The 56,829-nt window shown below is 74.5% G+C and carries 55 protein-coding genes (2 of these 55 running past the window's edge); 25 read left to right on the forward strand and 30 right to left on the reverse strand.

Annotated elements, in window-relative coordinates; all coding sequences use genetic code 11:
* Positions 1–295 carry the 3' portion of a DUF6311 domain-containing protein gene (locus SM577_RS06215; protein ID WP_474586635.1) on the forward strand. 1,544 nt of this gene lie to the left of the window's left edge, so 295 of the gene's 1,839 nt are visible here — the last part of the coding sequence; its start codon lies beyond the left edge, outside the window; the stop codon is at positions 293–295.
* Between the two features lie 165 nt (positions 296–460).
* Here the strand turns inward: SM577_RS06215 and SM577_RS06220 are convergent, their stop codons facing one another.
* A complete protein-coding gene (locus SM577_RS06220) occupies positions 461–2,260 on the reverse strand; it encodes a DUF6311 domain-containing protein (protein ID WP_302917552.1) in 1,800 nt (599 codons plus the stop codon).
* The gene (locus SM577_RS06225; RefSeq protein WP_474586636.1) at positions 2,260–4,194 is read right to left on the reverse strand and encodes a DUF6311 domain-containing protein; all 1,935 of its coding nucleotides are present in this window, start codon (positions 4,192–4,194) and stop codon (positions 2,260–2,262) included. The genes SM577_RS06220 and SM577_RS06225 overlap by 1 nt, the downstream gene beginning before the upstream one ends.
* A gap of 326 nt (positions 4,195–4,520) precedes the next feature.
* On the opposite strand from SM577_RS06225, the gene SM577_RS06230 reads away from it, so the two are divergent.
* A complete protein-coding gene (locus tag SM577_RS06230) occupies positions 4,521–5,717 on the forward strand; it encodes a hypothetical protein (RefSeq protein ID WP_302917554.1) in 1,197 nt (398 codons plus the stop codon).
* A gap of 139 nt (positions 5,718–5,856) precedes the next feature.
* Here the strand turns inward: SM577_RS06230 and dxs are convergent, their stop codons facing one another.
* The 4 genes from dxs to SM577_RS06250 form a co-directional block, all read right to left on the reverse strand.
* On the reverse strand, positions 5,857–7,812 hold the full coding sequence (gene dxs / locus SM577_RS06235; protein ID WP_474580284.1) for a 1-deoxy-D-xylulose-5-phosphate synthase: 1,956 nt from the start codon (positions 7,810–7,812) through the stop codon (positions 5,857–5,859).
* Positions 7,813–7,894: 82 nt separating this feature from the next.
* Complete coding sequence (locus tag SM577_RS06240; protein ID WP_474586471.1) at positions 7,895–9,052, reverse strand: anhydro-N-acetylmuramic acid kinase; 1,158 nt, start codon at positions 9,050–9,052, stop codon at positions 7,895–7,897.
* Positions 9,053–9,106: 54 nt separating this feature from the next.
* Positions 9,107–10,342, reverse strand: coding sequence for a class I SAM-dependent RNA methyltransferase (locus SM577_RS06245; RefSeq protein ID WP_302917557.1), 1,236 nt, complete (start codon positions 10,340–10,342; stop codon positions 9,107–9,109).
* The gene (locus tag SM577_RS06250; protein WP_302917558.1) at positions 10,335–12,413 is read right to left on the reverse strand and encodes an APC family permease; all 2,079 of its coding nucleotides are present in this window, start codon (positions 12,411–12,413) and stop codon (positions 10,335–10,337) included. Before SM577_RS06250 ends, SM577_RS06245 begins: the two co-directional genes overlap by 8 nt.
* A 163-nt stretch (positions 12,414–12,576) precedes the next feature.
* On the opposite strand from SM577_RS06250, the gene SM577_RS06255 reads away from it, so the two are divergent.
* Together SM577_RS06255 and SM577_RS06260 are read left to right on the forward strand one after the other, a co-directional pair.
* Entirely contained in the window at positions 12,577–13,242 is a 666-nt protein-coding gene (locus tag SM577_RS06255; RefSeq protein WP_474586472.1) for a potassium channel family protein, read from the forward strand.
* Positions 13,243–13,244: 2 nt separating this feature from the next.
* Positions 13,245–13,934, forward strand: coding sequence for a potassium channel family protein (locus SM577_RS06260; RefSeq protein ID WP_088995322.1), 690 nt, complete (start codon positions 13,245–13,247; stop codon positions 13,932–13,934).
* 17 nt (positions 13,935–13,951) lie between these two features.
* On the opposite strand, the gene SM577_RS06265 is transcribed toward SM577_RS06260, so the two are convergent.
* The 4 genes from SM577_RS06265 to dut form a co-directional block, all read right to left on the reverse strand.
* Positions 13,952–14,632, reverse strand: a complete 681-nt coding sequence (locus tag SM577_RS06265) for a DUF3159 domain-containing protein (RefSeq protein ID WP_474586473.1) — start codon at positions 14,630–14,632, stop codon at positions 13,952–13,954.
* Positions 14,629–15,009: an OB-fold nucleic acid binding domain-containing protein gene (locus tag SM577_RS06270; RefSeq protein WP_302917561.1), complete on the reverse strand. Its 381-nt coding sequence runs from the start codon at positions 15,007–15,009 to the stop codon at positions 14,629–14,631. The genes SM577_RS06265 and SM577_RS06270 overlap by 4 nt, the downstream gene beginning before the upstream one ends.
* Positions 15,010–15,133: 124 nt before the next feature.
* Positions 15,134–15,835, reverse strand: coding sequence for a DUF3710 domain-containing protein (locus tag SM577_RS06275; protein ID WP_302917562.1), 702 nt, complete (start codon positions 15,833–15,835; stop codon positions 15,134–15,136).
* 25 nt (positions 15,836–15,860) lie between these two features.
* Positions 15,861–16,373: a dUTP diphosphatase gene (dut, locus tag SM577_RS06280; RefSeq protein WP_302917563.1), complete on the reverse strand. Its 513-nt coding sequence runs from the start codon at positions 16,371–16,373 to the stop codon at positions 15,861–15,863.
* A gap of 89 nt (positions 16,374–16,462) precedes the next feature.
* Here dut and SM577_RS06285 point away from each other — a divergent pair, with 89 nt between their 5' ends.
* Positions 16,463–16,963, forward strand: a complete 501-nt coding sequence (locus SM577_RS06285) for a DUF3093 domain-containing protein (protein ID WP_474586637.1) — start codon at positions 16,463–16,465, stop codon at positions 16,961–16,963.
* A 10-nt stretch (positions 16,964–16,973) separates the two neighbouring features.
* On the opposite strand, the gene SM577_RS06290 is transcribed toward SM577_RS06285, so the two are convergent.
* Positions 16,974–17,786, reverse strand: a complete 813-nt coding sequence (locus SM577_RS06290) for a hypothetical protein (RefSeq protein WP_302917564.1) — start codon at positions 17,784–17,786, stop codon at positions 16,974–16,976.
* 120 nt (positions 17,787–17,906) lie between these two features.
* Positions 17,907–18,203: a DUF4193 domain-containing protein gene (locus SM577_RS06295; protein WP_007075406.1), complete on the reverse strand. Its 297-nt coding sequence runs from the start codon at positions 18,201–18,203 to the stop codon at positions 17,907–17,909.
* A gap of 435 nt (positions 18,204–18,638) precedes the next feature.
* Here SM577_RS06295 and SM577_RS06300 point away from each other — a divergent pair, with 435 nt between their 5' ends.
* Positions 18,639–19,154: a LytR C-terminal domain-containing protein gene (locus SM577_RS06300; protein ID WP_302917565.1), complete on the forward strand. Its 516-nt coding sequence runs from the start codon at positions 18,639–18,641 to the stop codon at positions 19,152–19,154.
* A gap of 132 nt (positions 19,155–19,286) precedes the next feature.
* Here SM577_RS06300 and SM577_RS06305 read toward each other — a convergent pair whose 3' ends face one another.
* The gene (locus tag SM577_RS06305) at positions 19,287–20,102 is read right to left on the reverse strand and encodes an inositol monophosphatase family protein (protein WP_474586474.1); all 816 of its coding nucleotides are present in this window, start codon (positions 20,100–20,102) and stop codon (positions 19,287–19,289) included.
* 288 nt (positions 20,103–20,390) lie between these two features.
* On the opposite strand from SM577_RS06305, the gene SM577_RS06310 reads away from it, so the two are divergent.
* Both SM577_RS06310 and SM577_RS06315 read left to right on the forward strand, forming a co-directional pair.
* Complete coding sequence (locus SM577_RS06310) at positions 20,391–22,001, forward strand: RNA polymerase sigma factor (RefSeq protein WP_474586475.1); 1,611 nt, start codon at positions 20,391–20,393, stop codon at positions 21,999–22,001.
* Between the two features lie 245 nt (positions 22,002–22,246).
* Positions 22,247–22,480 carry a DUF7455 domain-containing protein gene (locus tag SM577_RS06315; protein WP_073835435.1) on the forward strand — a complete coding sequence of 78 codons (234 nt, stop codon included), beginning with the start codon at positions 22,247–22,249 and terminating at the stop codon, positions 22,478–22,480.
* Positions 22,481–22,690: 210 nt separating this feature from the next.
* On the opposite strand, the gene SM577_RS06320 is transcribed toward SM577_RS06315, so the two are convergent.
* From SM577_RS06320 to SM577_RS06330, 3 genes are all read right to left on the reverse strand, one after another.
* Complete coding sequence (locus SM577_RS06320) at positions 22,691–24,424, reverse strand: DEAD/DEAH box helicase (protein ID WP_302917568.1); 1,734 nt, start codon at positions 24,422–24,424, stop codon at positions 22,691–22,693.
* Positions 24,425–24,637: 213 nt separating this feature from the next.
* A complete protein-coding gene (locus tag SM577_RS06325; RefSeq protein ID WP_302917569.1) occupies positions 24,638–25,276 on the reverse strand; it encodes a trimeric intracellular cation channel family protein in 639 nt (212 codons plus the stop codon).
* Between the two features lie 40 nt (positions 25,277–25,316).
* Entirely contained in the window at positions 25,317–25,535 is a 219-nt protein-coding gene (locus tag SM577_RS06330) for a DUF3039 domain-containing protein (RefSeq protein WP_091340497.1), read from the reverse strand.
* 88 nt (positions 25,536–25,623) lie between these two features.
* Here SM577_RS06330 and SM577_RS06335 point away from each other — a divergent pair, with 88 nt between their 5' ends.
* Together SM577_RS06335 and SM577_RS06340 are read left to right on the forward strand one after the other, a co-directional pair.
* Complete coding sequence (locus SM577_RS06335) at positions 25,624–26,553, forward strand: pseudouridine-5'-phosphate glycosidase (protein ID WP_302917570.1); 930 nt, start codon at positions 25,624–25,626, stop codon at positions 26,551–26,553.
* Positions 26,550–27,443, forward strand: a complete 894-nt coding sequence (locus SM577_RS06340) for a carbohydrate kinase family protein (RefSeq protein ID WP_302917571.1) — start codon at positions 26,550–26,552, stop codon at positions 27,441–27,443. Before SM577_RS06335 ends, SM577_RS06340 begins: the two co-directional genes overlap by 4 nt.
* Positions 27,444–27,473: 30 nt before the next feature.
* On the opposite strand, the gene SM577_RS06345 is transcribed toward SM577_RS06340, so the two are convergent.
* Positions 27,474–27,833 (reverse strand): DUF3099 domain-containing protein, encoded by a 360-nt coding sequence (locus SM577_RS06345; RefSeq protein ID WP_302917572.1) that lies wholly within the window; start codon positions 27,831–27,833, stop codon positions 27,474–27,476.
* Positions 27,834–27,937: 104 nt separating this feature from the next.
* Between SM577_RS06345 and SM577_RS06350 the strand changes: the two genes are divergently transcribed.
* Together SM577_RS06350 and SM577_RS06355 are read left to right on the forward strand one after the other, a co-directional pair.
* Positions 27,938–28,249, forward strand: coding sequence for a hypothetical protein (locus SM577_RS06350; protein ID WP_302917573.1), 312 nt, complete (start codon positions 27,938–27,940; stop codon positions 28,247–28,249).
* Positions 28,239–28,550 (forward strand): hypothetical protein, encoded by a 312-nt coding sequence (locus SM577_RS06355; RefSeq protein WP_302918704.1) that lies wholly within the window; start codon positions 28,239–28,241, stop codon positions 28,548–28,550. The genes SM577_RS06350 and SM577_RS06355 overlap by 11 nt, the downstream gene beginning before the upstream one ends.
* Positions 28,551–28,563: 13 nt before the next feature.
* Here SM577_RS06355 and SM577_RS06360 read toward each other — a convergent pair whose 3' ends face one another.
* Together SM577_RS06360 and SM577_RS06365 are read right to left on the reverse strand one after the other, a co-directional pair.
* Positions 28,564–29,805, reverse strand: a complete 1,242-nt coding sequence (locus SM577_RS06360; protein WP_474586476.1) for a low temperature requirement protein A — start codon at positions 29,803–29,805, stop codon at positions 28,564–28,566.
* Between the two features lie 53 nt (positions 29,806–29,858).
* Positions 29,859–30,449: an HhH-GPD-type base excision DNA repair protein gene (locus SM577_RS06365; RefSeq protein WP_474586477.1), complete on the reverse strand. Its 591-nt coding sequence runs from the start codon at positions 30,447–30,449 to the stop codon at positions 29,859–29,861.
* A 100-nt stretch (positions 30,450–30,549) separates the two neighbouring features.
* Between SM577_RS06365 and SM577_RS06370 the strand changes: the two genes are divergently transcribed.
* Positions 30,550–31,125 (forward strand): GNAT family N-acetyltransferase, encoded by a 576-nt coding sequence (locus tag SM577_RS06370; RefSeq protein ID WP_474586478.1) that lies wholly within the window; start codon positions 30,550–30,552, stop codon positions 31,123–31,125.
* 253 nt (positions 31,126–31,378) lie between these two features.
* Here the strand turns inward: SM577_RS06370 and SM577_RS06375 are convergent, their stop codons facing one another.
* Complete coding sequence (locus tag SM577_RS06375) at positions 31,379–32,599, reverse strand: S8 family peptidase (RefSeq protein WP_474580288.1); 1,221 nt, start codon at positions 32,597–32,599, stop codon at positions 31,379–31,381.
* A gap of 191 nt (positions 32,600–32,790) precedes the next feature.
* Here SM577_RS06375 and SM577_RS06380 point away from each other — a divergent pair, with 191 nt between their 5' ends.
* The 4 genes from SM577_RS06380 to SM577_RS06395 all read left to right on the forward strand — a co-directional run bounded on the left by SM577_RS06380 (position 32,791) and on the right by SM577_RS06395 (position 39,607).
* A complete protein-coding gene (locus tag SM577_RS06380; RefSeq protein WP_302917577.1) occupies positions 32,791–34,275 on the forward strand; it encodes a DUF7782 domain-containing protein in 1,485 nt (494 codons plus the stop codon).
* Positions 34,275–34,697: a D-aminoacyl-tRNA deacylase gene (gene dtd / locus SM577_RS06385; RefSeq protein WP_302917578.1), complete on the forward strand. Its 423-nt coding sequence runs from the start codon at positions 34,275–34,277 to the stop codon at positions 34,695–34,697. The genes SM577_RS06380 and dtd overlap by 1 nt, the downstream gene beginning before the upstream one ends.
* A gap of 106 nt (positions 34,698–34,803) precedes the next feature.
* Positions 34,804–38,502: a S8 family serine peptidase gene (locus SM577_RS06390; protein WP_474586479.1), complete on the forward strand. Its 3,699-nt coding sequence runs from the start codon at positions 34,804–34,806 to the stop codon at positions 38,500–38,502.
* 124 nt (positions 38,503–38,626) lie between these two features.
* Positions 38,627–39,607 carry a helix-turn-helix domain-containing protein gene (locus tag SM577_RS06395; protein WP_302917580.1) on the forward strand — a complete coding sequence of 327 codons (981 nt, stop codon included), beginning with the start codon at positions 38,627–38,629 and terminating at the stop codon, positions 39,605–39,607.
* Positions 39,608–39,719: 112 nt separating this feature from the next.
* On the opposite strand, the gene SM577_RS06400 is transcribed toward SM577_RS06395, so the two are convergent.
* Positions 39,720–40,508, reverse strand: coding sequence for a sporulation protein (locus tag SM577_RS06400; RefSeq protein WP_302917581.1), 789 nt, complete (start codon positions 40,506–40,508; stop codon positions 39,720–39,722).
* Positions 40,509–40,750: 242 nt separating this feature from the next.
* Here SM577_RS06400 and sigB point away from each other — a divergent pair, with 242 nt between their 5' ends.
* The 4 genes from sigB (at position 40,751) to SM577_RS06420 (ending at position 43,145) form a co-directional block, all read left to right on the forward strand.
* Positions 40,751–41,761, forward strand: coding sequence for an RNA polymerase sigma factor SigB (gene sigB, locus SM577_RS06405; protein WP_302917582.1), 1,011 nt, complete (start codon positions 40,751–40,753; stop codon positions 41,759–41,761).
* Between the two features lie 121 nt (positions 41,762–41,882).
* On the forward strand, positions 41,883–42,242 hold the full coding sequence (locus SM577_RS06410) for an ArsR/SmtB family transcription factor (protein WP_302917583.1): 360 nt from the start codon (positions 41,883–41,885) through the stop codon (positions 42,240–42,242).
* Positions 42,239–42,727, forward strand: coding sequence for an SRPBCC family protein (locus tag SM577_RS06415; protein ID WP_302917584.1), 489 nt, complete (start codon positions 42,239–42,241; stop codon positions 42,725–42,727). The genes SM577_RS06410 and SM577_RS06415 overlap by 4 nt, the downstream gene beginning before the upstream one ends.
* A gap of 10 nt (positions 42,728–42,737) precedes the next feature.
* Positions 42,738–43,145 carry a VOC family protein gene (locus SM577_RS06420; protein ID WP_302917585.1) on the forward strand — a complete coding sequence of 136 codons (408 nt, stop codon included), beginning with the start codon at positions 42,738–42,740 and terminating at the stop codon, positions 43,143–43,145.
* 4 nt (positions 43,146–43,149) lie between these two features.
* Here SM577_RS06420 and SM577_RS06425 read toward each other — a convergent pair whose 3' ends face one another.
* Genes SM577_RS06425 through SM577_RS06435 form a run of 3 tightly spaced genes read right to left on the reverse strand, consistent with a single transcriptional unit; the run spans position 43,150 to position 47,808 of the window.
* Positions 43,150–45,705 (reverse strand): bifunctional acetate--CoA ligase family protein/GNAT family N-acetyltransferase, encoded by a 2,556-nt coding sequence (locus tag SM577_RS06425; RefSeq protein ID WP_474586638.1) that lies wholly within the window; start codon positions 45,703–45,705, stop codon positions 43,150–43,152.
* A 16-nt stretch (positions 45,706–45,721) separates the two neighbouring features.
* Complete coding sequence (locus SM577_RS06430) at positions 45,722–46,903, reverse strand: acetoin utilization protein AcuC (RefSeq protein ID WP_474580292.1); 1,182 nt, start codon at positions 46,901–46,903, stop codon at positions 45,722–45,724.
* A gap of 47 nt (positions 46,904–46,950) precedes the next feature.
* On the reverse strand, positions 46,951–47,808 hold the full coding sequence (locus tag SM577_RS06435; RefSeq protein ID WP_302917587.1) for a sulfurtransferase: 858 nt from the start codon (positions 47,806–47,808) through the stop codon (positions 46,951–46,953).
* A 100-nt stretch (positions 47,809–47,908) separates the two neighbouring features.
* On the opposite strand from SM577_RS06435, the gene SM577_RS06440 reads away from it, so the two are divergent.
* Positions 47,909–48,598, forward strand: a complete 690-nt coding sequence (locus SM577_RS06440; protein WP_302917588.1) for an iron-dependent transcriptional repressor DtxR — start codon at positions 47,909–47,911, stop codon at positions 48,596–48,598.
* 77 nt (positions 48,599–48,675) lie between these two features.
* Here the strand turns inward: SM577_RS06440 and SM577_RS06445 are convergent, their stop codons facing one another.
* The 5 genes from SM577_RS06445 to SM577_RS06465 all read right to left on the reverse strand — a co-directional run bounded on the left by SM577_RS06445 (position 48,676) and on the right by SM577_RS06465 (position 52,538).
* On the reverse strand, positions 48,676–49,224 hold the full coding sequence (locus tag SM577_RS06445; protein ID WP_302917589.1) for a hypothetical protein: 549 nt from the start codon (positions 49,222–49,224) through the stop codon (positions 48,676–48,678).
* Between the two features lie 74 nt (positions 49,225–49,298).
* Entirely contained in the window at positions 49,299–49,541 is a 243-nt protein-coding gene (locus SM577_RS06450; RefSeq protein WP_302917590.1) for a DUF5522 domain-containing protein, read from the reverse strand.
* A 202-nt stretch (positions 49,542–49,743) separates the two neighbouring features.
* On the reverse strand, positions 49,744–50,733 hold the full coding sequence (locus SM577_RS06455) for an asparaginase (protein WP_474586480.1): 990 nt from the start codon (positions 50,731–50,733) through the stop codon (positions 49,744–49,746).
* A 215-nt stretch (positions 50,734–50,948) separates the two neighbouring features.
* Positions 50,949–52,241, reverse strand: coding sequence for a VldE C-terminal domain-containing protein (locus tag SM577_RS06460; protein ID WP_302917592.1), 1,293 nt, complete (start codon positions 52,239–52,241; stop codon positions 50,949–50,951).
* Positions 52,242–52,277: 36 nt separating this feature from the next.
* Positions 52,278–52,538 carry a hypothetical protein gene (locus tag SM577_RS06465; protein ID WP_302917593.1) on the reverse strand — a complete coding sequence of 87 codons (261 nt, stop codon included), beginning with the start codon at positions 52,536–52,538 and terminating at the stop codon, positions 52,278–52,280.
* A 379-nt stretch (positions 52,539–52,917) separates the two neighbouring features.
* On the opposite strand from SM577_RS06465, the gene SM577_RS06470 reads away from it, so the two are divergent.
* The 3 genes from SM577_RS06470 to SM577_RS06480 all read left to right on the forward strand — a co-directional run bounded on the left by SM577_RS06470 (position 52,918) and on the right by SM577_RS06480 (position 55,923).
* Positions 52,918–53,880, forward strand: coding sequence for a helix-turn-helix transcriptional regulator (locus SM577_RS06470; RefSeq protein WP_474586481.1), 963 nt, complete (start codon positions 52,918–52,920; stop codon positions 53,878–53,880).
* Positions 53,881–54,040: 160 nt separating this feature from the next.
* On the forward strand, positions 54,041–55,330 hold the full coding sequence (locus SM577_RS06475; RefSeq protein ID WP_474586482.1) for an MFS transporter: 1,290 nt from the start codon (positions 54,041–54,043) through the stop codon (positions 55,328–55,330).
* A 29-nt stretch (positions 55,331–55,359) separates the two neighbouring features.
* Entirely contained in the window at positions 55,360–55,923 is a 564-nt protein-coding gene (locus SM577_RS06480; RefSeq protein WP_474580297.1) for a dihydrofolate reductase family protein, read from the forward strand.
* Here the strand turns inward: SM577_RS06480 and SM577_RS06485 are convergent.
* Positions 55,920–56,829, reverse strand: partial view of a DUF2332 domain-containing protein gene (locus tag SM577_RS06485; RefSeq protein WP_302917597.1) — the 3' portion only. The gene runs 26 nt beyond the window's last position; only the last 910 of its 936 coding nucleotides appear in the window; its start codon lies off the right edge, out of view; it ends in the stop codon at positions 55,920–55,922. The genes SM577_RS06480 and SM577_RS06485 overlap by 4 nt on opposite strands.

Below are 56,829 nucleotides of genomic sequence, written 5' to 3' on the forward strand. Positions count from 1 at the left end.
CCCCGGCGGCTACTTCATCGGCCCGAACGAGCTGGGTGAGGGGGTGTTCGGCGCGCCGAACCGGCCGACCAGCAGCCTGATCTACTCCACGATGGACAAGGGAGCGTTGCCGGCGCTGACCGAGGAGAACCGCCGCCAGGCGGTCGAGGACCTGCGCTTCTGGAACGCGTCGGTGGTGGTGCTCGGCGCCCATCCGCGCGAGGCGGTGCTGCGGGAGCTGATGACGGCGCTGCTCGGCCCGCCGCAGCGGGTCGACGACGTGTGGCTCTGGGACGTCCGCCCGCTGGTGCCCTGACGGCCGGCCGCCCGCCGCGCGTCCACCGCGGCGAGCTGTCCCGGCCCGCTGAACCCCGCCCGGCCGGCCCGCCGATCGGCACCCCGCAGACGGTGCCGCGGATCGGCTACGGTCAGCTCCCGCCGGCCGGGCGCGGGGCACGGCCGGCCGGCGGGTGCCGCCCGGTCAGCCGACGAGAGCACGCACGTCCCAGACCCAGGCGCCGGCGATCTCCCGGCCGGGGCCGAGCAGCTGGTCCACCGTGCGGCGCACCGGGTCACCCCGGTGCAGTCCGCCCTGGACCACCACCGCCGCCCGCCAGTGCCGCAGGTCCTCGACCGCCTGGCGGCGGTCGGCGTCGGTGACCACCGGCACCTCGCCGGTCTCGGCCACCCGCCGCAGCAGCACCGAGGTGGGCCGGTCCGGGGCGCCCCAGCGCGCGGTCGGGTCGTCGGCGGACCGGGGGCCGATGAAGTAGCCGCCCGGCGCGTCGAAGGCCAGCCCGGTCCGGGCCGACCAGAACATCGCCGGGCTCAGGCCGGCGCCGGTCACCGGCGGCACCGGCACCACTGTGCGGCCCGCCGGCACCGACGCCCGCCAGCCGCCCTCGGCCACGTACGGCGGCACCGGCCACGCCGGCACGGTCCGGATCGGCGTCGGGGTCAGCGGGAGCAGCGCGGCGGCGACCGCGCCGGTCCAGAGCAGCCGCACCGGCACCCCGACCGCCGGACCGTCGCCGGGGGTGGCCGCCGGCCGCAGCGACCGGACCCGGTCCAGCGAGAGGGCGAGCAGGATGCCCAGCACCGGTACGCAGACCAGCGACAACCGGGCCGGCACCGCCAGGTCCAGCAGCGGCAGCCCGGAGACCAGCCGGTACGGGCCGGGGATACCGGTCGGGGTGCCGTCCAGCCGGATCTGCTCGCCGAGCGAGAGCAGGGCGAACAGCACGCCGCAGACGGCCAACGCCCGCACCAGCGGCCGGCGCCACAGCCAGACGGTGACCACCACGGCGAGCACCAGCAGCCCCGGGCCGAAGAACGAGTTCTCCTCGGTGGGGTTCGGCGACAGCAGGCCGGGCAGGTAGTCGTCGCCGAGCACGGTCTGCCGGGCCGACGCGGTGAACGAGGCGGCGTCCAACTGGTAGCCGTACGCGTGGAAGGGCATCCCCCGGTAGTGGCCGGGGCCGAAGAACTGGAACCACAGCGGGTACGCCAGCAGCACCACCGCGACCGCCGCGCCGACCCCGATCCGGCCGCACAGCGCGGGCGCCAGCCGACGGGCCGCCGCCCGGTCGGCCAGCGCGTACGCGACCACGAACACGCCGGCCGCCAGGGCCACGAAGACCAGCACCTCCTCGCCGAGGAAGACCTGGTAGGTGACGGTCAGGCCGAGCAGCGCGCCGGAGCGCCAGACCCGGTCGGGCGCCGGCCGGAACACCAGCGCCAGGATCAGCGGCACCAGGAACTGCGCCGCCATGTGCAGGTGCGCCCCGGCCTGGGCCACCATGCCGGGGGCGAAGCCGCAGCAGAGCCCGCCGACGGCGGCGGCCAGCCGGGAGTCGACCAGCCGGCGGCGCAGCAGCACGTACCAGGCGGTCGCGGTGCCGGCCAGGCAGCAGACGACGGCGGTGAGGAAGGCGGCCTGCGAACCGAAGAGCAGGGTGACCGGGGTCAGCGGCAGGCCCAGGCCGAGCACCGAGGTGTTGGCCATCAGGTTCACCCCGTCCGGGGCGTTCAGCGCCGTGCTGTGCAGCGGGTTCTCCAGCCCGACCACCGACCGGGCGGCGCGGGCCAGCATCCACTCGAACAGGACCTGGTCGCCGGCCTGGTGGAACAGCCGCTCCGGGCGACCCCACTGACCGCTGGTGAGCAGCACCGCCAGGGCGAGGTAGCCGGCGACCACCAGCAGGTCCGGCGGGCGGACCGGCCAGCGGCGCCGCCGGGCGGGCGGGGCGTCGGCGGGTGCGGTGGTGGTGCCGACCGCCATCAGGCCGGCTGGTCGGTCAGCGCCCGCACGTCCCAGACCCAGACGTCCAGCTCGCGGCGGCCGGGGCCGACCAGCTGCTCGACGGTACGCCGCAGCGGCTCCGCGTGGTGCTGGCGGACCGGCAGGACCAGGATCGCCGCCCGCCAGTGCCGCAGCTCGTCCAGCGACCGGCGGCGCTGCCGATCGTCCAGTTTGGGGGTACGCCCGGTGGTCGCCACCTCCTCCAGCAGCTGCCCCAACCCGCTGGGGCGGCCGCCGAAGCGACCCGGGTCACCGGTGTTGCCGTTGCGCGGGGCGAGGAAGTAGCCGCCGGGAATCTTGAAGTCCAGGTTGGTCGACGCCGCCCAGCGCATCCCGTGCGTGTTGCCCATGCTCGGCACCGGGATCGGCACCAGGGTCTGGTCCGGCCCGACGTAGCCGCGCCAGCGGTCCTCGGTGATGAAGTCGGGCACCGGCGGGCGGGAGGTCATGTGCAGCGGCATCGGCGCGATCGGCAGCAGCGCCAGCACCAGCCCGGCGACGGTGAGCGTCCGTACGGTGCGCCGGTCCAGCGGCAGCGACCGGGCCCGCTCGACGGCGAGCGCCAGCAGCACGCCGATCACCACGCTGGTGATCAGCCCGAACCGGGTGGGCACCACCGCGTCGAGCAGCGGCAGCCGGACCAGCCACTCCCACGGCCCGGTGAACAGCTCCCGGTCCCACCAGGACACCCGCTCGCCGAGGGAGAGCACGGCGAAGAACACCCCGGTCGCGGCGAGCGCGCGGACCAGCGGCTCGCGGCGCAGCCAGAGCACGATGCCGACGGCGAGCAGCGACAGGCTCCAGCCGAAGAAGGCGTTCTCCTCCGAGTAGTTAGGGGCCAGGTTGACGTTGGCCCGCTGGTTGCCGCCGATGGTGGGCGAGCCGGGGGCGAAGAAGGCGGCGATGTCGTTGCCGTAGTCGCGCACCGCGTCGCTCAGGCCGTGGTACGCCATCGGCCCGCCGAACTGGATGTAGAGCGGGTACGCCAGCAGCGCGCCGGCGAGCACCGCGCAGACCGCCAGGCCCGCGCCGAGCGGCCGCCACGCCGCCGACCAGAGCGCCGGCCGCTGGACCAGCACGGCGAGCAGGAAGACCCCGCAGGCCAGCGCGGTGAAGAGCAGGATCTCCTCGTTGATGAACGCCTGCGCGGTGACCATCAGGGCCAGCAGCACGCCGTCGCGGACCGGCCGCCGGGACCGGGTGAGCACCAGTACCCGCCAGACGATGAACGGCAGCAGGAACTGGCTGATGATGTTCGGGTGCCAGCCGGCGTGCGAGAGCATGGCCGGCGAGAACCCGCAGAACCAGCCGCCGACCACCGCGGCCAGCGGGGTCTGTACGACGTGCCGGCGGAGCATCACGTACCAGGCGGCGGCGGTGCCGGCGAGGCCGAGGGTGACCAGCACCACGAAGGTCACCGCGGGGCCGAAGAGCAGGGTCACCGGCACCATCGGGATGCCCAGCGCGAGGATGGCGGTGTTCGCCATCAGGTTCACGCCGTCGGGGTAGTTGAACTGCTCGGTGAAGAACGGGAACTCGCCGTGCAGCACCACCCGCACCGAGTGGGCGAGGAAGAACTGCACCTGGGCCGGGTCGCTGCTGTAGAGCGGGGCGACCCGGCCGGCCGGGTCCACCCAGATCTGGCTGGTCACCCAGAGCGCGGTGAGCAGGAAGAGCCCGAACACGGCGAGGTCGGTGCGGCGGCGGCGCCACCACCGGGGCCGGGGCGCCGCGCCGCCGGACGCCGCGCCGTCGGGCTCCACCGACGGGGCAGCGGGCCGCGCCGGCTCGACCGTGGGCCGTGCCGGCTCGGCGGCGGGCTCCGGCTCGGCGGGGCCGGCGGGCGCCGTGACCGGCTCGGTGGTGACCGGGTCGGCGGTGGTGACCGGGTCCGGGGTGGACGGCGCCGGCAGGGTGTCGACCCCGGCGCGGGTCGCCCCGTTCGGGGCCGGCGCGCCGTCCGGGGCGGCGTGACCGTTCGCCGTGCCGCCGCCGGCGGTCACCGGATCGGACGCGGTGGTGGCGTCGGATTCCGGCGAGGACTCGGCGCGGGTCTCGGCAGGCGTCACAGTCGGCGGAGTCTACCGGAGCGGGAAAATGTCCCCAAAGCCACCGCGAGGTCCCTTGTGGTGGCTCGGCTGGCGGCGGTGGGACGGGGTGCGAGCCGCCGCGTCCGGCTGACCGGACATCTCGTACTATGGCGCTTTCACGACGGCAGCTCGACCGAGGGGGCGTACAGGTGGCTCCAGTCCGCCGGCGCGGCATGACGGCCACCGCACTGCTGACCCTGCTGCTGACCGCCACGGCCTGCGGCCCGGTCGCCGACCGGCAGCAGCCCCGCGAGCTGCGGGTGGGCTACGACAGCCGGGACGGCTCGCTCACCGTCTGGCCGCCGCGCGGCGCGCTGGCCGGCGACGCCGCGGTGACCGCGGCGGTGACCGCGGCGGTACGCGACTGGCGGTCACCGGTCGACGACCGGGTGCACCTGCCCACCTCGGGCATCCTCTTCGCCGGCGAGGTGGACGGCGCGCCGCTCGCCCTGGTGGCCGCGGACGTGCCCGGCGAGAGCGCCTCCTGGCTGCTGCAACTCACCCGCGACGGCGACCGGTACGCGGTCACCCGGGCCACCGAGTACACCGACCCCGGCTACCTCGTCTACTCCGACGTGCTCCCGGTGCAGACTCCCGCCGGCCGGCGCTACCTCACCTCGGCCCGGGTGCAACGCCTGCTCGGCCCGAACGGCAAGGCGTTGACCAGCACCGACGGCCTCACCGAGCCGGTCGACGTGCCGGCCTGCCGGGCGGTGGCGGTGACCGCCACGCTGCGCTCCACCGAGTCGCTGCCCCGGGGCCGGGCCGCCGAGCGGCTGCTCGACCTGGGCACCGGCACCGCCGATCCGCGCTACCCGCTGGTCCGCGACGAGAGCGGGTCGGGCAAGCGCGCGCTGGCCGGCCTGGACACCTGCGCGCTGGCCGGCGAGGAGGGCCCGTTCGGCAGCATCCCCCGGCGGATCGGCGACCGGGACGCGCCGCGCTCGGTGCCGTCGTCCTGGCCGATGGAGAAGGTCGCCGTCCGCACCCTCGGCGAGGTGGCCCTCGGCGGCGGCGAGCCGGCCGAGCTCCAGCAGCTGAGCTGGGAGACCGCCACCGGCCCGATGACCGCGGTGGTCTACCGGCCGGCCGACGGCGGTCCCGCCGTGGTCTCCCCCGCCGACCAGGCCAGCCCGTTGCAGACGTACCTGCTGCCGGTGCCGGGGCAGCCGCTGGTGGTGCTGAGCTGGCGGGCCACCCGGGACAGCTCGCTGTCGGTGCCCCCGGGCACCCCGCGGCTGGTGGACCGGCCGGGGCTCACCGTGGTGCCGGAGCCGGCGCGCACGGAGACGTTCAGCCTGGCCGGGTCGGGCAAGACGCACTACCGCTCGGTCGGCGGCCGCTGACCCACGCCGGCTCCGCGGCGCCGGGAGGCGGGTGACGGAGCGCTCTCGCCGCGTTGCCGGTCGAGCAGCACGGCCGGCCCGCAGCGACGGCGACGGCGGGCGTCCCGGTGACCCGGGGCCGCCCGCCGTCGGTGAACGCTCAGTTCGACGCGGCCGCGTCGTCGGCGGAGAGCCGGACCGGCTCCACCGGCTCGACGTCGAGCCGGGAGATCCAGCCGGTGACGTCGCGGGCCACGTCCTGCGCGGTCAGGCCGAGGTCGGCCAGGATCTGCGCCCGGGTGCCGTGCGGGTGCCAGTCGGCCGGTACGCCGAGGTCGCGCAGCGGCACCCGGACGTCGGCGTCCCGCATCGCCTGGGCGAGCGCGTCGCCGACACCGCCGACCCGCACGCCGTCCTCGACGGTGACCACGAGGCGGTGCCCGGCGGCCAGCTCGACCAGCTCGGCCGGGATCGGGCGGACCCAGCGCGGGTCGACCACGGTGACCCCGTAGCCCTGCTCGGCGACCCGGGCGGCCACCTCCATGCCCAGCTGGCCGAACGCGCCGACCGCGACCAGCAGCACGTCGGTACGCGCCGACTCGGCCAGCACGTCGACCGACCCGACCCGGCGCACGGCCGGCAGGTCGGCGGCCACGGTGCCGGTCGGGAAACGCACCACGGTCGGGCCGTCGTCGACGGCCACCGCCTCGCGCAGTTCCTCGCGGAGGGTGGCGGCGTCCCGGGGCGCGGCGATCCGCAGCCCGGGCACCACCCCGAAGACCGACATGTCCCAGATGCCGTAGTGGCTGGGGCCGTCCGGGCCGGTGATCCCGGCCCGGTCCAGCACGAAGGTGACCGGCAGCTTGTGCATCGCCACGTCCAGCAGGACCTGGTCGAAGGCGCGGTTGAGGAAGGTCGCGTAGACCGCCACCACCGGGTGCAGCCCGCCCAGCGCCAGCCCGGCGGCCGAGGTGGCCGCGTGCTGCTCGGCGATGCCCACGTCGTAGGTGCGCTCCGGGTACTTGCGGGCCAGCGAGGCGATGCCGGTCGGCTCGGCCATGGCGGCGGTGATGCCGACCACGTCGGGCCGCTCGTCGGCGATCGCGACCAGCTCCTCGGCGAAGACGTGGGTCCACTTCACCGACGGGGCGGCGACCAGCTTGCCGGTCTCGATGTCGAAGGCGCCGCCGGGGCCGTGCAGGCAGTCCGCCTCGTCCTCCTCGGCCGGCCGGTAGCCGTAGCCCTTGCGGGTGACCGCGTGCACGATCACCGGGCCGCCGAAGTTCTTCGCCGCGCGCAGCGACGACTCGACCGCCGACACGTCGTGCCCGTCCACCGGGCCGACGTACTTGATGCCGAGGTCCTCGAACATCGCCTGCGGGGCGACCGCGTCCTTGATGCCCTTCTTGACCGCGTGCAGCACCTCGTACATCGGCTTGCCGACCAGCGGGGTGGAGCCGAGCGCGTCCTTGACGGTGTCCAGCACCTTCTCGTAGCCGGGGTTGAGCCGCAGCGAGGAGAGGTGGTCGGCCAGCCCGCCGATGGTCGGCGAGTACGACCGGCCGTTGTCGTTGACCACGATCACCAGCGGGTTGCCGCTGGTGGCGATGTTGTTCAGCGCCTCCCAGCACATGCCGCCGGTCAGCGCGCCGTCGCCGACCACCGCCACCACGCTGCGCGACTCGCCCCGCAGCGCGTACGCCTTGGCCAGGCCGTCGGCGTAGGAGAGGGCGGTGGAGGCGTGCGAGTTCTCGATCAGGTCGTGCTCGCTCTCCGCCTGGCTGGGGTAGCCGGAGAGCCCGCCGCGCTGGCGCAGCCGGTCGAAGCCGGCCTGCCGCCCGGTCAGGATCTTGTGCACGTACGCCTGGTGGCCGGTGTCGAACAGGAGCCGGTCCCGGGGGGAGTCGAAGACCCGGTGCATGGCCAGGGTCAGTTCCACCACACCGAGGTTGGGCCCGACGTGCCCGCCGGTGCGGGAGACCTTCGCGATCAGGAAGTCGCGGATCTCGGCGGCGAGGACGTCTAGTTCCTCGGCGGACATCCGCTTGACGTCCTGCGGACCGCGCACGGTGGCCAGCAGCCGGCCCGGGGCGGCCGTGTCCTGTTCAACACTCATGACCGGAGAGTCTATCGGCCGCCCGGTACTCCGCAGCCCGGGCCGAGCCCGCCCGGCCCCCGGCGCCGGGCTGAGCACCAGCTCAGGACCGGATCCGCAGCCGGCGCGGCGGGGTGGGCGGGACGGCGTCGCGGGCCGGCCCGGCCGGGGTCCAGGAGCCGAGCACGGCGGCCCGGGTGGCCCCGGTCACCGACGACAGCGCGCCCGGCAGCCCGTGCCAGGAGAGCCAGCCCAGCAGGGCGAACGCGTACGCCTCCTTGGCCTGCGCGGGCACCCCCAGCTCGTCGGTGGTGCGCAGCCGCCACCGGCCGGCGCCCAGCGCCTCCAGCCGGCGCCGCAGGGTGGGGTTGCGCACCCCGCCACCGGCCGCCACCACCTCGACCACCCGGTGCCGGTCGCACTCGGCGGCGACCACCCGGGCGGTCAGCTCGGTCAGCGTGGCGAGCACGTCGTCGGTGGGCACCGGCTCGCCGACCGCGGCCAGGTGCCGGTCCAGGTAGCCGGCGTGGAACAGCTCCTTGCCGGTCGACTTGGGCGGCGGCGCGGCGTAGTACGGCTCGGCCAGCAGGGCGGCGAGCAGCCCGGCGTGCACCCGGCCGGCCGCCGCCCGGGCCCCGTCGGTATCGCACGGGCGGTCCAGGAGGCGGCGGGCGGCCGCGTCGAGCAGCGCGTTGGCCGGCCCGACGTCGTACCCGAGCACCGGGGCGCCCGGCGCGACCACCGTGAGGTTGGCGATGCCGCCGAGGTTGAGCGCCGCCCGCGGCCCGGCGGCCGGGTCCAGCAGCAGCGCGTCGAAGGCCGGGACCAGCGGCGCGCCCTGCCCGCCGGCCGCGATGTCCGCCGAGCGCAGGTCGCTGAGCACGGGTACGCCCACCCGGGCGGCCACCCGGGCCACCGCGCCGAGTTGCAGGGTGCCCCGGGCGCGCCCCTCGGCGACCCAGTGGAAGACCGTCTGCCCGGGCGAGACCACCGCGTCCGCGCCACCGGCCAGCTCGACCCCGACCGCCGCCGCCTCGGCGAAGACCTCGCCGAGCCGGTTGTCCAGCCGGCAGACCGCCTCGACGGTGGTGCCGGCCGGGGGCAGCAGCGCGCCGATCTCGGCGCGCAGCTCGTCGTCGTAGTCCAGCCCGCGGTGGCCGAGCGGGCGCAGCCACAGCGTGTCGCCCTCGACCTCGAACTCGGCGGCGGCCACGTCCACCCCGTCGTAGGAGGTGCCCGACATCAGCCCGACGATCTTCACCGGGCCAGGCTAGCGCCACCCGGCCGCGCGGTCGGCCGGGGCACCGCGGCCGGCTCAGTCGGGCGGCAGCAGCAGCCCGACCAGCTCGACGTGCTGGGTCATCGGGAACAGGTCGAAGCCGCGCACCGTGGCCAGCCGCCAGCCGAGCCCGGTGAAGGTGCGCACGTCCCGGGCGAATGCCGCCGGGTCGCAGGCCACGTACGCCACCGCGCGCGGGCCGGCGGCGGCCAGCTCGCGCACCACCCGGGCGCCGGCGCCGGAGCGCGGCGGGTCGAGCACCACCACGTCGACCGGGCCGGTGATCCGGCGCCGGGCCAGCGCGGTCTCCACCCGGGCCGCCACCACCTCGACCTGGCGCAGGTCGCGCAGGTTCTCCCGGGCCGCGGCCACCCCCTGGGCGGCCGACTCGACCAGGGTGACCCGCCCGCCGGGGCCGACCCGGTCGGCCACCGCCGCGGCGAACAGCCCGGCCCCGCCGTAGAGGTCCCAGGCCGACTCCCCCGGCCGCGGCTGCAGGGCCGCCAGCACCGCGCCGACCAGCGTGTCCGCCGCCGCCGGGTGCACCTGCCAGAAGGCGGACGCGGGCAGCGTCCACTCCCGGCCGGCGGCCACCTCGCGCACCTCGGCCGGCCCGTCGACCGGCGTGGCGACCCCCTCGGCGACGGTGGAGACGGTGACGTCGCCGCCGGTGGAGGCGACCGTGTCCACCGCGTCCGCGTCCGGCCAGCGCGCCCCGCTCGGGCTGAGCACCGGCAGCTCCTGGATCACCGGGTGGGCGATCAGGCAGCGGTCGATCGGCACCACCTCGTGCGAGCGGTGCTTGAGCAGGCCGGCCCGCCCGGCCGCGTCCACCGCGTAGCGCACCCGCGAGCGCCAGCCCAGCGGGCCGCCGGGCAGCGCCTCGACCCGTACGCCCAGCCGGTCCAGCTCGTCCCCGGTCAGCCCACCGAGCCGGGTGAGCTGCTCGCGCACAACCGCGGCCTTCCACTCCAGCTGCGCCGCCGGGGTGACGTGCTGCAGGTCACAGCCGCCGCACCGGCCCGGCTTCGCGTACGGGCAGGGCGGCTCGACGCGCTCCGGCGCGGCGGTCAGCACGGTCACCGCGTCGGCCCGCACGAAGCCCTTGTGCACCTCGGTGACCTCGGCGACCACCCGCTCGCCGGGCAGCGCGTGCCGGACGAAGACCACCTGGCCGTCCACCCGGGCCACGCAGTGCCCGCCGGGGGCGACCGCCCCCACGGTCAGCTCGACCCGCTCGGCCTCCTCCAGGCCCCGCCCCGGCTCAGTCACGGCGGGCCCCGGCGCCACGGCCGCCCTCCCCGGGCTCGTCGGCGCCGAGCGGCGGCACGGCCGGCGGCAGGGTGCTGCGCGGCACCACCCGCGGGCCCCGGGCCGGCCCGCGGCTGAGCGTCGCGTCGAGCCGGTCGAGGTTCTTGCTGGCGGTCGACTCCAGCTGCCACGGCACGCTGGTCACCATCACCCCCGGCTCGAAGAGCAGCCGGCCCTTGAGCCGCAGCGCGCTCTGGTTGTGCAGCAGGTTCTCCCACCAGCGGCCGACCACGTACTCCGGGATGAAGACGGTGACCACGTCGCGCGGGGACTCCCGGCGGACCCCGGCCACGTAGTTGAGGATCGGCCGGGTGATCTCCCGGTACGGCGAGTCGATCACGGTCAGCGGCACCGGCAGCTCCCGCCGCTCCCACTCCTCCTGGAGATCCCGGGTGTCCTTGTCGTCCACGTTGACGGTCACCGCGGTCAGCGTGTCCGGCCGGGTGGCCCGGGCGTAGGCGATGGCCCGCAGCGTCGGCTGGTGCAGCTTGCTGACCAGCACCACGGCGTGGTTGCGGGCGGGCAGCACGGCGCGGCCGCCGTCCGGCGGGGTCAGCTCGTCGGCCACCCGGTCGTAGTGCCGGCGGATGGCCAGCATCAGCACGTAGATCACCGCCATCGCGGCGATCGCGATCCACGCCCCGAGCAGGAACTTGGTGACCAGGACGACGACCAGCACCGCGCCGGTCATCGCCATGCCGAAGGTGTTGATCGCCCGGGAGCGGAGCATCCGCCGCCGGGCCTGCGGGTCGCGCTCGGTCTTCAGGTGCCGGTTCCAGTGCCGGATCATGCCGGCCTGGGAGAGGGTGAACGAGACGAACACCCCGACGATGTAGAGCTGGATGAGCCGGGTCACCTCGGCCTGGAAGCCGACGATCAGCACGATCGCGAAGACGGCCAGGAAGACGATGCCGTTGGAGAACGCCAGCCGGTCGCCCCGGGTGTGCAGCTGGCGGGGCAGGTAGCGGTCCTGGGCGAGGATCGAGCCGAGCACCGGGAAGCCGTTGAACGCGGTGTTCGCGGCCAGGAAGAGGATCAGCGCGGTGGCCCCGGCCACCACGTAGAGCAGCACCGAGCCGGAGCCGAAGACCGTCTCGCCGAGCTGCGTGGTGACCGTCTTCTGCACGTACCCCTCCGGGCCGGCGACGATCTGCAGGGCCGGGTCCTCGACGAACTGGAGCCCGGTGAGCCGGGACAGCCAGATGATGCCGACCAGCATCGCCACCGCGATGGTGCCCAGCAGCAGCAGGGTGGTGGCCGCGTTGCGGCTCTTCGGCGCCTTGAAGGCGGGCACCCCGTTGGAGATCGCCTCCACGCCGGTGAGCGCCGCGCAGCCCGAGGAGAAGGTGCGCAGCAGCAGGAAGACCAGGGCGAAGCCGGTCACGCTGTGCTCGGCCTGGATCACCAGGTCGGCGCTGGGGGCGCGCAGGTCGTCACCGAGCACGAAGATCCGGATCAGGCCGGTGAGCAGCATCGCGCCGATCACGATGACGAACCCGTAGGTGGGGATGGCGAAGGCCGTCCCGGACTCGCGCAGCCCGCGCAGGTTCATCGCGGTCAGCAGCACCACCGCGAGGACCGCGATGAGCACCTTGTGGGTGGCCACGAACGGCACCACGGAGCCGAGGTTGGCCACCCCGGAGGAGACCGACACCGCGACCGTCAGCACGTAGTCGACCAGCAGCGCGCTGGCCACCCCGACGCCGGCGCGCGGCCCGAGGTTGACCGTGGCCACCTCGTAGTCGCCGCCGCCGGAGGGGTAGGCGTGCACGTTCTGCCGGTAGCTGGCCACCACCGTCAGCATCACCACGACCACGGCGAGGGCGATCCACGGCGAGAAGAGGTACGCCGACGCGCCCGCGATGGAGAGCGTCAGCAGGATCTCGTCCGGCGCGTACGCCACGCTGGAGAGGGCGTCGGAGGCGAAGACGGGCAGCGCGATGCGCTTCGGCAGGAGGGTGTGCTGGAGCCGGTCGGACCGGAACGGTCGACCGACGAGCAGCCGCTTCAGCAGCGAGGTGGGACTGGCCACAACCGCCAAGCGTACGACCCGCCGTCCGGGCGCGCGGGGGTGGTCGATCACGTCGGGGGCGCCCCGGCGGAGTACCGTCGGTGCCCGCCCGTGCCGGGAACGTGGCAGGCTCGCAGACACACGCCCGATCCGGCGGGGGCGGGTGGCACCTTGGGAGGGCAGCGTGCACGTCGTGATCATGGGATGTGGCCGGGTCGGCTCGACCCTCGCCCACAGCCTGGAGTCCCGGGGGCACTCGGTGGCGGTCATCGACCAGGACGCCGACGCCTTCCGCCGGCTCGGCCCGGACTTCGCCGGGATCACCGTCACCGGCGCCGGCTTCGACGGCGAGGTGCTGCGCCAGGCCGGCATCGAGCGGGCGGACGCCTTCGCGGCGGTCTCCAGCGGCGACAACTCCAACATCATCTCGGCCCGGCTGGCCCGGGAGACCTTCGGGGTGTCCCGGGTCGCCGCCCGGATCTACGACCAGCGCCGCGCCCAGGTCTACGAGCGGCTCGGCATCCCCACCGTGGCCACCGTCCGGTGGACGGCCGACCGGATGCTGCGGCACCTGGTGCCGGAGGGGAACGTGGAGATCTTCCGCGACCCGACCAGCACGGTGTCGATCGTCGAGGTGCCGACGCACAAGGACTGGATCGGCCGGCCGGTGCGCGCCCTGGAGGAGGCCACCGGGGCCCGGGTGGCGTACCTGACCCGCTTCGGCATCGGCACGCTGCCCACCACGTCCAGCGTCGTGCAGGAGGGTGACCAGGTCTTCATGCTGGTCACCGACGACATCGTGGCGACGGTCACGTCGGTGGCGGCGGCGCCGCCGGAAGGAGTGCACTGAGCATGCGGATCGCCATCGCCGGCGCCGGCAACGTGGGCCGTTCCATCGCCCAGGAGCTGATCGACAACGGCCACCAGGTGATGCTCATCGAGCGCCAGCCCAAGATGCTCCGGCCGGACCGGGTGCCGGCCGCGGAGTGGGTGCTGGCCGACGCGTGCGAGCTGACCAGCCTGGAGGAGGCCAACGTCGCCGGCTGCGACGTGGTGGTCGCGGCCACCGGCGACGACAAGGTCAACCTGGTGGTGTCGCTGCTGGCCAAGACCGAGTTCGCGGTGCCCCGGGTGGTCGCCCGGGTGAACCGGGCCGAGAACGAGTGGCTCTTCACCGAGCAGTGGGGCGTGGACGTCGCGGTGAGCAAGCCCCGGGTGATGGCCGCCCTGGTCGAGGAGGCGGTCACGGTCGGCGACCTGGTCCGGCTGATGACCTTCCGGCAGGGCGAGGCCAACCTGGTCGAGATCACCCTGCCGACCACCGCCCCGTACGTCGGCCAGCCGCTGCACGCGGTGCCGCTGCCCCGCGACTCGGCGCTGGTGGCGATCCTGCGGGGCAAGCGGGTGCTGGTGCCCAGCCCGGACGACCCGCTGGAGGCCGGCGACGAGCTGATCTTCGTCTGCACCGCCGAGGTGGAGGACGCGGTGCGGGCCGTGGTGCTCGGGCCGGACAGCGTCGAGCGGACCCGCGAGGCGCGCTGACCCCGACCGGGGGTGGCTCAGCCGCCGGCCAGCGGGGCCGGCTGGTTCTCCCGGGTGGCCCGGCGGACGGTCCAGACGGTGATCAGCAGCAGCAGCGCGTAGGGCGGGTAGCCCAGCGCCAGCCGGGCCACGCCGAGCGCGGTGTCCTGGTGGGCGAGGTAGAGCCCGGCCTGCACGCCCACCTTGGCCAGCCAGACCACGCCCCAGAGCACGGTCAGCCCGGTGAAGGTCTTCACCAGCCGCGGGTCGTCGCGCCACTCCGAGCGGCCCTTGGCCACCAGCACCGACCAGATCCACCCCACCAGGGGCTGCCGGATCGCCGCCGAGAGCAGCAGCGCCAGGCCGTAGCCGATGCCGTAGAGGATGCCGGGGAGGTAGAAGTCCCGCTCGTCGCCGGTACGCCAGGCGATCGCCGCGCCGATGGCGATGCCGAAGAGCCCGTTGACCGCGTGCCGGACGGGCCGGCGCTGGGCCAGCCGCAGCACCGCGATCGCCAGCGCCACGGCCACCGCGGCGATCACCGCGGGGCGCAGCTCGCCGAGGATGTTGGCGACCACGAAGACGACCACCGGGATGCTCGACTCGACCAGCCCCCGCCAGCCGCCGAGCTGGTCGGCCATCTGCTCGGCGATGGAGGGCAGCCGCTCCTCCTCCGGCCCGGTCTCCGGCTCCGCCGCCCGGTGCTGTCCGGTCGTCACTTCGGCGACTCCAGCTCGTAGTACGGGTTGTAGATGACCTTCCGGTCGTCCCGGACGGCCACCCGCCCGCGCGCGGTGAGGTGCCGGCCGGGCTCGATGCCGGCGATGTGCCGCCGGCCCAGCCAGACCAGCGTCACCACGTCGCTGCCGTCGTAGAGGTCCGCCTCCAGGGTGGGCAGGTTGGTGCGCGGGGTGTAGACCACGGTGCGCAGCCGCCCGGAGACGGACACCACCTGGCCCCGGTGGCACTGCCGGGCCGGCACGCCGCCGTGCTCGGCGCTCTCCTTCTGCAGCTCCTGCGCCTCGATCTCGGCCTCGCTGGCCGTGAACCGGCGCAGCATCCGCCGCAGCGATCTCCGGTCCTCGTCGGTCGTCATGACCTCCGCGTCACCCTTCCACGCCGGCCGGCCCGCGCCGGCACTGCCCGAGCCCGGCGGCGCCGGGACCGTTCCGCCAGCGTACGCCGAGCGGGCCGGTCCCGGCGGGCCGGCGAACGCCGGGTCAGACCTCGCGGGGCTCCGCAGCCGCCCGGCCGGCCGCCGCACCCGTGTCGGCTCCCTCGGCGCCGGCCGGGGCGGCCTGCTCGGCGACGTCCCGGGGCAGCCGCAGCGGCAGCGGCTCGCGCACCGGCTTCGCCTCCTGGCCCCGGTCGACCACCAGCCCGTCGAGGCACTGGGCCAGCGGCCCGGCCGCGGCCGGGTCGACGGCCGCCGGGCCCTGGTAGACCCCGCGGACCATCCAGCGCGGCCCGTCGATGCCGACGAACCGCAGGTCGGTCAGGCCGTCCGGGGTGCGCACCCGGGCCCGCAGCTCGGTGCCGTACTCCCCCTCGGCCTCCTGGGCGGCGGCGCCGTCGTTGAACAGCGACTGCCGGATCTCCTCGCGCACCTCGTCCCAGATGCCCTCGGAGCGGGGCGCGGCGAAGACGCCGAGTTGGAGCGCGTTCTGGCCGTGCACCAGCACCACCTGCTGGATCACGCCCTGCGGGTCGGCCTGCACCCGCACCTCCACCTCGGGCACCGCCGGGATCTGCAGGCTGCCCAGGTCGAGCCGCTGCACGCCGGCGGGCGCCTCGCTGACGTCGTACGGGCCGCGCGCCGGGGCCGCCGGGGTCTGCTCGCCGTCGTGGCTGTCGAGGACCTCGGTGGTCCGCTCGTCGCGGCCGCGCCGCCCGGCGTCGGCCCGCTTACGGGAGAAGATCACTGCGCCAACCCTCCGCTGTTCGCACTCACCCTGCCACCTCTTCCGTCCGCCCGTCCGCCCCGTCGGTGCGCGGCGCGGGCGGCACCAGCCCGGCGTGCCCGCCGGTGGAGCCGTGCCCGCCGGCGCCGCGCGGGGACGCGGGCAGCTCGACCACCGGCTGGAAGACCGCCCGTTCCACCCGCTGGATGACGAGCTGGGCGATCCGGTCGCCACGGGAGATCTTCGCCGGCACGTCCCGATCATGGTTGATCAGGTTGACCAGGATCTCACCCCGGTAGCCGGCGTCGACCGTACCGGGCGCGTTGAGCACGGTCACGCCGAGCCTGGCCGCCAGCCCCGACCGGGGGTGGACCAGGCCCACGTACCCCTCGGGGAGGGCGATCGCCAGGCCGGTCGGGACCAGGGCCCGACCGCCGGGTGGCAGCTCCACGTCCGCGGCAGCCACCAGGTCGGCCCCGGCGTCACCGGGATGGGCGTACGCCGGCAGCGGCAGCTCCGGGTCGAGCTGCCGTACGGGCACGGGTACGACGTCGGTCACGGTTCCCCTCTTCCGTCCGGTTCACGGGGTGACCCTGCCATCCTGCCGGGTACCCGGGCGGTTGTGCGCCGTACCCTCGGACTGTGAGCCTGTCGCCATCCTCGCCGTCGCCGTCGCCGACGTCGCCCGTCGCGGCGCCCACCGAGCACTCCGAGCGGCTCGGCCTGCCCTGGTGGCTCTGGCTGGCCGGGGTGGCCGCGGCCGCCCTGCTCGCCGCCGAGCTCTGGATGGGCTACTCCGGGGTCCGCGCGTGGCTGCCGTTCGCGGTGCTGCCGCCGGCGGCCGTGCTCGGTCTGGCCTGGCTCGGCCGGGTCCGGGTCGCGGTACGCGACGGCGAGCTGCGGGTGGACGACGCCCGCCTGCCGGTGCGGTTCGTGGCGGACGCGATCCCGCTGGACGCCGCCGGCCGGCGCGAGGTGCTCGGGGTCGGCGCGGATCCGCTGGCGTTCGTGGTGCAGCGGCCGTGGATCAGCGGCGCGGTGCAGGTGGTGCTGGACGACCCGGCCGACCCGACCCCGTTCTGGGTGGTGAGCAGCCGCCGCCCGGTCGAGCTGGCCGAGGCGATCCTGGCCGCCCGCGACGCCGGCTGACCGCCGCCGCTCAGGGGCGCGCGGACGCGCCGGGCGGCTCCGGTGGGGCCCCCGGCAACGCGCGGCGCCTGCGGTGCAGGTCGGCCCGGACCTGGTCGGCCAACCCCCGGGTGGCCCGCCGGTTGAGGTAGCTGGCGACCGCCGCCCCGGTGAGGAACGGCCCGAGCGTGGTCAGGTTGCGCCCGAAGCGCCGCAGCAGGGTGTCCCGCAGTTCCCGGCGGGCCGCGGTGCCGAGCACGGCGCCCACCCCGGCGCCGGGGATCATCGGGTTGACCCCGCGCTGGCTGGCCCAGGAGTGCACCAGCGCGACGGCGCGCGGGGTGCCGCCCATCGGCAGCGAGACCCCGTAGACCTCGTGCAGCTCGCCGACCAGCTTCAGCTCGATCGCCACCACGGCGACCGTCTCGGCGGCCAGCAGCACCGGCGCGGAGAGCAGGGTCGGGGTGACCGCCCACTCCACGGCGGCGACGCCGCCACCGGCGGCGCCCACCCCGGCCGTCGCCCGGGCGGCGTTGCGTACCAGCCGGTCGGCGAGCGCGTCGTCGTCCAGCCCGGGGAAGTGCCGGCGCAGGGTGGCCAGGTCACGCACCGGCACGTGCGGCGCGATCTCGGCGACCGTGTCGACCATCCAGCGGACCGCGGCGCGGGGCTTGAACAGGTCGCCGAGCCCGCGGGCCCGGGCCTGCCCGACGAGCCGGGTGAGCAGTTGCCGGCGCCGGGCCGGCTCGATCTCGTCGGCGGTCAGCGCGGCGACGGTCGCCCCCAGCTCGTCGTCCGCGCCACGCTCGCCCACACCCGCCTCGTCCGCGCCACGCTCGCTCATCGAACCAACCTCCGTGCCGGCTACCCGTCACGAGTCAAGCAGTTCCCCGGGCGCGCCGCACGACGACTCGGACAGCGGCGGCCCCCGCCCGGGAGCCGCCGCTGGTGGACCCGGTGCGGATCAGACGCACTCGCGGCAGATCAGCTCGCCGTTGCGCTCGACCGCCAGCTGGCTGCGGTGGTGCACCAGGAAGCAGCGGGCGCAGCGGAACTCGTCCTGCTGCATCGGCAGCACCTTGACCGTGAGCTCCTCGTCGGCCAGGTCGGCGCCGGGCAGCTCGAAGCTCTCGGCCACCTCGGCCTCGTCGACGTCCACGGCGCCCGACTGTGAGTCGACGCGCCGGGCCTTGAGCTCTTCCAGGCTGTCCTCGCCGAGGTCGACCTCGTCGCGACGCGGGGCGTCGTAGTCGGTGGCCATCGGTTTCACTCTCCCATATCGATGTTGTCGCTTCCGGTTGTAACGCCGGACGACGCTGTTTCGGTTCCGCTGGCCGGCCACCACTTGTGTCGGTCACCCGACCCGGCTGACCGTACGGGCCGGCGCCGCCAGAGGAACTCCTCCAGCGAGCGCGGAACCATACCCCCCCTTTGGGCGAGGCATGTATACCGCCCTCGTGGCTGAGATGTACGCCCCCGCACGCGAAGTTGTTCCCAATGTGACTCAGGCGACACGAAGATAGGGGTAGTAGTACCCGGTTCCGGGATGGCGCGCCGGCATGTCCGGCTGTTTCCACGCGACGGCCGGACAACCGTTAACCTCAGCGGCGTACTCGACGGCCGGCGGGGCGGTCCGACCGCCGGCGGCCGCCGCCACCCATCACTGTCCGGGAGCACCCTGATGAGCTTTGCGCGAGTGCGAGCACTCGTTGTCGTCGGCCTGCTGGGGGTGCTCGCCCTGGTCTTCGTGGTCGTCGCGCTGGTCCGCGACACCCAGGGCAACGCCGGCCTCGCCGGTGGCTGCCCGGAGGGCTGGCCGCTGGTCGACGTGAGCCTGCGCGAGCCCAAGGACGTGAAGATCAACGTGCTGAACGGCACCGACCAGCCGGGTCTCGCCGCCAACATCGCCGACGACTTCCGCAACCGGAAGTTCCAGGTCAAGAAGGAAGGCAACGAGAAGAAGCAGGTCGACGAGGTGGCGGTGCTGCGCTACGGCCCGAAGGGCGTCGGCTCGGCCCACCTGCTCCGGGCGTACTTCCTGAACGCCGCCAAGTACGAGTACGACGCCGGCCGCCAGGACGACACCGTCGACGTGGTGCTGGGCAACGACTTCCAGCAGTTGGCCACCACCACCGAGGTCAACCAGTCGCTGGGCGACCTGGGCTCGCCGGTGGCGCCGCCCGGCTCCTGCCCGATGCCCGAGAAGGGCTGACCGGCCCGGTCGGCTCCAGCGGCTCCCGGTCGCCATGGCCGCCCGGGGAACGGGGCCGGCCCGCGCCGGGGCGCCGCTGCCCGCCGGGCCACGCCGCCGGAGATCCGAGGGCGGCCGGGGCGCGGACGGCCGTCAGGGGCCGCCGGAGGCGTCCAGGTCGGCCAGCCGGGTGTGCAGCGGCCCGAACAGCGCCGGCGGGGCGGCGATGACCATGTCCGGGCCCGGCGGGAGCCCGCCCAGTCCGCCGACCCGCAGTCCGGCCTCGCCGGCCACCAGGCCGCCGGCGGCCAGGTCCCAGGCGGCCAGCCCCTTCTCGTAGTACGCGTCCACCCGGCCCTCGGCGGCCAGGCAGAGGTCGAGCGCGGCGGCGCCCAGCCGGCGGATGTCCCGCACGTGCGGGATCAGCTCGGCGATCACCCGGGCCTGGTGCGCCCGACGCCCCGGGTCGTAGCCGAAACCGGTGGCCACCAGCGCCTGGCCGAGATCCGTCTCGGTGGAGCAGCGCAGCCGCTCGCCGTCGCGCCAGGCGCCGCCACCCCGGGTGGCGGTCCACTCCTCGCCGGTGCTGACGTTGCGCACCACCCCGGCGACCACCTGGCCGTCCACCTCGGCGGCCAGCGAGACCGCGCAGTGCGGCAGCCCGTAGAGGTAGTTCACGGTGCCGTCGATCGGGTCGAGGATCCAGCGCACCCCGCCCGGCCCGGCCGGGCCGCCCGCGCCGTACTCCTCGCCGAGCACCGCGTCCGCCGGCCGCAGCCGGTGCAGCGCCGCCATCACCTGCCGCTCCACCGCCCGGTCCGCGGCGGTCACCACGTCCGTGGCGGTGCTCTTGGTGGCCGCCACCGACACGCCCTCGGCCCGCATCCGGTGCGCCGTCGCGGCCGCGTCCCGGGCCACCTCGACCGCGATCTCCAGCAGTTCCCGCGGCGCCGGCGCCGTCCGGTCCATCGTCCGTCCCCTTCCCGCACGACCGGGGTGTTCCGGATCCTGCGCGGGTATCATCCTTACAAAGTCCACATCTGCGTCGAATCCGCGGTCCCCGCCGCGGGTACGCCGTGCGCCGCAGGATGATCGCCGCAGACGGCGTTACAATTCACCCCTGCCCACGCGCCACGGACCGCCAGCGACCGGCCGGCCCGGGACACGGGGGTTCCTCAACCACATCGTTCGGCACGGTGCCCCGCTCTGCGTCGGACGACCCGGCCGTGCTCGCTCTTCGCCTCCGGAAGGTCATTCGTGACAGAACCCCGCCAGACCGGCGCCGACGTTCGCTCGCTCACCGACACCCTGATCGCCCACGCGCAGAGCGCCGGCGGCCAGCTCACGTCGGCCCAGCTCGCGCGCACCGTCGAGTCCGCCGAGGTGACTCCGGCCCAGGCCAAGAAGATCCTGCGGGCGCTCTCCGAGGCGGGAGTGACCGTGGTGGTGGACGGCTCGGCCAGCACCCGCCGCCGGGTGGCCGCCGCCCGCTCGGCCACGCCGGCGTCCCGGGCCACCACCGCCAAGACCACCAAGAAGGCCGCCGCGCCGGCCCCGAAGCAGGCGCCCGCCGCCGAGGAGGCCCCGGCGCCGGCGCCGCGGAAGGCGACCGCGCGCAAGGCCGCCGGCACCACCGCCGACGTGGCCGCCAAGGCCGCCGCGCCGGCCAAGAAGGCCACCCGGGCCACCAAGGCCACGGTGGCCGCCGCGACCGGCCCGGCGAAGGCCACCAAGGCCGCCGGCAAGGCCAAGGGCGACGCCGCCGAGGGCGAGATCGACCCGGAGGAACTCGCCGCCGAGATCGAGGACGTCGTGGTCGAGGAGCCGGCCGAGCTGACCCAGGCCGCCGAGACCGACGCGGCCAACTCGGCCAGCGACAACGACTTCGAGTGGGACGACGAGGAGTCCGAGGCGCTCAAGCAGGCCCGCCGGGACGCCGAGCTGACCGCCTCCGCGGACTCGGTCCGGGCGTACCTCAAGCAGATCGGCAAGGTGCCGCTGCTCAACGCCGAGCAGGAGGTGGAGCTCGCCAAGCGGATCGAGGCCGGGCTCTACGCCGCCGAGCGGCTGCGCGCGGCCGAGGAGGGCGAGGAGAAGCTCACCCGCGACATGCAGCGGGACCTGCTCTGGATCTCCCGCGACGGCGAGCGTGCCAAGAACCACCTGCTCGAGGCCAACCTGCGGCTGGTCGTCTCGCTGGCCAAGCGCTACACCGGTCGCGGCATGGCCTTCCTCGACCTGATCCAGGAGGGCAACCTCGGCCTGATCCGCGCGGTCGAGAAGTTCGACTACACCAAGGGCTACAAGTTCTCCACCTACGCCACCTGGTGGATCCGCCAGGCCATCACCCGCGCCATGGCCGACCAGGCCCGCACCATCCGCATCCCGGTGCACATGGTCGAGGTGATCAACAAGCTCGGCCGGATCCAGCGCGAGCTGCTCCAGGACCTGGGCCGCGAGCCCACCCCGGAGGAGCTGGCCAAGGAGATGGACATCACACCGGAGAAGGTGCTGGAGATCCAGCAGTACGCCCGGGAGCCCATCTCGCTCGACCAGACCATCGGTGACGAGGGCGACAGCCAGCTCGGCGACTTCATCGAGGACTCGGAGGCCGTGGTCGCGGTCGACGCCGTCTCGTTCTCGCTGCTGCAGGACCAGCTCCAGCAGGTGCTGCAGACGTTGTCCGAGCGTGAGGCGGGTGTGGTACGCCTGCGCTTCGGCCTCACCGACGGCCAGCCGCGCACCCTGGACGAGATCGGCCAGGTGTACGGCGTGACCCGGGAGCGTATCCGGCAGATCGAGTCCAAGACGATGTCCAAGCTGCGTCACCCGTCGCGGTCGCAGGTGCTGCGGGATTACCTCGACTGATCCGCGATCGTCAACCCGGCGTGTCGTTTTGGCCACTTGGCGTGCAACGTCGGATGGTGATCCTTCGGTTGCGCGAATGTGATCGTTGACGTGGCACCCTTGGTGCACGGCACACTGTGCCTGCCATGTGTGACCTCCATCCCGCGCGGGCACACAGGGAAGGCAAGGCCCCACAAGGGTGTTGCACGATAGGTGAGCAACGACCGAAGAGATTGTTCATCGGTGACGACCAGAGGAGGAAGGCGATGACCCCGACCCTCACGCCGCCGCCCGAGACGGTGAGCCCCCCGGCCGCCGATGAACGGTGCGACCGCTGCAATGCTGCCGGCAAGCTCCGGATCACTCTGGCGGGTGGTAGCGAGCTGGTGTTCTGTGGGCACCACGCGAACAAGTACGCGGAGGATCTCGTGAAGATCACCGTGCGGTACGCCACGGACCCCGAGTTCAGCTGGCGTGGCGCCGATCTGATGGCGAACTGAGTCCGCTAACCGACATAGCCGGCCGGAGGCACCCCCAGGGTGCCTCCGGCCGGCTTTTCGCTGTCCGCGCCCGGTGACCGCCCGATCGCATCCACCCCACGCACCCCTCACCCCCGGCTCAGGTCGGCCGATGCGGGGCAGGCGTGCGGTGGGCCTGCTGCGCTGCTCACGGCGAGACGATCAGGGCACGGCGGGATGAGCGTCCGGCCGTCAGAGGGTCTGGACGGTGGCGATGCGCTCTTCGAGTTGTTCGATGGTGGCCTGGGCGCTGGGCGGGCCGCCGCAGAGCCGGCGCAGCTCGGCGTGGATCTTGCCGTGCGGCTGGCCGGTGCGGTGGTGCCGGGCGGCCACCAGGGCGTTCAACTGCCGGCGCAGCGCCACCCGGCGCTGGGCGGCACTCATCGGGGCGGCCGGCTGCGGGGGCGCGTCGGCGGCCGGCTCGGTCGCCCGCGCGGCGGCCTTGCGCCGCTGGGCGGCCAGCTGCTCGGCCTGCCGCTTGCTCAGCAGCAGGGCCACCTGGTCGGCGGTGAGCAGGCCGGGCAGGCCGAGGTACTCCTCCTCCTCCGGGGTGCCGGCCTGGGCGGCGGTGCCGAACGAGGCGCCGTCGAAGATCACCTGGTCCAGTTCGGCGGTGGCGGAGAGCGCCGCGAACCGCTTCTCCAGCTCGCCGCTGGCCTGCTCGTCGCGCTGGGCGCGTTCCAGCAGGTCGTCGTCGAAGCCCTCGCGGTCCTTCGGCTTGCCGAGCACGTGGTCCCGCTCGGCCTCCATCTCGCTGGCCAGCCCGAGCAGGTGCGGCACGCTGGGCAGGAAGACCGAGGCGGTCTCGCCGGGGCGACGGGCCCGGACGAACCGGCCGATCGCCTGGGCGAAGTAGAGCGGCGTGCTGGCGCTGGTGGCGTAGACCCCGACCGCCAGCCGGGGGATGTCGACCCCCTCGGAGACCATCCGCACCGCCACCAGCCAGCGCTGCTCGGACGCCGCGAAGCTGGCGATCCGCGCGGAGGCGCCGACGTCGTCGGAGAGCACCACTGCCGCCTTCTCGCCGGTCACCTGCTCGACCAGCTTGGCGTACGCGCGGGCGGCCTGCTGGTCGCTGGCGATCACCAGACCGCCCGCGTCGCTCATGCCGGCCTCGCGCAGCACGGTGAGCCGTGCGTCGGCGGCCCGCAGCACCTGCGGCATCCAGTCACCGGCCGGGTCCAGGGCGGTCCGCCAGGCCTGGGCGATCAGGTCCTGGGTCATCGGCTCGCCCAGCCGGGCGGCCAGTTCCTCCCCGGCGTTGGTGCGCCACCGCGTCTCCCCCGAGTACGCCAGGAAGAGCACCGGCCGGACCACGCCGTCGCGCAGCGCGTCGGAGTAGCCGTAGACCGAGTCGGCGCGGGACCGGAGCAGGCCGTCGTCGCCCCGCTCGTAGCTGACGAACGGGATCGGGTTGTCGTCGGAGCGGAACGGGGTGCCGGTGAGCATCAGCCGGCGGACCGCCGGCTCGAAGGCGGCCTTCACCCCGTCACCCCAGGACCGGGAGTCCCCGGCGTGGTGGATCTCGTCGAGGATGACCAGGGTGCGCCGGGTCATGGTGCGCCGCCGGTGCACCTGCGGGGCCATGCCGACCTGGGCGTAGGTGACCACCGCGCCGTGGAAGTCGGCCGAGGAGTGCAGGTCGGCGTTGCGGAACGCGGCGTCGAGCTGGATGCCGACCCGGGCGGCCGAGGCGGCCCACTGGGTCTTCAGGTGCTCGGTCGGGGCGACCACGGTGACCGCCTCGACGGTGCCGTCGGCGAGCAGCTCGGCGGCGATCCGCAGGGCGAAGGTGGTCTTGCCGGCGCCGGGCGTGGCGACCGCTGTGAAGTCCTCGCTCCGGCGGCGCAGGTACTCCACCAGCGCCTTGCGCTGCCAGGCGCGTAGTGCCGGAAACGTCTCGATCGCCGGCAACCGGGCAGCCACGCGACGCTCCTCTCCGACCGCACACAGGCGGACCCCGGCCGAGGGCCAACGGGGACCGCCGCCCATGAAAACGCCTCCGCGCAGAAGATGCCGCGAAGGCCGACTCAGCATAACCAGCGGCCCCCACCGGGTGCAGCGGACGCCACGCTGGTCACCCCGGTCACATCCGGAGCGCCACCACCGCGCGTCCCCGCCACCACCGGGACGGCCGGATCAGAGGCCCGGGCCGCGCGGCGGGCGCAGCGTGGCCACCGGGGCCGACCAGCGCCGGCGCAGCGCCACCAGGCGGATGCCGAAGACCAGCGCCGCGGCGGCGATCAGCCAGCCCGCCTCGGCCCGGTCGAGGGCGTGCAGCATCGCCACCACGACCGAGCCGACGAGCGCGGCGACCGCGTAGATCTCCCGCCGGAGCACCACCGGGATCTCGGCGGTGAGCAGGTCCCGGCCGAGGCCGCCGCCGATCGCGGTGAGCATGCCGATCACGCAGGCGCCGACCGCGGGCACCTGGGCGTCCAGGGCCTTCAGGGTGCCGGTGACGGTGAACAGGCCGAGGCCGGCCGCGTCCAGCACCAGCACGGTGGTGCGCAGCCGGGCGAGCTGGGGGTGCAGCCAGAACACGGCGGCGGCGGTGACCGCCGCGGTCGCCGCGTAGCGCCAGTCGGCGAAGGCCAGCGGCGGGACCTCGTCGATGACCAGGTCCCGGAAGATACCGCCGCCGAGGGCCGCGACGAAGCCGACGAAGACGACACCGAAAAGGTCGAGCCGTTTGGCCACCGCCGCGGAGGCACCGGAGGCGGCGAAGACGGCCACCCCGGTCAGGTCGGCGAGGAGCAGCGCGGTGGAGGTGGTCACCGCCGCAGGCTACGTGGGCGGCCGGCGGGGCCGCCCGTGATCACTCGGCCCAGGAGTCGTAGATCTCCTTGCACTTCGGGCAGACCGGGGAACCGGGCTTGGCGGCCTTGGTCACCGGGAAGGTCTCCCCGCAGAGCGCGACGACGAACGTGCCCATCACGGCACTTTCGGCAATCTTGTCCTTCCGGACGTAGTGGAACATCTCCGGACCGGTGTCGGCGTCCTTCAGCTCCGGACGCTCGAGGACCTGTGTGCTCACTTTTCCACCTCCAACCCTCAAGTCTGGCAGGTCACCGCGGCCCGGTCCACTTCAGCCCGGCCGGGACGCGGCCCGTACCGTGGCGGTCGTGAACAACTTCCACATCCGTTACGGCACCGAGGTGGCCGACGCGCTGCGCGACGGGCGTCCCGTCGTCGCCCTGGAGAGCACCATCGTCTCGCACGGGCTGCCCCGCCCGGACAACCTGCGGGTCGCCCGGCAGATCGAGCAGGCGGTCCGGGACGCCGGGGCGGTGCCGGCGACCATCGGCATGGTCGGCGGCAACCTGGTGGTGGGCCTCGACGACGCCGAGCTGACCCGGCTGGCCACCGCCGACGGGGTGACCAAGCTCTCCGTACGCGATCTGGCGGTGGCCGCCGCCACCGGCGCGGACGGCGCCACCACCGTGGCCGCGACCAGCGCGGTGGCCGCGGCGGCCGGGATCGGGGTGTTCGCCACCGGTGGCCTGGGCGGGGTGCACCGGGAGGCGGCGCAGACCTTCGACGAGTCGGCCGACCTGGTCACCCTGGCCCGGACGCCGATCGCGGTGGTCTGCGCCGGGGTCAAGTCGATCCTCGACGTGGGCGCCACGCTGGAGCGGCTGGAGACCCTCGGCGTCGGCGTGGTCGGCTACCGCACCCGGCGCTTCCCCGGCTTCTTCGTCACCGATGGCGGCTTCGACCTGGACTGGTCGGTCGACAGCCCGGAGCTGGTGGCCGACGTGCTGGCCGCCCGGGAGCAGCACGGCGTGCACCGCGGCGGCCTGATCGTGGCGAACCCGCTGCCGGCCGACGAGCAGCTCGACCCGGACCTGCACGACAGCACCCTCGCCGAAGGGCTGGCCCGGCTGGAGCGCGACGGGGTGACCGGCAAGGCGGTGACGCCCTACCTGCTGGCGCACTTCCACTCGGCGACGGAGGGGGCGAGCCTGGCGGTGAACGTCCGGATCATCCTGCGCAACGCCGACCTCGCCGCCCGGATCGCGGTCGCCGCGGCCGCCCGCCGCGCCGACGCATGACCGCAGGCCGCGTCCTCGTCGTCGGTGACCTGATCACCGACGTGGTGGCGGTGCTGGCCGGGCCGCCGGCCACCGGGTCCGACACGCCGGCGGCGATCCGGTTCAGCGGTGGCGGACAGGCCGCCAACACCGCTGCCTGGCTCGCCGCCCGGGGCGTGCCGGTGACGCTGGTCGGCGCGGTCGGCGACGACAGCCAGGGGCGGGACCGGGTGGCCGAGCTGGCGCGCGCCGGGGTCGACTGCGCGGTCAGCCGGCACCCGGACCACCCCACCGGCACCGTGATCGTGCTGACCACCGACGGCGAACGCACGATGATCACCGAGCGGGGCGCCAACCTGTGGCTGACCGCGGAACACGTCGAGGCGGCGCTGGCCGCCGCACCGGACGCGGCGCACCTGCACCTGTCCGGCTACACCCTGCTGGACGCGGCGTCCCGCCCGGCCGGCCTGGCCGCGTTGGCCGCCGCGCGCGGGCGTGGGCTCACCACCAGCGTCGACGCGGCCTCCGCCGCACCGCTGCGGCGGGTCGGCGCGGCGGCCTTCCTGACCTGGGTACGCGACGTCGACCTGCTGCTGGTCAACGCGGACGAGGCGACCGTGCTGGCCGGCGGGCTGGACCCGGCCGCCCAGGGTCGGGCGTTGACGGCGTCCGCCCGGCGGGTGGTGGTGAAGCGGGGCGCGGCCGGGGCGGTCTGGGTGGACCGGGACGGGGCGGTGACGGTGTCGCCGGCCCGCCGGGTGGCGGTGGTGGACGTCACCGGCGCCGGGGACGCCTTCGCGGCCGGGCTGCTCTCCGCGTGGCTGGCCGGGGCGGCACCGGCGGCGGCGCTGGCCCGGGCCGGTGACCTCGGCGCGTCGGCGGTCTCCCAGGTGGGCGCCCGCCCGGAGTGAGCCGACCCGGCCGGGTGGAGCCCGGCCGGGTCAGGGCTCGGCGTCGATGACCTTGTGCGGCCGTTCCTCGGCCGTGAGGCTCATCGGCGGTGTCTCGTCCCGGTGCCGGGCCTGGAACCGGTTCATCAGCCGGTGCTCGTCCTTCGGCGGCCGGTCGTTGGCCAGCAGCACGGCCAGCCAGGGGATGAGCAACATGCCCAACGCGACCATCGGCAGCCAGAGCCAGAGCAGCGGGGCCTGCACGCCGACCAGGATCGCACCGACGATCAGGCAGGCCACCCGGATGCCCATCATCAGCACGTACCGCTTCTGCCGGCTGGTGAGCTGGTCGTCCTGGCTGCGCGAGGCGTCGGTGATCAGGATCGGCTGGTACGCCTGACGCTTCACCACGGACCTCCTCGAGGGGGTTACGCCCCATCCTGTCACCCCGAGCCCGTGATCAGCGAAATTCCGCGGCATCGAGGCTCGTGTTACGCGCGTGGTACGCTCGCCCCGTGGGCAGCAGGTTCAGCTTCACCGACGAGGCGTTGGCCAACCTGAGGGTCTACGACGTCACGCCGGGGGAAGTCTGGGAGGCGCTGCACAGCAGCCGGCGGGTCATCCGCCACCTGGGCGACGACGTGATGGTCGTCTACGCCGCCGCCCGCCGGGGGCGTCGGCTGGCCGTGCTGCTCGCCGAGGCCGACGGCACCGACAACGACTGGGACATCCTCTCCGCCCGCGAGCTGACCGAGGTCGAGGCCAAGCGCTACGACGAGGCAGTGCGGAGGTCCCACCGACGAGGAGGCGGTGACGATGCACCGTAACGACGCGACCAAGCAGTTCCACAGCGGCGGTGACCGGCTCGCGGAGCTGATCGACGAGAGCCCGCCGGTGGAGCTGCCCACCCCCGACACCGACACCCCGATGGTGAGCCGCTCGGTCCGGCTGCCGCTGGAGACGTACGAGCGGGTGCGGGCGGCCGCCGAGGCCCGGGGCATCGGCGTCACCACGCTGATGCGGCAGTGGATCGAGGCCGGGCTGGCCGACCTCGACGACTCGGCCACCGTCTCGCTCGCCGACGTCCGGCGCGCGCTGGCCGCGCTGGCCCACCCGACGGCCGCCTGAACCCCACACCCGCTCAGGGGGCCCGGTGGAAGTCGCCGCCCGCGTCCCCGCCGTGCAGCAGCGGTGAGGCGGGCACCTCGGGGGGCCGGCCCCGGCTGCGCCACGCGTCGGCGGTGGCCACCGCGGCCAGCACGGCGGCGACCGCCGCCAACGCCACCATCGGCGAGCTCAGGGTGAGGGCCGGCGCCAGCAGGAGCAGTGCCGCCAGTCCGCCCCAGCGCGACCAGGACACCCGGCCGAAGATCTCGTACTCGAAGCGGGCCCGGGCGGCCAGGAAGATCGCCGGGCCGCCCACCACGAAGACCAGCCAACCCGGATCGGTCCGGCCGTACGGATGCGCGATCACCAACTCGTAGCCCACGCCCGTGCCCAGCACCCCGACCACGATGGCCAGGTGGGTGGCGCCGACGGAGGAGCCGAGCCGCCCCGCCGACCGGGCCACCCGCAACGCCTCGGCGAGCAGGTGGCCCGCCCGGTGGAAGTAGATCCGCCAGAGCAGGGCCGTGGTGACGAACGCGATGGCGAAGGCGCCGGCCCGGTCGGCGGTGAACGCCACCCCGCTGTAGGTCACGCCGATGACCAGGATGGTCTCCCCCAGCGAGATGAGGAAGATCTGCTGGTACCGGTCGGCCAGGTGCTCGCCGGCGATCAGCCAGCCGGACGCCCGCGCCGGGCCCAGGCGGGGCAGCGGCCAGCCGAGCAGGAGGCCGATGCCGTCGACGGTCAGCGCGAGCAGCCACAGCGGCAGGCGCAGCTCGTCCGGTGCGTACGCCCCGGCCAGCCAGGGCACGGCACCGGCCGCCGCCCACGCGGCCAGCCGCAGCGGCACCGTGCGGCGCGGATGGCGGTGCAGTGCCGCGGCGACGACCAGCGGCCGGCCGATCATCGCCGCCAGGTAGCCGAGCACGAACGGCAGCGCCCGGTCCTCGAACGCGCCGGGCAGCGCGACCGCCATCACCAGCGCGGCGAACATCGACCCCACCACGACGAACTGGATCACGCCGTGCTCGGGCTCGTACCGGCTGGTGACCCAGGTGGTGATCGACCAGAGCAGCCAAAGGGCGAGGAAGAGCACGCCGGTGCGCGCGACCTCGACCGCCAGTTCACCGCCGGAGTCCCCGGCGGCGTCGATCAGGCGCACCGAGACCCGGGTCAGCGCGAAGACGAAGACCAGGTCGAAGAAGAGTTCGAGGAAGGTGGCCCGGGTCGCGCTGACCTCGGGGCGCAGCAGTTGCGCTCCGCGCCAGTCCGTCATCGGTCGCCCGTCGCCATCCTGCCTACAACGACCGTGCCGGCGGCCCGGTTGCGTCAGCCCTGCGCGGTCTTCGCCTTGGCCGCCGCCTTCATCTGCTGCTTGTACTCGCGCACCCGGCGCAGCGAGTCCGCGTCGACGACGTCCGCCACCGACCGGTGCGCGTCCGGGTCGCCGTACCCGCCGGCCGCCTCCCGCCAGCCCTCCGGCGTGACGCCGAACCGCTTGCCGAGCAGGGCGAGGAAGATCTGCGCCTTCTGCTTGCCGAAGCCGGGCAGGTCGGCGATGCGCCGCAGCAGTTCCCGGCCGTCGGTGACGTCGGACCAGAGCCGAGCGGCGTCGCCGTCGTAGCGGTCGACGAGGACCCGGCACACCTCCTGCACCCGGGCGGCCATCGCCTTGGGGAAGCGGTGCAGCGCGGGCGGCTGGGCGAAGAGGGCGACCAGGGCCTCCGGGTCGTACCCGGCCAGTTCCGCGGCGTCCGGCTCGTGCCCGAGCCGTTGGGTCAGCACGTACGGCGAGGAGAACGCCTTCTCCATCGGCACCTGCTGGTCCAAGACGAGCCCCAGGACAAGGGCCAGTGCATTCCGATTAAGAAGTTCGTTCGCCGCAGGATCTATAGGCAAGGACAGCGTCATGGCAGTCATGGTCCCTCACCAGACCCCGCCACCAACGATTACCTGACGTGTCGAAGCCGCCACCAAGTCGAACCTCGACCCGATGACACCGGAAGGAGAAGATCCTGACATGGGCCACGCGGACCTGATCGACAACGAAGAAGTGCGGACTCCTCGGCTGTCGCTACGCCGCCCGACCGACGCTGACATCGACACCATCTATCGAATCCACAGCGATCCAAGGGCATACGCCCACAATCCCGCTGACGCGCTTGCCACACGGGCAGAAGCTGAGGAGCGCTACCGACGCTGGAACGAGCACTGGAACCAGTACGGCTTCGGCTACTGGACCGTCCACAGCCAGCTGCGGACCCACCAGCCGCTCGGCTTCTGCGGCATCAAGCTGATGCCGCTGCACGGCCGCACCATCTTGAACCTCTTCTACCGCCTTGACCCGCTGGCCTGGGGCAACGGAGTAGCCACCGAAGCCGCCACCACCGTGGTCAACTGGGCAGCTGCCCACCTGCCCGACCATCCAGTCATCGCGAGAGTCCGACCCGACAACGCGGCGTCGCTGAAGGTCGCCGCACGCGCCGGCCTGCGTCGCGCTCCCCATCTGGACACGGACGGGGAGGATGGCCTCGACTGGATCTTCACGTCGAACTGGCCGGACGACGCCGAGCCAGGCCACGACCCGCGCCCCTGAAACCGACTCCGAGAAGGCCTAGAACACCGTTTTCCCTGGTTAGACAAGCTGCTGGTCGAGGACCATGCCGAGGAGCAGGGCCAGCGGGCTGCGCTCCAGCAGCCGGTTGGCCTCGGGATCGATGGGCAGCGCGAGCGTCATGGCAGCCATGGTCCCGCACGAACCGGCCCGGGTGCAGCCGGGACACCGAACCCGCCGGCACGCACCCGCGGCCCGGCGGACCGGTCAGGTCGGTCCGCCGGGCCGGTCGGGGTCAGTTGACCACGAAGAGCAGCCGGTTCGGCGAGCCGGAGCCGGGGTTGGTCACCTGGCCGGTGGTGGCGTTGCTGGTCAGGTAGCTGCTGACCTGCGCCGGCGACCAGGACGGGTTGGCCGAGAGCACGAGGGCGGCGGCGCCGGCCACGTGCGGCGAGGCCATCGAGGTGCCGCTGATGGTGTTGCTGGCGGTGTCGCTGGTCCGCCAGGCCGACAGGATGCTCGATCCGGGGGCGAAGACGTCCACGCAGGAGCCGTAGTTGGAGAACGACGAACGGGCGTCGCTGCTGGTGGTGGAGCCGACGGTGATCGCGGCCGGGGTGCGGGCCGGGGAGTAGTTGCAGGCGTTGGCGCTGGAGTTGCCGGCCGCCACCGCGTAGCTCACCCCGGAGTTGATCGAGTTGGCCACCGCGTTGTCGATGGCGCTGCTCGCCCCGCCGCCGAGGCTCATGTTGGCGACCGCCGGCTTGACCGCGTTGGCGGTGACCCAGTTGACGCCGTTCACCACGCTGGTGGTGCTGCCGCTGCCCGAGCAGTTGAGCACCTTGACCGCGATCAGCCGCACCTGCTTGGCGACGCCGTAGGTGGAGCCGCCGACGGTGCCGGCGACGTGCGTGCCGTGGCCGTTGCAGTCGGTGTTGTTGCTGTCCACCGTGTTGGTGCCCCAGGTGGCCCGGCCGCCGAACTGGGAGTGGGTGGTCCGGATGCCGGTGTCGATGATGTACGCCCGCACGTTCGACGCGGTGTTCGGGTAGGTGAAGCTGCGGCTCAGCGGCAGGGTGCGCTGGTCGATGCGGTCCAGCCCCCACGGCGGGTTGGACTGGGTGGCCTGGACGGTGAGCACCTGGTCCTGCTCCACGTAGGCGACCGCCGGGTCGGCGGCGAGCCGGCCGGCCTGGGTGGCGCTCATACGGGCGCTGAAGCCGGTCAGCGCCGCGCTGTACACGTCGCCGACGCTGCCGCCGTACCGCTTGGTCAGCGCGCTGGCCCGCTCGGGCACGGCCGCGCGGGCGGTGGCGGTGCCCGCGGCGCCGGCCGCGTCCGGCCGGAGGACGACCAGGTAGCTACCGCTGATCGCGTTCGGGGACGCGGCGCCCCGGATCTCCCCGGTGGGTGGCGCCGCCAGGGCGGGGGTGGCGGCCGCGGTGACGGCCGCCATGCCGGCGGCGACGGCGAGCGCCCGGAACAGACGCCGCCGCGGAACGGACCCTGCTGGCATCGTGTGCCTCCTCATCGGTACGCCCGGCCGTGCCTGCTGGGCCGCGGGGCGCACCCTCGACGGTTGGTGCCGCAGATGGTAGCCGTTACATCGACGATGATGATAGAGATGATTGTCGATTAGTTTGGGCGTCCGGCACGGATGTCGCGGGTGGCGCCGCCCGCCGCGACGGCAGGAGGCAGGATGGCGACGTGGACGAACACGACATGCTGCTCTCCCCCGCCGGGGTGACGGCGCTGCGGACCGCGCTCACCCGGGCCGGGTTCACCGCCAACGGCATCGCCACCCGGCTGGGCCCGCAGGCCACCGGCGGGGTGGCCCGCAACGACTTCCGGGCCGCGCTGCGGGCCACCGAGGAGCGCGACCCGCTCGGCACCCTGATCCGGGTCTTCATCTGCGAGCAGACCGAGCCGGAGGCGGCGGTGGCCGCCGCGCTGGCGCCCCTGTCGATCGAGGAGGCACTCGCCGGCGGCCTGGTCGAGCGGCACGGCGACGGCCTGCGGATGGGGCTGGACCTGGAGCCCTACGGCGACGACTGGTGGGTGCTCGCCGACGTGCCGGCCAGCGCCCGGCCGGGCCGGCCGCTGCACGCCGAGCACGTGCTCGGCATCGGTGGAGCGACCCAGACCCTGATCGGCGCCACCGTCCGCCGGCCGGTGGAGACCGCCCTCGACCTGGGCACCGGCTCCGGGGTGCAGGCGTTGCACCTGTCCACCCACACCCGGCGGGTCACCGCCACCGACGTCTCCGAGCGGGCGCTGCGCTTCGCCGCCACCACCGCCGCGCTGAACGGGCAGGACTGGGAACTGCTCCGCGGCGACCTGGTCGCCCCGGTGGCCGGGCGCCGGTTCGACCTGGTGGTCAGCAACCCGCCGTTCGTGGTCGGGCCGGGCACCACCACGCACGTCTACCGGGACTCCGGGCGGGTGGGCGACGCGATCGGGGCCGAGCTGGCCGCCGCCGCGCCCGACCTGCTCACCGAGGGCGGCACCATGCAGTACCTGGCGAACTGGGTGCACGTCGCCGGGGAGGACTGGGCCGAGCGGGTCACCGGCTGGTTCGCCGGCACCGGCCTGGACGCCTGGGTGATCCAGCGCGAGGTGGCCGACCCGATGGCGTACGTCAACCTGTGGCTGACCGACGTCGGCGAGGCCGCCGACCCGCAGCGGATGGCCGACTGGCTGGACTGGTTCGACGCGCACAAGGTGGAGGCGATCGGCTTCGGCATCGTGTCGCTGCGCCGGGCCGGGCACGACGACCCGGTGATCCGGGTGGAGGACCTGCGCCAGCGGGTGGAGGCGCCGATGGGCGACCGGATCGCCGGCTGGTTCGACCGGCAGGACTGGCTGCGTACGCGCGGCGCCGACGGCCTGCTCGCCGCGCGCTACCGGGCCGCCGAAGGGCTCCAGCTGCGCCAGGAGGCCACCATGGGCGACGAGGGCTGGGCGGTCGACCGGCAGGTGCTCGCCATGCCGCACGGGCTGCGCTGGACCGAGGAGATCGACCCCCTGGTGCTGGCCCTGGTCGGCGGGGCCGACGGGCGGTTGCCGTTGCGCGACCAGCTCGCCCTGCTCGCCGCCGCGCACGACGTGGCCGTCGACGAGCTGGCCGAGGCGGCCGGGCCGATCGTCGCGCACCTGGTCGAGCGGGGCTTCATCGAGCCGGTGACCGGCTGATGCGGGCGGTGGTGCAGACCGTCGGCCGGGCCGGGGTGACGGTCGACGGGGAGCTGGTCGGCGAGATCTCCGACGGGCTGCTGGTGCTGCTCGGGGTCACCCACACCGACACCGTGGAGACCGCGCGCACGATGGCCCGCAAGGTGCACGAGCTGCGCATCCTCGACGACGAGCGGTCGGCCGCCGACACCGGGGCGCCGATCCTGGTGGTCAGCCAGTTCACCCTCTACGGCGACGCCCGCAAGGGGCGCCGTCCGAGTTGGACGGCGGCGGCCCCGGCCGAGGTCGCCGAGCCGCTGGTGACCGCGGTCGTCGAGGCGTTGCGCACCCGGGGGGCGAAGGTCGAGACCGGGCGGTTCCGCGCGCACATGCTGGTGGAGAGCGTCAACGTCGGGCCGCGCACCATCCTGCTCGATCTCTGACGGCTCCCGCGGGCCGGCCAGGCGGGCGGTGGCGGAGTGACGCCGTGGCGTGACCCCGCCACCGCAAGCTGTTCACCGGGCCGGACGGCGGCGGTAGAACCGTCGCATGCCATCGCCCTCACAGCCCTCCGCCGCCGGCCGGACGAGACGGCGGCTGCTCGCCGCCGCGACCGCCGCCGGACTGGTCGCGGCCGGCGCCGCCGCGATCCAGCCACCCGCCGCCGCGGCCGACCCGGCCCCGCCCGCCCCGGCCACCACCCGGGACACCCACACCGTCACCCTGGTCACCGGCGACGTGGTCACGGTGACCACGTTCGCCGACGGCCAGTCCACCGCCGACGTCGACCGGCCCGACCACGCCACCGGCGGGGTACGGATCCAGCAGAGCGGCGGCGACCTCTACGTGCTGCCCGACGAGGCGCTGCCGCTGCTCGGCAGCGACCGGCTGGACCGGCGGCTGTTCAACGTCACCGACCTGATCGAGATGGGCTACGACGACGCCCGGACGGCGGAACTGCCGCTGATCGCCACCTATCCCCCGGCCAGGGTCCGGGCGGGTCGCCCGGCCGCTCCGCCGGGCACCAAGGTGGTCCGCGAGCTGCCCAGCGTCACCGGCGCCGCGCTGGCCGCCGACAAGAAGCAGGCCCGCGCCTTCTGGTCCACCGTCGCGTCCGCGCCGGCGGCCCGGTCCGGCACGGCGCTCGGCGGCGGGCTGGCGAAGCTCTGGCTGGACGGCCGGGTGCGGGCCAGCCTGACCGAGAGCGTGCCGCAGGTCGGCGCCCCGGCCGCGTGGGCCGCCGGCTACGACGGCGCGGGCGTGACGGTCGCGGTGCTGGACAGCGGGGTCGACGCCGGCCACCCCGACCTGGCCGGCCAGGTCGACGAGGCGGTCAGCTTCGTGCCCGGCGAGGACGTCTCCGACCCGAACGGGCACGGCACCCACGTCGCCTCGACGATCGCCGGCACCGGGGCGGCCTCCGGCGGCGACCGCAAGGGCGTCGCCCCCGGCGCCGACCTGATCGTCGGCAAGGTGCTCGGCAACGACGGGTACGGGCAGGACTCGTGGATCATCGCCGGCATGCAGTGGGCGGCCGAGTCCGGGGCCGACGTGGTCAACATGAGCCTGGGCGACGCGTCGCGCACCGACGGAACCGACCCGATGACGGCGGCGGTGGACACCCTCACCGCCCGGCACGGCACGCTCTTCGTGGTGGCCGCGGGCAACTCCGGCCCGCAGACCATCGGCTCGCCCGGCACCTCGGCCAGCGCGCTGACCGTCGGCGCGGTGGACAAACAGGACGAGCTGGCCTGGTTCTCCAGCACCGGCCCGCTGGCCCGTACCGGCGCGCTGAAGCCGGACCTGAGCGCGCCCGGCGTCGGCATCACCGCCGCCCGGTCCGGGCAGGCCGCCGGCGAGGGCGCGTACCAGAGCATGGACGGCACCTCGATGGCCGCCCCGCACGTGGCGGGAGCGGCGGCGATCCTCGCCCAGCGGCACCCCGACTGGTCCGGCCCGCAGCTCAAGGAGGCGCTGACGAGCAGCGCCAAGGGCCTGTCCGACAGCTACCAGCCCTACCAGGTGGGCAGCGGCCGGCTGGACGTGGCGGCGGCGGTGCGCAACACCGTCCGGGCCACCGGCTCGGCGTTCTTCGGCAGCTTCGACTGGCCGCACGAGCCCACCGACGCGCCGGTCGTCCGGTCGGTCACCTTCACCAACTCCGGCCCGGCGGACGTCACCCTCGACCTGGCGCTCACCGGCACCGGCCCGTTCACCCTGGGCGCCACCTCGGTGACCGTCCCCGCCGGCGGCAGCGCCGACGTTCCGGTGACCGGGGACCCGCGCGGCGAGGCCCACGGCCAGCTCACCGGTTACCTGGTCGGCACCGACGCGGCCACCGGCGCGCCGGTCACCCGCACCGCGCTCGCCCTGCTCAAGGAGGACGAGCGGTACGACCTGACGGTCAGACTGACCGGTCGGGACGGCCGGCCCACCAGTTCCGAGGTGGTGCTGAAGAAGGCCGGCGAGTACTACCCGTGGCGGTACGCCGTCGACGGCGAGCGGACGCTGCGGCTGCCGCCGGGCACGTACACCGTGGAGGCGGTGCTGGACGTCCCCGGTGAACGGCCCGACCGGCTCGGCCTCGCCCTGCTGGTCGACCCGGAGACGGTGCTCGACGGCGCGGCCGAGGTGGTGCTGGACGCGAGCCGCGCCCGCCTGCTCGACACCACCGCGCCGCAGCGCGCCGAGGACCGGCAGCGCCGGCTCGACTACCGGGTCGAGTACGCCGGTGGCGACAGCTACCGTGCGGCCTACCAGGTGCCGGTGAGGTACGACGACCTCTACGTGACGCCGACCAAGCCGGTCCGCCAGGGGTCGTTCACGATGGCGACCCGGTGGCGCAAGGGCGAGCCGATGCTCAGCCTGCGCTCCCCCGGCGAGCCGCCGCTGGCGGCCACCGTGCAGCCGGGCAGCGCGCTCACCGCGGGCACCGGGAAGCTGCGCCCGGTCCACGCCGGCACCGGCGCCCCCGCCGACTACGCCGGCATCGACGCCAAGGGCCGGATCGCGGTGGTGACCCGCAGCGACGCGGTCTCCCCGGCGGAGCGGGCCGCCGCCGCGACGGACGCCGGAGCGGCGCTGCTGCTCGTCGTCAACGACGGGCCCGGCATCCTCAACGAGTACGTCGGCGAGGCCCGGATCCCGGTGGCCACCCTGCACCGCGACGCGGGACAGCGGCTGATCACGGCGATCCGTCGCGGCACGGCGCCCAAGCTGACCGTGGACCGGACGCCGTACGCGAACTACGTCTACGACCTGACCCGGGTCTATCCGGACCAGGTGCCGGACCGGCCGCTCCGGTACCACCCGGGCAACCGGGACCTGGCCCGGCTCGACGCCCGCTACCACGCCGTGCGGGACACCGCCGGCGCCGGCTACCGGTACGACATGACCTTCAGCCCGGCGTTCGGCTTCCCGGAGTCGGAGCGGCACCCCGGCACCCGTACCGAGTGGGTCACCCCGGACGTGGTCTGGCACGAGGTGCACCAGCAGGACAGCTGGACCGACACCGCCTACCTGAACACGTACGCCAAGGGCACCGCGACCCGGCTGGACTGGTTCGCACCCGCCGTCCGGCCCGCCTTCAACCGGGCGTTCGGGGTCCGCAACAGCCGCTACCGCGACTTCATGACCCTCAACGTGCAGGCCTGGAGCCCGTCGGACGACATCCTGGAGCACGGCGGCAACCTGGACTGGGGGTCGGTGCCGACCAACCTGAAGCTGTACCAGGGCGACACCCTGCTGGACGAGAACACCTTCAACGCCGATCTCCAATGGACCGAGGTGCCCGCCGGGACGCTGCCGTACCGCCTGGTGCTGGACGCCTCGCGGCCGGCCGAGCAGTGGCGGCTCTCCACCCGTACGCACACCGAGTGGGACTTCGTCTCCGGCTCCAACCAGGCGGACACCTTCGTGCCGTTCGCACTGCTGCAGCTCGACTACGCGCTGGAGACGGACCTGCGGGGTGACGTCAGGGCGGGCACCAGCCAGCAGATCAGTGTCACGGCGGGGCCGCAGCCGGGCGGCACCGGAACCGGCACCGTCACCTCGGTCGAGCTGGAGGTCTCGTACGACGACGGCGGCAGCTGGCAGCCGGTGACGCTGAGCCGGGGCGCCGGCGACCGGTGGACCGGCTCGCTGAAGCTGCCGAAGCAGCCCGGCTTCGTCTCGGTCCGGGCCGCCGCACGGACCGACGCCGGCTTCGCCATCCGGCAGGAACTCATCCGGGCGTACGGCCTGCGGTGAGCCGGCCGGCGGACCCCCGGGACCGGCACCGTCCCGGGGGTCCGCCCCGCCCCGCCCCTGGTCAAGATCCATGAAGGTGACCCATACTCTGCGTGCCGTCACCGCCGGAGGGAGGCAGCCACCGATGCTGGGCGCCCTGGGTCTGAGCCCGGACGACGAGGCGGTCTACGGCCTGCTGGTCCGGCGCGGTTCGGCCGGCCCGGCCGAGCTGGCCGACGCCCTGCGGCTGCCGACCGCGACCATCGGCGCGGCGCTGTCCCACCTGGCCGCGTCCGGCCTGGTGAAGTCCGGCCCGGACGAGGCGTACTCGGTGGCACCGCCGGCGGTCGCGCTCGGGGCGCTGATCAGCGAGCAGCGCAGCGCCCTGCGCAGCGCCGAGCTGGCGCTGGTCACGTTGGCCGAGGAGTACCGGGGTGCGGTCGCGGGCCGGGCCATCGACGAACTGATCGAGGTGGTCACCGGCATGGACGCCATCCGCCACCGGTTCGCCCAGGTGCAGCACGCCGCCCGGACGGAGGTCCGCAGCTTCGTCACCACGCCCTTCATCGCCGTGCCGCCGGGCACCAACGCGGTCGAGGAGGTGGCGGTGGGGCACGGCGTGCGGTTCCGGGTCGTGGTGGATCGCCCGACGCTGGCCGAGCCCGGGGTGGTCACCGAGACACTGGAGTCGCTGCGCAACGGCGTCCAGGTGCGGGTGGTCGACTCGTTGCCGATCAAGCTGATCCTGGCCGACGCGGACCTGGCCCTGGTGCCGCTCGCCGGCACGCCCGGCGGCGAGCCCGGCGCCGTGCTGCTGCACCGCACCGGGCTGCTGGCGGCGATGGACGCGTTGTTCGAGACCGTGTGGCGCACCGCCCGCCCGCTCGACCTGACCGCCGAGGGCCTGGCCGAGCGCCCGGACGCCGACGGCACGGCCGGCCCGACCGAGCTGGACCGCCGGATCCTGGCGCTGCTGCTGGCCGGGCTCACCGACCAGGTGGTCGCCGCCCAGCTCGACCTGTCGTTGCGGACGCTGCAACGGCGGCTGCGCCACCTGATGGACCTGGCCGGCGTCGAGACCCGGATGCAGCTCGGCTGGCACGCCGCCAAGCACGGCTGGACCTGACCGGGCTCCCCCGCCGACCGGCGCCGGCCCGGCCCGGCCCGGTCCGGCCCGGTCCGGTCCGGTCAACCCCGGTCCGGCCCGGTCCGGTCCGGTCAACCCCGGTCCGGCGCGATCAGAAGAAGAGGCCCCGGCGCTGCAACGACTGGCGCAGCCAGCCGTCGAGCTGGGCTGCCCAGTCGGTGCGGTCCATGGTGGCGTAGTCGACGGTGAACCGGCCGAACGCGTCGCGACCCTCGGTGAGCAGCCCACCGCGCTTGTCCAGCTCCAGCACCACCTGCATCTGCCGCGGGTCGGCGACGAAGGTCACCTCCAGCTGGTTGATCGCGCGGGCGTACTGCGGCGCCGGGTGGAACTCGATCTCCTGGTAGAACGGCAGGGTCTGCCGTACGCCGTAGATGTGGCCCCGCTCCACGTCGGCGCGGGCGAACCGGAAGCCGAGCCGCAGCAGCGCCTCCAGCAGCCGCTCCTGGGCCGGCAGCGGGTGCACCGCGACCGCGTCCAGGTCGCCCTTGTCCACCGCCCGGGCCACCTCCAGCTCGGTACGCAGCCCCATCGTCATCCCGTGCAGGTGCTGCCCGTACAGCTCGGTGACCGGGGTCTCCCACGGCACGTCGAAGCGGAACGGGATGTCGTAGCGCTGCCCCGGCTCCAGCCGGAACGCGCCGGTCACCTGCTGCCGGTGGAACTCCTGGGTGGAGTTGTACTCGTTGTCGCCGCTCTCCACCTCGACCCGGGTGACCAGGCCCAGCGCCACGTAGCTGACGTCGACCTGGTGGTCGCCGCCGGCCACGTGCACGGTTCCCTCCAGCTGGCCACCGGGCCGGCAGTTGGGGTTCGCCAGCACGGTTTCCACCGACGGGCCGCCCACACCCATCGCCTGCATGAGCCGCTTGAAGACCACGACGCCCTCCGTTGCCTGATCCGCGCCGGCCGGCGCGATCGGCCCCGCTGGCCGACCGCTGGCACGGTAACCGGGCCCGGCAACCACCGGCGGCCGACACCCCGGCACCCGACGTTCCGCCGAGATTGGTGTCGGTTCCCCGATCGCCTCACTCCCGTTTCACGCCCCGCCCGCCAAGCTGTGTGTCACACCGGCACCACTGGGCCGGACGAGCGGCACAGACGCGGACACGGGGAGAAGAGATGGCCCTGCAGATGACGGAACACCGGATGCGCGGCACCATCGAGGCCGAGCACGGCACCGACACCCTGACCGACCTGGACGCCACCGACGAGCGCGGCGTCTCCACGGACCTGGTCCGGGCATACCTGAACGGCATCGGCCGTACCAAGCTGCTGACCGCCGCGCAGGAGGTCGACCTGGCCAAGCGGATCGAGGCCGGGCTCTTCGCCGAGGAGAAGCTGGCTACCTGCACCCCGGTCTCCGCGCAGCTGCGGGCCGACCTGGAACTGATCGCCGCCGAGGGCCGCGCCGCCAAGGACCACCTGCTGGAGGCGAACCTGCGGCTGGTGGTCAGCATCGCCAAGCGGTACACCGGTCGCGGCATGGCCTTCCTCGACCTGATCCAGGAGGGCAACCTCGGCCTGATCCGCGCGGTCGAGAAGTTCGACTACACCAAGGGCTACAAGTTCTCCACCTACGCCACCTGGTGGATCCGCCAGGCCATCACCCGCGCCATGGCCGACCAGGCCCGCACCATCCGCATCCCGGTGCACATGGTCGAGCAGGTCAACCGGATGGTCCGGGCCCGCCGCGAGCTGTCCGTGACGCTGGGCCGGGAGCCCACCGTGGCCGAGGTCGCCCGGGCGCTGGACATCCCGGAGTTCCAGGTGATCGAGCTGATCTCGTACGACCGGGAGCCGGTGAGCCTGGACCAGGCGGTCGGTGAGGACGGCGAGAGCGCGCTCGGCGACTTCGTCGCCGCCGTCGACCCGGCCGCCGAGCCGGGCGACGCCGCCGCGCAGGGCGAACTGCGCAACGAGGTGAGCATCGTGCTGGCCACCCTCTCCCAGCGGGAGCAGGCGGTGATCCGGCTCCGGTTCGGCCTGGACGACGGCCGCCAGCGCACCCTCGACGAGGTGGGTCGCGAGTTCGGCCTGTCCCGGGAGCGGATCCGGCAGATCGAGAAGGTGACCCTGCTGAAGCTGCGGGCCCCGGAGCGGGCCCAGCGCCTGGAGGCGTACGCCTGCTGACGGCGCCTGCCACACCGTGGCCCCGGCGGTTCGCCGGGGCCACGGTGCGTCCCGGGGTGCTTGACCCGGCCCCCGATCCGCGATAGAACCAACTGGTTATTGAACCAGGAGGTTATGAGCGATGGCTCCCGAACTGCTGGACGCGACCTTCGCCGCGCTCGCCGACCCCACCCGGCGGGCCATCCTCGCGCGGCTGGCGGCCGGCGAGGCCACCGTGACCGAGCTGGCCGCGCCCTTCGCGATGAGCCAGCCGGCCATCTCCAAGCACCTCAAGGTGCTGGAGCGCGCCGGGCTGGTCAGCCGGGGCCGGAACGCCCAGCGGCGGCCCTGCCGGTTGGAGGCCGGGCCGCTGCGGGAGGCCAGCGCCTGGCTGGCGAACTACCGCGACTACTGGGCGGAGAGCTACCAACGCCTCGACGCCCTGCTCGACGAGGTGCGGTCCGGCGACCGGACCGCCGCGGAACAGGACCCGGCCCGGTGACCGGCCCCGCCGACCCGCTGGTGGTGGCCACCCCGGGCGACCGGGAGATCGTGCTGAGCCGGCTCTTCGACGCCCCGGCGCACCTCGTCTTCGCCGCCTTCACCCGCCCCGAGCTGCTGGTCCGCTGGTACGGCGCGCGCGGCTGGCGGCTGGTCGAGTGCGAGGTGGACCTGCGGGTGGGCGGGCGCTGGCGCTATGTCTCGCAGGGCCCGGACGGCGAGCGGATGGGCCAGGGCGGGGTCTACCGCGCGGTCGAACCACCGCACCGGCTGGTCTGCACCGAACTCTTCGACGACCAGTCCTACCCGGGCGAGACCCTGGTCACCCACGAGTTCACCGAACTCGTCGGGCGCACCACCGTCACCACCACGCTGCGCTACGCCACTGCCGAGGGACGCGACCGGGTGTTGCGTTACCCGATGACCCGCGGCGTCGGTGAGAGCTTCGCGCGGCTCGCCGAGCTGCTGCACGAGACGACGAGGTGAGGAGAGCACCGTGAACTGGACCCTGGAAGTGGTGATCGTGCCGGTCTCCGACGTGGACCGGGCCAAGGCGTTCTACGCCGACCAGCTCGGCTTCACCGTCGACCACGACACGGTGGTCGGCGACGACGCGCGGATCGTGCAGCTGACCCCGCCCGGCTCCGGCTGCTCCATCGTGATCGGCAAGGGCGCCGTGCCGGAGATGCCGCCGGGCTCGCTCAAGGGCCTCCAGCTGGTGGTGCCCGACCTGCACAAGGCCCGGGCCCAGCTGGTCGAGCGGGGCGTCGAGGTCAGCGAGATCCAGGTGCTGGGCGAGAACCCGCGCCCGATGCCGGACCCGCTGGACAACGTCGGCTTCGTCTTCTTCACCGACCCGGACGGCAACTCCTGGGCCGTCCAGCAGATCTCCGACCGGGCCTGAGGCGCTACAGCCGGCGCGGGCCGGTGTCCGGCCGGTCGGCCGCGGAGCCGGTGCGCACGGCGGCGTGCAGCACCGAGAGGCCGTCCGGCCGCACCAGCACCGGGTTCAGGGTGAGGGAACGGACCCGGGGCTGCTCGTCGGCGAGCCGGCCGACCCGCAGCAGCAGCTCGGCCAGGGCCGCCCGGTCCACCGGCGCGGCGCCCCGGTGCCCGCGCAGCAGCGGCGCCGCGCGCGGCTCGTCGACCAGCTCGGCGGCGTCCAGGTCGGTCAGCGGGACGGCCCGCCAGGCCCGGTCGCCGAGCAGCTCGGTCGCGACGCCGCCGAGGCCGAAGCCGACCACCGGCCCGAACGCCGGGTCCTCCACCAGCTCGACCACGCAGGCCACGCCGGGCGGGACCATCGGCTGGACCAGCACGTCCGCGCCGAAGACCGGGGACATCTCGGCGTACGCGCGGCGCAGGGTCGCCGGGTCGGGCAGGTCGAGCCGGACCGCGCCCAGGTCGAGCCGGTGCCGCAGCCCGGGGGCGGCCGCCTTCAGCGCCACCGGGTAGCCGAGCCGGTCCGCCGCGGCCACCACCTCGTCGGACGAGCGCGCGGGCACCGACTCGACCACCTCGATGCCGTACGCGGCGAGCAGGCCCGCCGGGTCGGTGGCCTCCGGGCGCAGCGCCGCCTGCGCCGCAGCCCGGTCGACGCCGGGCAGCTCCGGCACCGCCCCGGGCGGTCGGCGCAGCCAGTCGGCGTACGCGGCGACCCGGGCCAGGGCGCGGACCGCCTCCTCCACGCTCGGGTACGCCGGCACCCCGGCCGGCGCCCGGCCGACCAGGAACGTGGCCACTGTCGGCTTGCCGGGCGCGAGCGCGTTGGGCAGCGCGGCGGAGAAGTCCGCCTCGGCGTCGGGGAGCTGGCCGGGCAGCGGCGGCGCGAAGACCGCCACCAGCGCGTCCACCCGGTCGTCGGCGGCGGTCTCGACCAGCGCGGCGGCGAACTCGGCGGCCCCGGCGCGCGGCCCGACGTCCCGGACGCCGCCGGCGGCGACGGTCAGCCCCTGGGCGGCGCAGGCGGTGGCGGCCAGCCCGGTCAGCGCCGAGGAGTTACCCACCACGCCGACCCGCCGGCCGGCCGGCAGCGGCTGGTTGGCCAGCAGCACCCCGACGTCGAGCAGTTCGGCCACGGTGTCCACCCGGATCACGCCGGACTGGGCGAACAGCGCGCTCACCGCCACCTCGTCGGGGCCGACGGAGTCGCCGACGCCCGGCGGGCGGGCCGGCGAGGCGAGCGCCACCACCGGCTTGTCCCGGCCGATCCGGCGGGCCAGCCGGGCGAACTTGCGCGGATTGCCGAAGGTCTCCAGGTACAGCATGATCACGTCGGTGCCCGGGTCGTCCTGCCAGTACTGGAGCAGGTCGTTGCCGGAGACGTCGGCCCGGTTGCCCGCGGAGACGAAGCTGGACAGCCCCAACCCGCGGCGGTCCGCCTCGGCCAGCAGGGCCACCCCGAACGCGCCGGACTGGCTGAAGATGCCCACCCGGCCGGGCACCGGCAGCCGGGGGGCGAGGGTGGCGTTGAGGCGTACCGCCGGATCGGTGTTGGCGACGCCGAGGCAGTTCGGGCCGACCACCCGCATCCCGGCGGCGTGCGCGGCGCGGACCAGGGCCCGTTGCGCCGCGGCCCCCTCCGGACCGGCCTCGGCGAAGCCGGCGGAGATCACCACCAGGCCGTGCACCCCGGCGGCGGCCGCGTCCGCGACCACCGTCCGCGCCGCCTCCGGCGGCACCGCGACCACGGCCAGGTCCACCGGCAGGCCGGCCGCGGCCGCCGACGGGTGCGCGGGCAGCCCGGCGACCGTCGCCGCGCTCGGGTGCACCGGCACCACCGAGCCGGTGAAGCCGGAGTCGCGCAGGTGCCCCAGCACCGCCGCGCCGACGCCCTGCCCGGTGGCGCTGGCACCGTAGACCGCCACCCCGCGCGGGGCGAGCAGCCGGGCGATGGACCGGGCCTCGGTGCGGTGCTCCCGGCCGCGCTGCACCTCCAGCGTCGCCTCGGTGGGCGCGATCGGGAAGCTCAGGTGCACCACGCCGTCGGCGAACTCGCGCTGGACCTGGTAGCCGAAGTCGGCGAAGACCCGCAGCATCGCGCCGTTGGCCGGCAGCACCTCGGCGACGAAGTTGACGATGCCGACCCGGCGGGCCGCGTCGGCCAGGTGCTCCAGCAGCACCGAGCCGATCCCCCGGCCCTGGTAGGCGTCCTCGACCACGAAGGCGACCTCGGCCTCGGGCGCCTCCGGGCCGAGCCGCTCGTAGCGCCCCACGGCGACGATCCGGTCGCCGGCCAGCACCACGAACGCCTCCCGGTCGCGGTGGTCGACGTTGACGAAGCGCTGCAGGTCGCGTTCCGGGATCCGCGGGTACGGCGAGAAGTAGCGCAGGTAGCGGGTGCGCTCGGAGAACCGGGAGTGCATGGCCACGATGCCCGGGGCGTCCGCCGGCCCGATCTGTCGCAGCTGGACGGTGGTGCCGTCGCTGAGCAGCACGTCCACCGGTTGCGGCGCGGTCGCCACCGGCCCGGCCGGGGGTTCAGTCACGGGGGTCGTGCGGGTCGAGCCCGAACAGCGGGAAGACCGCCTTGCGGGTGGCCGCGATGGCCCGGTCCACCGCGTTCGGCTCCCCGGTCGGCTGCCACGGCTCGTACGCCGGGTCGACGTCGTCGGTCATCCGCAGCGGCACCTGGTGGCCGGGACGGCGCGCGGCGGCCAGTTCCCGCCAGGCCGGCGGGGTGAGCGTGGCCGGGTCGACCGGCTCGCCGGTGGCGACCGCCAGCAGGTGCGTCCACGCCCGGGGCACCACCTCGACCAGCGCGTACCCGCCGCCGCCGGTGGCCACCCAGCGGCCGTCGCAGAGTTCGTCGGCGAGCGCCCGCAGGGCCAGGTAGGTGGCGCGCTGCCCGTCCACCGACAGGTGCAGGTCGGCCAGCGGGTCGAGCCGGTGCCCGTCCGCGCCGCACTGGGTGACCAGCAACTGCGGCCGGAACGCGCGCAGCACCGAGGGCACGATCGCGTGGAACGCGCGCTGCCAGCCGGCGTCGCCGACGCCCGGCGGCAGCGGCACGTTGACCGCCGTCCCCACCGCCTCCGGGCCGCCGGTCTCGTCCGGGAACCCGGTGCCGGGGAAGAGCGCGAGCGGGGTCTCGTGCAGGCTGACCGTGAGCACCCGCGGGTCGTCCCAGAAGATCTGCTGCACCCCGTCGCCGTGGTGCACGTCCACGTCGACGTAGGCGATCCGCTCGGCGCCCAGGTCGAGCAGGCGGGCGATGGCCACCGCCGGGTCGTTGTAGACGCAGAAGCCGGCGGCCCGGGCCGGCATCGCGTGGTGCAGGCCGCCGGCCACGTTGACCGCGCGGCGGGCCTCGCCCCGCCAGACCGCCTCGGCGGCGGCCACGCTGGCGCCGGCGACCAGCGCGCTGGACTCGTGCATCCCTTGGAAGACCGGATTGTCCGAGGTGCCCAGCCCGAACCCGGCGAAGAGCGGATCGCTCGGCGCGACCCGCACCGCGTCCAGGTAGCGCGGGTCGTGCACCCGGGTCAGCAGCGCCTCGTCGGCCGGCTCCGGCTTGACCAGCCGCACCCCCGGCCGGCGCAGGACGCCCAGCTCGCGGGCGAGCGCCATGGTCAGCTCCACCCGCACCGGGTCCAGCGGGTGGTCACCCATGTCGTAGGCGAGCAGCGACTCGTCCCACACCACCACCGTGTCGTCGGACATGGGCTCATCGTCGCACGCGTCCCGGAGTGACCCCGCGCACGCGCTGCTCACGCGTCGGGTGTCGCCCCGGTGGCCACCGGCCGGGAGGGGTCGGCGACCCAGTTGCTCCACGAGCCGACGTAGAGCGCGGCGTCCGGGCGGCCGGCCAGGTGCAGGGCGAGCACCGCCTGGGCGGCGGTCACCCCCGAGCCGCAGTACGCCCCGACCGGGCGGTCCGCGCCGACCCCGGCGGCGGCGAACCGGTCGCGCAGCGCGTCGGCGGCCGGGAACCGCCCGTCCGGACCGACGTACTCGGCCGCCGGCAGGTTGGCCGCGCCCGGCACGTGCCCGGCCACCGGGTCGATCGGCTCCGTCTCGCCCCGGTAGCGGGGGGCGGTCCGCACGTCCAGCAGCACGCCGTCGCCGGCCGCGAGCCGGGCCGCCGCGCCCGCGTCGAGCACCGGCAGTTCGCCCGGCCGGACGGTGACGTCGCCGGGGCGGGGCTCGGGCACCTCGGTCGAGGTGGGCAGCCCGGCCGCCAGCCAGGCCGGGAAGCCGCCGTGCAGCAGCCGCACCGCGCGGTGGCCGGCCCAGCGCAGCGTCCACCAGGCCCGCGCGGCGGCCATGCCGTCGCCGCCGTCGTACACCACCACGGGGTGACCGGCGCGGACGCCGGCGGCCCGCAGCGCCGCCTGCAACGCGGCCGGGTCGGGCAGCGGGTGCCGGCCGGCGGCGCCGGGCGGCCCGCAGAGGTCGGTGTCCAGGTCGACGAAGACCGCGCCGGGCAGGTGGCCGGCCGCGTAGTCGTCCCGGCCGGGCGGGCCGGTGAGCCGCCAGCGGACGTCGAGCACGGTGGGCGGGTCGGCGCGGTCGAGCTCGGCGGCGAGCCGGTCGGGTTCGACCAGAAGATCATCGGTACCGGACATGGCGTCCAGTCAACACCATCGGGGCTGCCGCCACCGGTTCGGCGGCGGTCAATCGTCGGACGTCCGAGGTAGCATCGACCACCGGAGGGCCGCTGACGATATGAAGTCTCACGACCTGGTCGATACGACCGAGATGTACCTGCGCACCATCCTCGAACTCGAGGAGGAGGGGGTGCCGCCGCTGCGCGCCCGGATCGCCGAACGGCTGCGGCAGAGCGGCCCCACCGTCAGCCAGACCGTCGCCCGGATGGAGCGCGACGGCCTGCTCACGGTCGAGGGCGACCGGCACCTGACGCTCACCGCGCAGGGCCGGGCCACCGCGGTCTCGGTGATGCGCAAGCACCGGCTGGCCGAGCTGCTGCTCGTCAACGTGATCGGGATGCCCTACGAGGAGGCCCACGAGGAGGCCTGCCGGTGGGAGCACGTGATGAGCGACGCGGTCGAGAAGCGGGTCTACGACCTGCTCAACCGGCCCACCCGCTCGCCGTACGGCAACCCCATCCCCGGGCTGGAGGAGCTGGGCTCCCCCGAGCCGCAGACCGCCGAGGTGGCCGAGGGTGAGCGCAACCTGGCGTTCCCCGGCCTGTCCGGGCCGGTGGTGGTGCGGCGGATCTGCGAGAGCGTGCAGACCAACGCCGACGTGCTGCGCCAGCTGCACGCCGCCGGTGTCGACCCGGGTGCCCGGGTGACCGTGGCGCAGGAGCGCGACGGGGTCTCCATCGACCGTGACGGCGGCCGGATCCGGCTGCCCCGCGAGGTCGCCTCGCGGGTCTTCGTCGCGGCCGGCTGACCGGTCCCGCTCCCGGGCCGGCCGGCCCTCGCTCCTGCGGCGGCCACCGACCGGCCGGCTGACGGTGCCCGCCGCCGTCACAGAGCCCCGGTGTCGACCTTCTTCGCCAGGTCGACCAGCGCGGCGACGAGGTCGTCCACCGCACCCCGGTCGGTGCCCTTCGGGCTGGTCCAGTGCAGCGTGGCCAGCCGCCCCCCGCCGGCCAGCCAGCCCACCTCGGCCACCGGGCCGTGACCGCCGCCCGCGGCACCGGTGCGCCGGTACGCCCGCTGGCCGAGCCCGGTGACCTTGGTCGCCTTCGCCGGCACCACGTCCTCGGTGAACGTGGTCGGGTCGATGGACGTCTCGGTCACGGTCAGGGTCAGCTCGGGCAGGCTCGCCGTTCCGGAGCGCACCACGCAGGTGTGGCTGTCGCCCCGATCGCTGGCCGCCGCCACGTCGAAACGGACCTGGGCGTGCTCCTCGATCACGGCGAAGTCGAGCAGCCGGCACGCGCCGCCGGACGAGGCCGCCGGCACGTCGATCGAAATCGGCGCCGGCGGCGGCACCGCCACCGGTTCGGCCTCCGCCGCGCAGCCCGCCACCAGTAGCACGGCCACGCCGGCGACCACGCTCCGCCCGTGCACGATCACTCCTCCGCTGTCCACCCCGACGTGTCCGCCGGACACCGTACGGGCTCACCCGGTCCCGGCGGAAGCCCTCAATCGGCCACGTACGGGCAGTGCCGGCAGCCGCGGCCGCAGCAGGTGCCCCGGCGGGCCAGGAAGCCCGCGCTGAGCACGAAGAGACCGGTGCCCGGGTCGAGGTAGCCGGCCTCCCCGGCGGCCAGCGCGGCGGCGTGCGCGGCGAGGATCCGGTCCCGGTCGGGGTGCCCGGGCGGCAGCCGGGACGGGTGCGGCTCGGTCAGCGGCCGGTCCGCCAACGGTCGTCGCTCTCCGCTCACCGGGGCAGTCTAGGGAGACGACCCGGCCGCCCCGGACCAGGGCGGCGACCCATCCGCCCGGACTAGGGCGGCGGCTCAGCCGGACCGGAGCGCGCGACTCAACCGCCGGGCCGCATCGCGGCTCAGCCGCGCCGGGCCGGAGCGCGGCTCAGCGTGCCGGACCGGAGCGTCGCGGCGCAGCGGCGGCGGGCCGGAGCGCGGTTCAGCCGTGCCGGGCCAGGGCGCCGGTGATGGTGCCCCGGCTCGCACCCGCCGCGAGCAGCAGCCGGAGCAGCACCTTCGCCTTGTACGGGTCGAGCAGACCGCCGTCCAGCAGCCCGCGCCGGCGCAGGTCGGTCTCCGAGCCGACCGCGCCGTAGGTGTTCCGCAGCACCGACCCGGCGCCGCAGCGGGAGGTGAGCACCACCGGGATCCGGTCGGCCAGGGCGCCGAGCACCGGGGCCAGCGTGGCGGGGACGTGCCCCACGCCGAAGCCGGCGACGACCAGCCCGTGGTGGGTGTCGGCGACCCGGTCGACGAGCAGCCCGTCGTCGTCCAGGGTCACCGTGTGCAGGGCGACCCGGGTGTCGGCCAGCCGGGCCGGGTCGACCGGCGGCAGCGGCGCCGGCCGCTCCGGCCGGAGCAGCACGCGTACCCGCCCCTCGATCACGTGCCCGAGCGGGCCCGTGTTCGGCGAGGCGAAGGTGGCCGTGCTGGTGCTGTGCGTCTTGCGTACCCAGCGGGCGGCGTGGACCTCGTCGTTGAAGGCGACCAGCACGCCCAGGCCGCGGGCCGCCGGGGCGGCCGCCACCCGGGCCGCGGCCAGCAGGTTCGCCGGGCCGTCCGGGCCGGCCAGGGTCGGGTTGCGCATCGCCCCGGTGAACACCAGTGGCGCGTCGTGCGGCCAGACCAGGTCGGCCAGGAACGCCGACTCCTCCAGCGTGTCCGTGCCCTGGGTGACCACCGCGCCGGTGGCGCCCGCGGTCACCGCCCGGCCGGCGGCGTCGACCACGTCGAGCAGCTGGCGGTACGTCAGGTGGGCGCTGGGCACCGCGAGGGCGTCCCGTACGTCCAGCGGCGCGTCGAGGTCGCCGAGCCCGGGCACCGCGGCGACGAGGTCCGCGCCGGTCAGCCGGGTGACCACCCCCGCCCGCCCCGGGTCGTGCCCGCCCATCGCGATGGTGCCGCCGAGGGTGAACAGGGCGATGGACACGTGCGGACCTCCCGTCAGCGCCGCGGCGCGCGGCCCGCCGACCGTACCGCCCGGGCGGAATGGGGTGGCACCGGGCGAGCCGCGCCGGCAGGCTGGCCGGGTGCCCTACCGCCGCGTCGAGACCGATCCCGGCCCCGACGCCGTACGGGCAGGCGCACGACGGCCGCCTGCCGCGACCGGGGTGGTCGCGGCAGGCGGGGTGACCGTCGTACGGGTCAGCTGACCGTCCTCGGCTGCGTGGAGAGCAGCACCTGGGTCCAGCCGGACGCGTCGACCGGGTCGCTCAGGTGGTACTGGACGTCACTGCCGTCCAGGTCGTACGGGTTGACGTCGTGGTAGTGGTACATGCCGCCGGAGGAGGTGCGGCCGAAGTAGATGCCGCCGCCCGGCGACATCAGGTGGGTGAAGCCCCAGCCGTCGGCGTCGAGCGTCGCCGGGTTCCAGTCGTCCGGCCCGTTGATCTTGTAGGACCGGAGGGTGCCCGCGCTGGTGGTGCCCAGGATCCAGTTGGTCCCGGTCGCGGTCAGGGTGTTCAGCGTGAAGCCGCTGCCGATCAGGGTGTTGGTGTTGATGGTCACGGAGTGGGTTCCCACGGTGACGCCGTAGCGGCGCAGCTGGCCGTCGGCGATGCCGAACAGGTTGCCGGCCCCGTCGTAGGCGAGCAGGTCGCTGGTCCAGCCCTTCGAGCCGATCTCGACGGGCGCGTCGAAGGTGAGGGACTCGTTGTTGGTACGGACGTCGACCCGGTAGAGCTTGCCGGCGGTGGAGGTGACCAGGATCGTGTTGAAGTTCATCGTGGCCATCGCCTTCGGCGTGAAGCCCAGGGTGGCGGTGGAGATGACCGGCCCGAAGGTGCGGTCCCCGGTGCCCGCGTCGATCACGGAGTAGGTCATCCGGCCGTCCGGCAGCACGCCGTAGACGGAGGCGTTCCCGGCCACGTGATCCGCCGACCACCAGCTCGTCCGCTTCTGCGCGCCGGCCCAGCTGAAGCTGAAGTGGATGTGGTCGGTGTGCGGGTTGGCACCGCTGTAGGTCTGCCAGCCGGCCGAGGGCTCGTACGCCTTCCAGATCTTGTTGTTCCAGATGATGTACATCATGCCGAGCCGGCGCGCCATCGCGTGCCGGTTGCCGTACGAATCGGTGGCGAGCAGCCAGTTGAGCAGATCTGTGGCGTCCGCCCGCTGCCCGGCGTCGTAGTAGTTGAAGTGGTAGTCGAGGGCCCGGCCCTCCTTGTGTTCACTGGTCCCGCCGCTGCCGCAGTCCCGGCCGATGCCCCAGGTGTGGGAGCCGTAGGTCGCGTTGAGCAGGTCTTTGAAGCCGACCACGCCCGGCTTAGCCGTGGGGTCGCAGGTGTCCTGGCCGTCGTAGGCGGCGTAACCGTCGATCCGGGAGCCGAAGGCGGGGGTGCTGGGGGCGGCCAGGGCGGTCGTCGGCGCGGCGACGACGGTCGCCGCCAGGGCGGTGGTCACGGCGGCGGCCAGACCGGCCATCCGGAGCAGACTTCTCACGTACGGTGTCCTTTCCCGGGACTGGAAAAACGGAAATCAGACGATGCGCCAGAGGTCGAGCCGCGGATCATCCGCGAGGCAGCACTGAACCGCCCGACGCAGAATTGCGTACGCCAACGACGGCCGGTCGGTGGCGACGAATGCGAGAATGTCGAATCCGGACGGCCCGGCCCGAATTCGGAAATGGTTAATCCGATCGTCCAGACGCGCCCGCGCCGACAGCAGGCCGTTCAGCTCCGGTTCGGGATATCGCGGATCCCCGCCCAGTGGGGCTATCCGGACCACGGCGGCGATCACGCCTGGTTCGGCGCCGGAAGCGGCGGCGTCCAGCCGAAACCCTCGGCGAGCTGACCCGTGGTGACCTCGATGCCGAGGGCCGCGGCGATGGCCGTCAACACCGCGACGAGCAGCACCGGAACGAACAGTCGGGTGGACAGAGAGCGGCACGCGGACATGACTGGTCCCTTTCGGATAATGGCGGAAGATGGCACCTCGACGCGTATTCGGTGATTGCTCACCGGCGTTGGGACAAGCGTGCCGCTCCCGCGGGGCGCTGTCACCGTCTTGGGGCTGGCCAGACCCTGCCTGGCGAGAAGTCGCAACCGCCGCCACGGGACAGCGGAAAAGGCCGCGCCACATCTACACTCGTCCCCATCGAACCAACGGGGAGGTTTCGGTGCTGGAAGCGCTGGGTTTGTCCACTGTCAATGAATCGGTCTACCGGGCGATGCTCGCGCATCCCACCCTCGACGTGGCCGGTCTCGCCGCCCACCTGGATCTCGACCCGGCGCAGGTGCACGCCGCGCTCGACGTGCTCGCCGATCTGGCGCTCGTCCGGTTGGACGGCACCGGCGGCGCGGCCCGCGCGGTGCGGCCGCAGACCGGGCTCGCCGCGCTGCTGGCCCGGGTCGAGGCCGACATCGCCGTACGGCAGCAGCAGATCGAGGCGGTGCGCGCCGCCATCGCGGACATCGCGGTGACGCACGAGCAGCACGAGGTGGTGCTCCGGCTGGAGGGGATCGACGCGGTCCGCGACCGGCTGGCCGAGCTGGCCGGCGGCGCCACCACCGAGTGCCTCTCGTTCAGCCCGGGCGGCGCCCAGCCCGCCGACACCCGGCATTCCGAGGCGCCCCTCAACGCCGCCGCCCTGGACCGCGGCGTCCGGATCCGCAACGTCTACCAGGACAGCTTCCGCAACGACCCGGCCACCCTGGCCCACGCCCGGCGGATGGCCGCGCTGGGCAGCGAGTCGCGCACGGTGCCGACCCTGCCGATGCGGCTGATCATCGTCGACCGGAGCATCGCGCTGACCCCGATCGACCCGCGGGAGCCCCGCCTGGGCGCCCTGGAGCTGCGCAGCCCCGGTCTGGTCGCCGGGTTGCTCGCGCTCTTCGAACAGGTCTGGCAGCAGGGCAGCCCGTTCGGGGAGGTGCCCGGCGCCCGGTCCGGGGCACTGACCCCGCAGGAGAAGGCGTTGCTGCACCTGTTCGCCGACGGGCACACCGACGAGTCGGCGGCCCGGCAGCTGGGCATCTCCGCGCGCAGCGTGCAGCGGCTGATGAACGCGCTCACCGAACGGTTGCAGGCGAGCAGCCGGTTCCAGGCCGGCGTCGAGGCCACCCGGCGCGGCTGGATCTGACCGCCCGGCGGCCGGCGCGCGGGCCACCGGCGCCACCGCCGGCCCGGAAATGGCTGGCACGGGCCGGGGTGGGCCGGCAGGCTGGCGCGGTGCCGCACCGCTGCGTCCAGACCGACTCCGCCCCGGCCGCCGCACGCCGGCTGACCCGGGGGGCAGGGACGTGACGCAGCGACTGCTGCCGTCCGCCGAGGCGGCCACCCCGGCACCGCTGTGGCGCAGCCGGGACTTCGGCCTGCTCGGGGGCGGCCAGACGGTCGCCGAACTCGGCACCCGGATCTCCAACGTGGCGGTGCCGCTGCTCGCCGCGGGCACCCTCGGCGCCAGCGTCTTCCAGGTCTCCCTGCTGACCTTCCTGGCCTGGCTGCCGTACCTGCTCTTCTCGCTGCCGGCGGGGATCATCGCCGACCGGGTCGACCAGCGCCGGCTGATGGTCGCCTGCGACCTGGGCCGGGCCGTGCTGCTGCTGTCGGTGCCGGTGGTCGCCCTGGTCGGCCGGCTCAGCCTGCCCTTCCTGTACGCCGTGGTCGGCCTCGCCGGCGTGCTCACCGTCTTGTTCACCGTGGCGTACAAGAGCGTGCTGCCGGCGCTGGTGCCGGCCGAGCAGTTGCTGGACGCCAACGCGAAGCTCACCATCAGCCAGGACTCGGCCGAGCTGGTCGGGCCGACGATCGGCGGGGTGCTGGTCGGGCTGGTCGGCGCCGCGACGACCTTCCTGGCCACCGGGGCGACCTTCCTGGTGAGTGCGGTGACGTTGCTGCTGGTCCGGCGCCGCCCCGCCGTCCGGTCCGGGCGCGAGCGAGGGCCGCTGCGCGCGGAGCTGACCGGCGGGCTCGGCTTCATCCGCCGGCAGCGGATCCTGCTGGCCATCCTGGCCTGCACCACCACGTCCAACTTCTTCGTGATGGCGTCCAGCTCCATCGAGGTCGTCTTCATGCTGCGCGAGCTGCACGCCTCCCCCGCGCTGGTCGGGCTGGTCTTCTCGGTCAGCGCGGTGGGCGGGCTGGTGGTCGGCGCGCTGGCCGGGCGGCTGACCGCCTGGCTCGGGTCCGCCCGGGTGATCTGGGTGGCGATGGCCGCGCCCGGCCCGCTCTACCTGCTGATGCCGCTGGCCCAGCCCGGGTGGGGGGTGCTGCTCTACGGGGTCGGGCTGGCCGCGTTCTCGGCCAACGCGGTGCTGTTCAACGTCGCCTCGATGACCTACCGGCAGCGGATCACCCCACCCGAGCTGCTCGGCCGGGTCAACGCGGCGTTCCTCTGGATCTGCTTCGGGGTGATCCCGCTCGGCGCGTTGCTCGGCGGCGCGCTGGGCAGCCAGCTCGGGCTGCGGCCCGCGCTGTGGATCTGCGTGCTCGGCACCTGGAGCGCGTCGCTGTTCGTGGTCTGTTCGCCGCTGCGCGGGATGCGCGACGTGCCGGCGGCTGTCCGACCCGTCGGGGATGCTGTGAGCTGACGGCAGCCGATCGCGAAGGAGCACCGACGATGCGGAAGATCATCGTGCACATGAGCGTGTCGCTGGACGGGTTCTTCGAGGGCCCGGGCGGGGACATCAGCTGGCACATGGTCGACGAGGAGCTGCACCGCCACTTCAACGCCGAACTGCGCACCATGGGCGGGTTCCTCGACGGGCGGCGGACCTACGAGCTGATGGCCGCCTTCTGGCCCACGGCCGACCAGGATCCGGCGAGCAGCGAACCGATGAAGGAGTTCGCCGGGATCTGGCGGGACATGCCCAAGGTGGTCTACTCGCGGACCCTCGAGCGGGCCGACTGGGGCACCACCATCGTCCGGGAGGTCGTCCCCGACGAGGTACGCAAGCTCCAGGCCGAGCCGGGCGGCGATCTCGTCCTCGGCGGGGCGGACCTCATCGCCACCTTCCTCGAACACGACCTGGTCGACGAGTGGCGGATCTACGTCCACCCGGTCATCCTCGGCCGGGGCCGGCAGCTCTTCCCCACCTCCGGCGAACGGCGCCCGCTGCGGCTGGTCGGCACCCGCACCTTCGGCAACGGCGTGGTGCTGCTCTGCCACGAGCGGGCACGCTAACCGAACCAGGTCATCGCCTGGCCGTGCCCGCGGGTCCAGGCCAGCGGCGTCCCGTCCAGCGCCAGCACGTTGTGATGGGCGTCGCCCGGCGGCTCCGGGAGCGCGTCGTACGGCAGCACGTCCGGCGCCTCGTTGGCGATCCAGTGGCCGGGCAGGGCGCGTACCGCCTCGGCGAACGCCGCCCGGCGCGGCGCCGGCACCTGGTAGAGCACGGAGGTGTGGAAGACCACCAGTGTCGCGCCGGCCGGCGCCCGCGCGGCCAGTGCGGGCAGGTCGTCCACCAGGTCGCCGCGCACCAGCAGCGGCGGGTCGGCCGCGGCGACGGCCGCCGCGGCCCGCAGCCGGTCCCGGCGGTGCTCGTGCTCCGGCCAGATGAGCGCGTCGAGCCAGGCGACGTCCGCCGGATCGGTCACGTCGAGCGGGTTCAGGTCCAGGCCGGCCCGCCACACCACCTCGGGCCGGCGCTCGGGCGGCGCGCTGCCGGTGAGCGCGCAGTCGAGGACCGGCCCGCCCCGGCCGAGCAGCCGGTCGCCGTAGCGGTAGGCGTACCGGTCGGGATAGAGGCAGAGCCCGGCAGAGGCGCCCACCTCGATCAGCGCGAGCGGCTGCGGCAGGGCGGCGAGCACCGGCAGCAGTACGGCACAGCGCCCCGGCTCGTTCGTCTGCACGGCCCGGCTGCGCAGCTCCGCCTCGATCGCCGGCCAGTTGGCCAAGGTGAAGTCGTGGAACGCTGCCGGGTCGTGCACCGGCCCGCCGAGCAGCCGCACCACACCGAAGAGCAGGTTCGGCTGCCGCTTGGCCGGCGGGAGCGTCTCGGCGAGGGCGAGCAGCCCGTCGTCCCGGGAGACCGCGAGGGAGAGGCGCTCGTACGCGGGCGACACGCCCCGCGCCTCGCGGGCTCCGAAC

Source organism: Micromonospora desertarenae (assembly GCF_056150265.1).

Bases quoted from the DNA above. Each gene is read 5' to 3' on its own strand.
- dxs (WP_474580284.1), bottom strand. From the start codon at position 7,812: ATGAGTGTTGAACAGGACACGGCCGCCCCGGGCCGGCTGCTGGCCACC.
- SM577_RS06305 (WP_474586474.1), bottom strand. From the start codon at position 20,102: ATGGACCGGACGGCGCCGGCGCCGCGGGAACTGCTGGAGATCGCGGTC.
- SM577_RS06375 (WP_474580288.1), bottom strand. From the start codon at position 32,599: ATGCCAGCAGGGTCCGTTCCGCGGCGGCGTCTGTTCCGGGCGCTCGCC.
- sigB (WP_302917582.1), top strand. From the start codon at position 40,751: ATGGCCCTGCAGATGACGGAACACCGGATGCGCGGCACCATCGAGGCC.
- SM577_RS06340 (WP_302917571.1), top strand. From the start codon at position 26,550: ATGACCGCAGGCCGCGTCCTCGTCGTCGGTGACCTGATCACCGACGTG.
- SM577_RS06360 (WP_474586476.1), bottom strand. From the start codon at position 29,805: ATGACGGACTGGCGCGGAGCGCAACTGCTGCGCCCCGAGGTCAGCGCG.
- SM577_RS06365 (WP_474586477.1), bottom strand. From the start codon at position 30,449: ATGACTGCCATGACGCTGTCCTTGCCTATAGATCCTGCGGCGAACGAA.
- SM577_RS06295 (WP_007075406.1), bottom strand. From the start codon at position 18,203: ATGGCCACCGACTACGACGCCCCGCGTCGCGACGAGGTCGACCTCGGC.
- SM577_RS06355 (WP_302918704.1), top strand. From the start codon at position 28,239: ATGCACCGTAACGACGCGACCAAGCAGTTCCACAGCGGCGGTGACCGG.
- SM577_RS06390 (WP_474586479.1), top strand. From the start codon at position 34,804: ATGCCATCGCCCTCACAGCCCTCCGCCGCCGGCCGGACGAGACGGCGG.
- dtd (WP_302917578.1), top strand. From the start codon at position 34,275: ATGCGGGCGGTGGTGCAGACCGTCGGCCGGGCCGGGGTGACGGTCGAC.
- SM577_RS06370 (WP_474586478.1), top strand. From the start codon at position 30,550: ATGGGCCACGCGGACCTGATCGACAACGAAGAAGTGCGGACTCCTCGG.
- SM577_RS06435 (WP_302917587.1), bottom strand. From the start codon at position 47,808: ATGTCCGGTACCGATGATCTTCTGGTCGAACCCGACCGGCTCGCCGCC.
- SM577_RS06480 (WP_474580297.1), top strand. From the start codon at position 55,360: ATGCGGAAGATCATCGTGCACATGAGCGTGTCGCTGGACGGGTTCTTC.
- SM577_RS06260 (WP_088995322.1), top strand. From the start codon at position 13,245: ATGCGGATCGCCATCGCCGGCGCCGGCAACGTGGGCCGTTCCATCGCC.
- SM577_RS06315 (WP_073835435.1), top strand. From the start codon at position 22,247: ATGACCCCGACCCTCACGCCGCCGCCCGAGACGGTGAGCCCCCCGGCC.
- SM577_RS06395 (WP_302917580.1), top strand. From the start codon at position 38,627: ATGCTGGGCGCCCTGGGTCTGAGCCCGGACGACGAGGCGGTCTACGGC.
- SM577_RS06440 (WP_302917588.1), top strand. From the start codon at position 47,909: ATGAAGTCTCACGACCTGGTCGATACGACCGAGATGTACCTGCGCACC.
- SM577_RS06220 (WP_302917552.1), bottom strand. From the start codon at position 2,260: ATGGCGGTCGGCACCACCACCGCACCCGCCGACGCCCCGCCCGCCCGG.
- SM577_RS06290 (WP_302917564.1), bottom strand. From the start codon at position 17,786: ATGAGCGAGCGTGGCGCGGACGAGGCGGGTGTGGGCGAGCGTGGCGCG.
- SM577_RS06410 (WP_302917583.1), top strand. From the start codon at position 41,883: ATGGCTCCCGAACTGCTGGACGCGACCTTCGCCGCGCTCGCCGACCCC.
- SM577_RS06270 (WP_302917561.1), bottom strand. From the start codon at position 15,009: ATGACGACCGACGAGGACCGGAGATCGCTGCGGCGGATGCTGCGCCGG.
- SM577_RS06430 (WP_474580292.1), bottom strand. From the start codon at position 46,903: ATGTCCGACGACACGGTGGTGGTGTGGGACGAGTCGCTGCTCGCCTAC.